Here is a 57,054-nt window from a genome sequence, read left to right as displayed (position 1 = left end):
AAATCCCTATACGCCGCTGTTTTACCATCAGGTCCTCACTGTTTAACCCGGCTTATCTTAGCGGCTGGCGAAAGATTGGCAATCTTTGTGCTGTAAAGTTATGTCTGAGCCTGTTTTCTGGCAATTCTTGCTTGTTTTATCGGCAAACGATACAAAAGACGCTTTGGAGGCTTTGACAAGGCCGTGTGGCCTCGCTAATATGCGGCCCGTTCACACGATTCCTCTGTAGTTCAGTCGGTAGAACGGCGGACTGTTAATCCGTATGTCACTGGTTCGAGTCCAGTCAGAGGAGCCATATTTAAGAAGCCCGCTTAAGGAAACTTAAGCGGGCTTTTTGCTTTTGATTTTTCACAAAGTTTCCTTTCCTTCACAAATTTCATTTTTCCTCTGCATCAGCCGTTCACTTTTTTAATTAGTCGGCTACTATTCAGTTATACCGTACGCTTTTCACGCAACCCTGCCCCGCCGCGTTATAAAATATTTTCCCCACATGCAGGTCGTTATGTTAGTAAATTTTTGCGGAGAATTGCAGTATATTGCAGCAAACTGCATTGAACGAGCAGGCTTCTTAAGAGATATAAAAGAAAAGCCCCCGCAAATGCAGGGGCTTAATTTTCTTTATTTTTATTTTTTGTAATGTAAAATTACAAGTGCTTACAATCTTGTGCATCGGGAAATCGGTGTACTAGATAATAATCTGTGAACATTTCCCTTGGTGTTGCTCAGGTCTTTGACCGCCTGACCCGCTTGCGTGTTGGCGCGGCCGGTCAGGATTTTTTTAAGTTTAGAGAAGGCCTTAGGCAAAAAAAAGCTGTCTTTAAGTACAGGGGACCTCCACATACAGGGATACGCGATGTGTTCTGCAATTGAATTTTTTATAAGTAATCATAATGATTTACACCCCGGTCTCGCCCGGGAATTGTATGCGTTACGCAAAAAAACATTTCACGAACGGCTCGAATGGAAAGTGGAATGTGAAGATAATCAGGAAAGAGATCAATTCGATAACGCAAATACAACTTATTTAATGGGCATGTTGGAAGGTAAATTATTTTGCGGCGCACGCTTTATTGATGCCAAACATCCGACAATGACAGATGAAATATTTTATCAATATTTTAATAACATTAGTTTACCAAAAGATATTCCATGCTGTGAAATCACCCGATTATTCCTCGACAAAGATCGTCGTGACGAAGGTAATTTACGTACCCTACCCGCCAGTAAAGCATTATTTCTGGCGATGATTATGTATTGCATGAAAAATGGCTATCCCGGTATGCACGCGGTGACAAGTCGGGGGATGTACGCCATTTTCCGTCAGGCCAACTGGAAAGTTGATGTGCTGCAGAAGGGGCTCTCAGAAAAGGACGAAGCGGTTTATTATATTTACATGCCTGCTAATCAACAGGTTATAGAAGATATTATTAATAAAGATAAAAACAGCGCATGGCTGCGTGAGACGCTCACCCAGCTCAATAACCTGTAACCTCGTCGGTCAGGCACCCAGATCCAACAGCCTGAGTTCGATACTTAGTTTAACCGCGTGACGAGCATTGTTAACGCCAAGCTTTTTCATGGCATTGCCCATATGGAATTTCACCGTGCGCTCGGTAATGGACAAGATAGTCGCAATCTCGGCATAGGTTTTTCCGGTATAGACCCATTGCAAAATTTGCTGCTCACGCGGTGACAAGAAAACATTCTTTTTCTGCCGAATATCGCTGTATAAATTCAGCATTTTTTGGTGCAGCTTGATAAAGAAAGCTATCGCCGCCTCACGGTTTTCAGTGAGGTTAACATCTGAAGGCTGATGGCTAATCAGCGAAAGCACCGCAAGATTGTTCACATAGTCGTGGAGCGGATAAGTATGCCCTTGCACAATATTGTGCTGTGAACCTTCATCAAAAATACGCTTCAGCGTATACCCGGAAGAGACCATCATCCCGCTGTCCCATGAAAAATCCTCCAGGCTGCTGAGAGACCGGACAATCACTGGGTCAATAAATTGATATTTATTCTCGAGATAAATGTTAAACCATTGCGGATTGTTATTAATAATACGCATTTGGGAAGGGTCTTTCTTATTCATCACAGCATACGCGTAGGTCGTATGTTTGTAATCCAGAATAAATTCATCAAGTTCGCGCTGAATTAATGAATTTACTTTGCTGTCATTATAATACGTGTCCTTCACAACCATCGCCGTCCGTAGAATTAAGAGAGCAAAGTATAGATCATTTCCCTTCGCTTGCCACACCTCAATGCCACCGATTTGATGAATAAACGCAGGAATGGCCTAATATCCATTCCTGCGTCAGCCAAGAAAAGTTAAATCAAGTTATTATCACACCTTAGATTTCGGTCAGGATCTGACTGAAATCGAGGCGCGACTTTGGCAGCCCAGCGTTAAAGTCCTCCACGCTGCGGTAGCCCAGCGCCACCATCACCACGCTGGTCAGGCCCTTCTCGCGCAGGCCAAACTCCGCGTCCAGCGCAGCAGCATCAAAGCCTTCAATCGGCACGGCGTCAATGTTCAGGGTGGAAACGCCCAGCAGCAGCGTGCCGAGGTTGAGATAAACCTGCTTCTCCATCCAGTGCTGCGCATCTTTCAGGTCAAAACGGTGTTTATTGGCATAGAAAGAACGGCCTTTGTGCTGCCCTTCTTTGGCCTGTTCGGTATCAAAGCGCCCATCTGCCTGCTCTTTCTGCAGCAATGTTTGCAGGTGTGCATCGTCATAAACCGTTTTGGCACAGAACACAACGACATGTGAAGCATTCAACACTTTAGGCTCGTTTGCTGCGTAAGGCCCGGTCGTCGCTTTCGCAATACGCGCTTTGCCTTCATCACTGCTTGCCAGCAAGAAATGCCACGGCTGTGAATTTGTGCTCGACGGGCTCAGGCGCAGCAGATTTTTGATTTTATCCACGTCTTCGGCAGCAATTTTTTTAGTCGCATCAAAAGCTTTCGTGGCATAACGCCGGGAGGCAGCATCAACAATGTTCATTATTTTTCCTGAATGAGTCGTTGTGTTTTTGTTTTGCAGCGGCCAACCTGGCCGCCGCGCGTAAAGCGTTAAACGGTAACTTCGTCCAGCGGTACCAGCTTCAGTGGTTCCGCCAGCAGCGCATCCATTTGTTTCACAAAGGCCTGGAAGTGAGGCAGAGAATTGTGCAGGTCGAGCGCCTGCTGCCCCCGCCACGACTCACGAACGTAAAAGGTATCCGGCTCTTGTTGAAGCTGGAACAGCGTGTAGTCGAGGCAGCCTGGTTCAAGGCGGCTCGGCGCGACCAGCGCTTTCAGCGCGGCTTTAAGGTTCTCCTGCTGGCCGGCTTTCGCCTTCAGCATGGCAATAATCGTCAGGGTTTCTGTCGCTGCCATATCAGAATCCCTCCAGCACAATTTTGCCTACCGCGCGCCCGGTTTCCAGCAGCAGATGGGCGCGGCGAAGGTTGCCTGCGTTAATTGTGCCATAGTGTTCGCTGAGCGTAGTTCTTAACACGCCCTGGTCGATAAGCGTGGCCACGCGCGTCAGCAGATTATGCTGCTCAATAATATCGCTGGTGACGAACATCGAACGGGTGAACATAAACTCCCAGTGCAGCGAAATACTTTTGGCCTTCAAGGCGCGAACGTCCAGCGCTGTCGGATCATCAATCAGCGCAAATTTCCCCTGCGGGATGAGCGCCTCAATCAGCTGGGCATAATGTTGTTCGGTATTGGTCAGGCTGGCAACGTGCGTAACGTGCTTCACGCCAATACGCTGTAATTCTTCCGTCAGAGGTTGGCTGTGGTCGATAACGTGGTGGGCGCCGAGTTCGCTCACCCACTTTTGGCTTTCCGGGCGAGAGGCGGTGCCAATCACGGTGGCTTTTGTCAGCCTGCGGGCAAGCTGGGTCAGAATTGAGCCCACACCGCCTGCCGCGCCCACAATCAACAGCACGTCATCTTCACTGCCGTTTTCCTGAATACCCAGGCGGTCGAAAAGCATTTCCCACGCGGTAATTGCCGTCAGCGGTAATGCGGCAGCAGCGGCATTTTCCACGGACTGAGGCTTAAGTGCCGCAATGCGTTCGTCCACCAGCTGAAACTCACTGTTGCTGCCCGGGCGAGTCAGCGACCCGGCGTACCACACGGCATCGCCAGGCTTGAACAGCGTGACGGCTTCACCCACTTCCACAACGGTACCCACGGCGTCCCAGCCCAGTACGCGAGGTGTTTCGCTACTAAAGCCACTGCGAACTTTGGTATCAACGGGGTTCACGGAAATGGCGTTCACCGCCACCAGAATATCGTGCCCCTGAGCAACGGGCTTCGGCAGCGTGATGTCCTGCAGCGCATCAATATTGCTGCCGTCTTTTGCGGCGCGTGTAATAGCAATAGCTTTCATAGCAGCTCCAATAAGGTAATGGGTTCATCAATTGAGTAAAATCATGGTACAAGGAGCGCGGCAGGTGAAAAACCGGCGTCAGGAAACAACACTTATACTCGGAGAGTGAAAATGCTCAGGCTGGAAGACCTTGCGCTGTTTGTCAGGGCGGCGGCGTTAAACAGTTTTAGCGATACCGCCAGGGAAGCCGGGCTGCAGCCAGCCCAGGTCAGCACTGCCATTAAGCGCCTGGAGCAGAACCTCAATATTCGCCTGTTCGCCCGCTCAACGCGCAGCCTGCGCCTGACGCCCGAAGGTGAAGCCTGGCTGCCTTACGCCCAGCAGGTGCTGCAGACGCTGGATGCCGGGTATGAACAGATCCAGCCCCCCAGCGACGAAGTACGCGGCACGCTGCAAATCGCCGTCCCTTCGGATCTTGGGCGCAATCTCCTGCTTGATGTTTTTCAGCAATTTCGCAGCACTTACCCGGCGCTAAGCCTGAAACTTCTGTTTTCCGATCGAATCACCGACGTGTTTAAAGATCCGGTGGATGTGGCTTTTCGCTACGGCAATAACGATGATGCGTCTTACATCGCCCTGCCGGTCGCGCCAGAAAACCGCCGCGTGCTGGTTGCATCTCCCGCCTATCTGGCACGCCATGGCGAACCCCAAACCCTTGCCGACCTGGCCCAACACAATGCGCTGACGTTTGTGCTTCGCGGGCGGGTGCACAATAGCTGGTCGTTCAGCCTGCGCGGCAAAACGCAGCAGGTGGCGGTGAAAGGTTCAATGATGAGCGATGATGCGGAAGTCATTCACCGGCTGGCGGTAAAAGGGGAAGGTATTACCTACAAATCCTGGCTGGATGTCAGCGACGATGTGCAGGCAGGCCGTTTAAAGCTGCTGCTGCCGCAGTATGAAGGGGACAGCATTCCGCTGAATCTGATTTGCCCACACCGTAAGCAACTGTCGACCACGGTGCGGCTGCTGCACGAAGCGGTCAAGGCGCGCTGCGAAAACGCGATGCGCACCCTGCCCGCTATCGAAACTTAAAACGTGACCCAGTCATCACCTGCCGTGGTGGCCGAGGCGGCTTTTGTCTGAGGTTTGACCTTCGTTTCCACCACGGCTTGTTCTTCACGCCCGGACAGGCGGAAACGCGCCACTGCTTTTTGTAGCATTTCGGTCTGGCCTTCGAGCGCCGCCGCTGCAGCGGAGATCTGCTCCACCAGCGCGGCGTTTTGCTGAGTCACACTGTCCATTTCGCTGACCGCCACGCTCACCTGAGAAATACCTTTGCTTTGCTCATCCGTCGCCGAGGCAATTTGCTTCATGATTTGCGTCGTGTCGGATACGGCCTTCAGCACTTCTTTCATGGTGTTGCCAGCCTCGTTCACCAGCGCCGCGCCGCTGTTCACCCGATTCACTGAGTCGGCAATCAGCGTTTCAATCTCTTTCGCAGCGCCCGCGCTGCGGCTGGCCAGGTTGCGCACTTCCCCCGCTACCACCGCAAAACCTCTGCCCTGTTCGCCAGCGCGCGCGGCCTCAACGGCAGCATTTAGCGCCAGAATGTTGGTCTGGAAGGCAATGCTGTTGATGACGCTGGTGATCTCGCTAATTTTGCGGGAGCTGTCGGAGATCCCTTCCATCGTGATAACCACGTCGCCCACCAGCTTGCCGCTGCGGCTGGCGGTTTGGGAGGCTTTTTCCGCAATGCTGCTGGCCTGGCGGGCATTCTCGGCGTTGAATTTAACCGTGGCCGTGAGCTGCTCCATGCTGGCGGCGGTTTCTTCCAGCGCGGCAGCCTGTTCTTCGGTGCGAGAAGAGAGATCGTTATTGCCGGAAGAGATCTCCGCCGAGCCACGATAAATGTTCTCCGTGCCGCTGCGAATCGCGCTCACCGCATCGCGCAGGCTGCCCTGCATCTCGGCCAGCAGTGGGAACAGTTTGCCGACGCAGTTCCGCCCAAAGTCCTCCACCGGGTGGCTGAGATCGCCTTTCGCAATAACCGAGAAATGATCCCGAATTCGGTCCAGAGGCTTCACCAGCAGGTTCACCAGATAACGATCGGTAAACAGCAGGATCAGTAGCCCAATCACAATCGCCACCAATACAGTGACTTTCATCAGGCGAGTCAGCGAGTCCACGGCAACCCGAGTCCGATCCAGACGTTCTTCTGCCACGGCGGTAAACTTGCTGCTGCTGGCTCCGAAGGCACGGCTGAGCGGCGGCGTGACCTGGGTGGCCTGCTGGCGATAATCCGCCGCGCTTCCCTGCTGAGCAAGCTGCATCTGCACCGCCACGCCGTTATCTAAAAGCTGCTGCCATTTTTCGATAACGTCGGCGGAAACGGCCGGATCCATTGGCCCAGGCGAAACGCTTTTCAGGCGCTCAAGCTCGCTTTTCATGTTATCCAGCGCTTCCTGCACGGGCTTAAAATCGGTAGCTTCCCCCGCCGCCTTCGCTTCCATCACCCGCGAAAGACGGGTAATAAAGCGAAAATACTGGTCGTTGCCTTTGCTGAGTATCGTCATTTGCGACACCAACTGATGGTCAACGGCGTTACCGTCCCCCAGTTTCGCCAGCGAATAAACGGTAAACACGCCCACGGCTGACCACAGCAGGCAAAACAGCCCCAGCACAGTGAGCAGCACCCGGCGTACGGTAAAATTCTTTAACATTCCCATGTTGTTCCCCTCATCGTTATTGTCGTTATCCCATCAAGCTCGGGTATCACAGGGGTTATCGGCAATCTTTGCGCGGGTATTCATTTATTTGTGATGAATTTTTTATGAGGCTCGCATCTCGCCCTGTCTTCCACTTCCGTTCTGCTCACGGCATGACATACTGAGACACTAACCCGGCGAGAACCGGTAAAGGAGAATCAATGAATAATAACGTTGTATGCCAGGGGCTGACGCCTGCTGAAGCCCTGGACAAGCTGGAAGCGCTGTACGAAAACTCGGTAACCGCCCTTCGCGATGCGATTGCCCTCTACACTCAACATGGCACGCTGCCGGACGTAGACGCGCGTTCCGACGGGCTGTTTGTCTACCCCGAACTGCGGGTGAGCTGGGACGGCGTTCCCCGTGGCCCGAAAAACACCCGCTCCTATGCCCGCTTTACCCACTCCGGCAGCTACACCACCACGGTGACCCGTCCCGCGCTGTTTAAGAGCTACCTGCACGAACAGTTGAGCCTGCTGAGCGAAGACTACGGCGTACACATTGAAGTTGGCCCTTCTCAGCACGAGATCCCTTACCCATACGTGATTGACGGCCTGAACCTCGACCGCACGATGAGTGCCGGGCTGACGCGCCATTTCCCGACCACCGAGCTGTCGCAAATTGGCGATGAAACCGCCGACGGCCTGTTCCACCCGACGGAAGCCTGGCCGCTGTCGCACTTTGACGCCCGCCGCGTGGATTTCTCGCTGGCTCGCCTGCGCCACTACACCGGCACGCCGGTGGAACACTTCCAGCCCTTCGTCCTGTTCACCAACTACACGCGCTATGTGGACGAGTTTGTTCGCTGGGGCTGCCAGCAAATCCTTGACCCGGACAGCCCGTATATCGCCCTGTCCTGCGCCGGAGGCACCTGGCTGACCGCCGAAACCGAAGCCCCGGAAGAAGCGATTTCCGACCTGGCGTGGAAGAAACACCAGATGCCCGCCTGGCACCTGATCGATAAAAACGGCAGCGGCATTACGCTGATTAACATTGGCGTCGGCCCTTCCAACGCCAAAACCATCTGCGACCACCTCGCAGTACTACGCCCGGATGCCTGGCTGATGATTGGCCACTGCGGCGGCCTGCGTGAAAGCCAGCAAATTGGCGACTATGTGCTGGCCCACGCCTACCTGCGCGATGATCACGTGCTGGATGCGGTGCTACCGCCGGATATTCCTATCCCAAGTATCGCCGAGGTGCAGCGTGCCCTTTATGACGCCACCAAACAAGTGAGCGGCATGCCGGGCGAAGAAGTGAAACAGCGCCTGCGTACCGGCACGGTAGTCACCACCGATGACCGCAACTGGGAGCTGCGCTATTCAGCTTCTGCGCTGCGCTTTAACCTCAGCCGCGCGGTGGCTATCGACATGGAAAGTGCGACGATTGCTGCCCAGGGTTATCGCTTCCGTGTGCCGTACGGCACGCTGCTGTGCGTATCAGACAAACCGCTGCACGGCGAAATCAAGCTGCCGGGGCAGGCTAACCGTTTCTATGAAGGGGCGATTTCCGAGCACCTGCAGATTGGCATTCGCGCCATTGATTTGCTGCGCGCCGAAGGTGAAAAGCTGCACTCACGCAAGCTGCGTACCTTCAATGAGCCGCCGTTCCGTTAACAACAATAATTAGGAAGCTGGATGCAACACACTTCATCACTCGGCGCACTTCGTGTGCTGCTCAGGGAGCGCGAACTGGATGGGATCATCGTGCCACGTGCCGACGCCCATCAGAGCGAATACTGTGCGCCTCATGACAATAAACTCGAGTTCATCAGTGGCTTTACCGGTTCCGCCGGGCTGGCGCTAGTGCTTGCCGACCGCGCCCTGCTGTTTGTGGACGGGCGCTATCAGGTTCAGGCTCGCCATCAGGTGAACCTGGCAGAGTTCGAGATTCATCATCTGCACGACGAGCCGCTGCACCTTTGGCTCCGCGATAATCTTCCGGCAGGCAAACGCATTGCCTTCGAACCGCTGCTGATGGTCAACAGCCAGTACGAAAGCCTGCGCACCAGCGGCTGCGATCTGGTGGCGGTGGATGACGATCCGCTCGATGCTATCTGGCCTGACCGCCCGGCGGCACCCTGCGGGGAAATCATCGCCATGCCGGACGAAATCAGTGGTGAAAGCGCTGCGTCAAAGCGTGAGCGGATCGCCCAAGGGCTGAGCACAACTGGGGCGGATTATCTGGCGCTGACGCAGCCGGACAACATCTCCTGGCTGCTGAACGTGCGTGGTGCCGATATTCCGATGAGCCCGGTGCCGCACTCCTTCGCGCTATTGAGCGCTGACGGTGACATCGAATGGTTTGTAGCGGAAGACAAACTGCGGAAACTGGATAAAGCCTGGCTCAACGGCATCACGCTCCGCCCGATGAGTGAATTCCTTGCCCGTTGCCAGCAAGTAGCGACAGGGAAACGCATCCTGATCGACGCGGACTCAGCGCCGGTCGCTGTGCGCTTTGCCGTGGAGCAAGGCGGGGGCAGCGTGCTGTGGGCACCGGACCCTGTCACGCTAATCAAAGCCAATAAAAACGACACCGAGCTGGCGGGCTACCGCGACAGCCACATCGAAGACGGAGTGGCCTGGGTGAATTTCCTTGCCTGGCTGACCCGGGAAGTGCCGCGCCGCGAAGCCGCAGGCAATCCAGTCACCGAGCTGGAAGCCCAGGAAAAACAGCTGAGCTTCCGCCAACAAGGCTCCACCTTTACCGAGCAAAGCTTCAGCACCATTTCCGCAGCAGGCAGCAACGCCGCGATGTGCCACTACCACTCTTCGCCGGAAACGAATTTCGCCCTTACCGCCGCGCAGTTCTACCTCAATGATTCCGGCGGGCAGTATATCAACGGCACGACGGACGCCACCCGTACGCTCAGCTTTGGCGAGCTGGACTCAACCCGCCGCCTGCACTATACCGCCGTGCTGAAAGGCTTCCTGGCGCTGATCTCGCTGCAGTTCCCGCAGGGGGCTCAGGGCCACCAGCTCGATGCCTTTGCCCGCCGCCCGCTCTGGGAGCTGGGGCTGGATTACGACCACGGTACCGGGCACGGCGTCGGCCACCGGCTGATGATCCACGAAAACCCGCATCGCATGGCGAAGAAGGTGAACCCGTGGCCGATGCTGCCGGGCAATATCATCACTATAGAGCCAGGTTATTACCAGGCGGACAGCCACGGGATCCGCATCGAAAACCAGGTCGAGGTGATTGCCTCCCGGCCTGGCTTCTGCAAGTTCTCGTCGCTGACGCTGATCCCTATCGATCTGTCCGCCGTTGACGTTGATTTGCTCAGCCCGCAGGACATCGCCTGGCTTGACGACTACCACCAGCAGGTGCGGGAAACGCTCTCCCCGTGGGTGAACGAAGAGACTCGTCAGTGGCTTGAGGCCGCCACGCTGCCGGTCAGTCAACAGCGCAAGCAGTAACCGTTTAAGGCCGCGTTTGCGGCCTTTTTCATTGATTTGCTGGATTAATCGGCAGTTGAACGCATTTCACCAAAACAGCCTTTGACAACCCGGACTCACGCCGTTAGTATTCGCCCCGTTCACACGATTCCTCTGTAGTTCAGTCGGTAGAACGGCGGACTGTTAATCCGTATGTCACTGGTTCGAGTCCAGTCAGAGGAGCCATATTTAAGAAGCCTGCCTAGGAAACTAAGCGGGCTTTTTTGCTTTTTTATTATCCGCAGAATGCTATCCCGACTGCACGGTCTGACATGTTATTCGCGCCCAGCTATCTTCGCTTTAAACTCGCTCACCCAAGTTTTGGCCATGACCGAATAGGGTTGATCCGCTGCGGTCATTTGCTTCATCTCCTCGCCCGTCCATGTCATAAGCAGTTCCAGTTTGCGAGTAATGCTTTCCTTAATTTCATCAGAAATCGGAGTAGCTTCAATCTCCTCGACAAGCTCCCCGAGAGAAATCAGCATTTCACCTAAAAAGACCAGCCTACGCAGATAACGCGTCCTGTCCTGCACAAGGCCAAGACGATTAAGACCGTAGATATGAATTGAGGCGGCACCACGTTCGATTGAACCCTCTCCTACAGGGATAGCCAGACTCACCGGTGGATTACCTACGCTGACAAAGCGTATATGTTCGTCGGGGTTATCAAAATAAGGATTGAGCAATAATGGCAACTCAGTCGCATAGTTTTTATTTTCTGGCAAAAGTCTCGCCCCGCCGGAGACAACTGGAAAACTGTCCTTCTTACCTGACGAATGACGTGATTGCCTCTGGCGGGCAAGGAGTACGCTCAGCTCTGTCGACCCATCAACAAGCTGCTGTTTGCGCTTGCGGTTACAGTCAATGCAGCTTGGCAGAAGATTATCCCAGTCCATTGCCAGCCACCAGTACCCCGGATGAGTGGCATCTTCGCTAACGGCACTTTTGGGGCGATAATGCTCAATATCTACCGGTGCCGAGGCAGAAAAGAAACTCTCACAATAGGCGCATTTATAATGAAAGAGCGCGTTGAGCCGCCATTTCACCTCGTCGGCTTTATAGGTGACAAAGTCAAAGCTCTCTTTTTTTCCTGGCTTCTTATAATGAGCCCTCGAACGTTCCAGCTCTGTGGTCCCGTCTCTACTCTTAGCGTCCAGGGCTGCGGGGGCTAACATCTGTTCTCGTGTGCGAATGACCTTTCTCATTGCAGCACCTGCTTCAAAATATCAACAATCTTGTCTCTTGTGCGTTCCCGCAACACCGTCTGCAGCTGCGGAGTCTCACGATGTCGCTCCTGCAAATACTTCGCCACAGCTTCCTGCACCAGACGATGTGCTTCCGATGTCCCCACGGGCATGGCAGAAGCAATATCTGTTTCAAATGCGCTAAGCGCTTGCTTCTCCGGGTCATTCAGTGAGGAACCTTGCTGCACCTTTGCCAGCAGATCTGCTACATGAGCTATCTGCTGGTTTATTTTCGGTTCAACGGTGGAATAGAGCTGGAAAAAATCGGCCGTAAGAAGCTGATCGACACGCAGAGTATCGATATCGGGTAAATCCGTTAACATCTGAACTGTCGTAGGTAATTGATTATCCTGAGGTGAAAAATCATTCACTCTTTTTTGCAGGACAACCACTTCACCCTTACTCATACCCCGCAGGCAAAGCGGATCGTGCGTCGTGGCAATAAAAGTCATGTTTGGCAGCGCCCGGCGCAACCCCTTCATTATTTGCATTTTCCAGCGGGGATGAAGATGCGCCTCAACTTCGTCAATCAACACCACGCCCGTCGCGCTATCAAGCGCTTTGAAGTTGGGGTTATATTCTGAATTCATCAACCCGGCCATAATGTCGCAAACCATCGCCAGTACGGAACGAAATCCCGATGAAACAATATTCAGCGGAGTGCGGATTTTAACTGGCTTACCGACATGTTGGGCCATCTGGGTAACGATATAGCAGACCTCCGCATCGCGTTCTACCACGTCAAAATCACCTTCTATTGCCAGCACATCTCGTAACGCACGGATCACTATATCGAAGGTCTTTTTTTCAAGCCCGAGCAGCCAGGTCTGCGGGTTGCCAAGCAGGTTACCATCAAAAAGATTTCTCACCGGGTGATCGACGGTATAGCGTCGCCGCTTATGCTGATAATGCCGAAAAGCGCCATAGGCAAAGACTGGCCCAACACTGAAGCCAGGCTCCGATAAAATCTCATAGCTGCCCTTTTTGAGCGTCATGTTGAGGAGCTGCTGCTCTGAACTACGAATACTCACATGAGCAATATCAGAATCTTGCCCCGGCCCTCCTCCCATGAACTGCGGATTCAGCACATAGCTACGCCAGTAAAGAGAGAGTTTTTTTCTTGCCACTTCTGTCGTCAACGCCAACGCAATCCCCTCAAGGATTGAGCTTTTCCCGGTGGCGTTTTCGCCAAGAATCAGCACTGCAGACGCCATCGGCGAACCATCGTCGTCTGTCGCAGCGGGCGGGATAGCTAGCGTTATTTTTTGTAGCGATTTGAAATTTTCAAAAGCGACCTCGTTTATGCGTGCATGTTTTGCCTCATGGATATCCTCCTCACTGAATTCGCCATACGGCAAGGGCTCTTCACGCTGGCTCTCCCTTACCGCGTCATTAAACCATTCCAGCCCTCGCGACTCTTTAAGCAGAGGTAAAAACAGGCGGCTAATTCTGGTGGGGGAAAGGATCGGTTTTGGGCCTTTGCGCGTACCAATTTTTTCCGCCAGCCGCCGCAATAACAAATACCAGCTGCCACCAAATTCAAGCGTTGAAAAGTTGAAGAGCTCTTTAAGCCCAGCGGACGACGAAGACTCAATTGCGTGGGTAATACCTGTAAGATACTGGTTAAAACAAATTTCCCTCTGTTTAATCAGCTTCCTTCGATTGAGGCCAAAAGTGTAGATAGTTTCGTCTCCAGCTTCAGAAAGGGCAATGAGTCTGCCTCCCGTTTCCACCGAAAAATGCGTGTAAAAGTTCTGCCGTTTACAGGGATCTAATACCAGCGTTTTCTCTTCAGGCGGCCAGCTCGGCCAGAGACCCGTGCCGCTTTTCAGATATTGCAGATACATCTCGTGGGAAGGGATCGGCGCTCTCGCCCCCTGCACCGGGAAATAGTTACGTCCATGCACGTTACACTCGGCACAAGTCAGATAGATATTCTGCCACGCGTTTGCCAGCCAGGAATAATAAATATGACTATCTACCAGCTCGTCGTCGGAATCAACGCCGTTCACGGGGCGGAAATAGTGTATTTGTGGCCTTGATGCTCGGGATTCACAAAACGCGCAGCGTCCACGAAAAAGTGTTAACAGTGCAGGCAGCATACTGGCATAACGGTCAGACGGAGCACCGCTTTGTGGGACGCGAGTTTGTGCTCGTCTATCGGGATCAAGCTGCAAAAAACGCCACAGCGCCTCCCCGTTACTAAAAAGCTTATCGCCCCGCAATGCCTCAGGGGGAGGAACTAGCTTTCTGTCAATGAATTGCATCGGTGCTCTCCTCGCACTGCGGATCGGATCCATCTTCATCGGTAAATCGATAAGAATCTTTAAGGTTTATCGGGCGGTAATCTGGATCCTTCTCCATCCTATCCCGAACCGAAGCATGTATCAGCGAATCCGGCGGAATGACGCGCGGCTCGCCAAGCGGCAGGTAATACCCCAGAAAAGTGGGACCCGAAGTATTCCACTCTCGCCAGCGTTTATTTTTGGGAATGTACTCAAGGAGCCACCACAGTCCTTTCAGGGAGCGATGGAGCATCCCGGTCGCATTAGGGGGAACGTAAAATTCATGACCACCGTGCAGCTCTCCACCGTGGCTAATGACCTCACAGAGCTCTTCGTTATAGGTCAGCCCGGCCTTTTTCGCCTCTGCCAGCATCCAGATGAGCGGAAATTTGGAAAGTCCGCTTTCACTTTCAGGATATCCGCCGCCGACATCAGCATGAACACCAGCGAACCAGACCTGCAGAATATCTTGAGCAATTTCCCTCCTACTCGAGAAAGGATGAGGCCGGTATGATTGCGGATCTATCCAGCGGTTGAGGCGGAACATACGACGCCGCTCATCGATGGAAATGGCCTGTCGGAAACACTTCACCGCCGGATTTGTTCGTGTGAAGCGAAGCGTTTGTATTCCCGGCAGCAGGCGATCGCGGCGAGGAACTATTACGGAAGAGACCGTATCCCATACGCCGATAAATTCGATTCTGGCGAGTTGGCCCCCCGCAATACGACCAAAAAGCCAGGCATCCTGCAGGTCATTACCAGGCTTCTGAGCCGCATGGTCGTCGCTGGCTTTTTTGTAGGCCGTCAGGCCGTATTCGGCCAGGTTACGCTGTTCTGGCGGAATAATACCGATAGTATTCACTAACGCGGCCAAAACTCTCACCGTATAAGCACCGCGACTGAATCCAAACAAATATATTTTGTCCCCTTTGTGCCAGTTCTGGCACAAAAAATCGTAGGCCTTGAGTACGTCGTTATCCAGACCGTACCCGGCCCCCAGGCCCAGTAGCATCCGACACTGCTGTTTAAACCGTTGCCAGGGATTATCCAGCCCAACCGTGCCCACGCCTGGCGTATAGAAAACCTGTTGCTCTGTATTTTTGTCCAGAATACGAAAAAACTTAAGAACGTTAGACATTGTCCGGTTTAATTCATTCCCGGTTCCATCGCAGCAAATAACAATTCGTTTGACCATTTTATCTCCCCTCACACGATCTGAAAAAAGTAGCACGTAAAACAGAGAGGTACGTTACACCGCACACAGAATTGAAATAAATAATTTATTATCTCTCTGACCGATAAATTAATTTATTGGTATTTTCAGCGTTGACTTTCGCCATAGTGAAGAAGCAAACAATGCTAATTGTTCGCTGATAGAAACAGCAACGTGATGTTATTTATTGCAGGGAAATAATTAAGACAGCAATTATTTATCCGTCCGTACCGGCCCACTCTCTTTACCAATAAGGATATATCCAAAGAGGGTGAGCATAATATAGAGAAAAGCCCGCCTGAATTCAGCGGGCTTCTTCTTCTCTAACGCAACCTTCCCTCACTCCCAGGCACGTTCGGCCTTAGTGGCGTCAAACACCGGCGGTGGCCTGCGGAAGCGCCGGGTGAGGAAGGCCAGATACAGAATACCGACCGCCGCCCACACCAGTCCAAGCGTCAGGGACGTGACTTCCAGGTTCACCCACAGCACCGCCACCGTCGCCGCACCAATCAGCGGCAAAATGAGGTAGTGCAGTTTCTCGCGCCAGGTTTTGTTGCGGCCTTCGCGACGCCAGAAGTGGTTAAACACCGACAGATTCACGAAGGTAAAGGCCACCAGCGCGCCAAAGTTGATCAGCGCCGTCGCCGTCACCAGGTCAAAGAACAGCGCGGACAGGGCCACGATACCGACCATGATCACGTTCAGCGCCGGGGTGCGCCATTTCGGGTGCACGTAGCCGAAGTATTTTTCCGGGAATACGTTGTCGCGCCCCATCACATAAAGCAGACGGGAAACGCTGGCGTGGGAGGCCAGCCCGGATGCCAAAGTGTTAACGAAGGTGGTGCAGAGGAAAATCGACTGGAACAGCTTGCCGCCAACGTACAGCGCAATCTCCGGCAGCGCTGCGTCCGGGTTTTTAAAGCGACTGATGTCCGGGAAAAACAGCTGCATAAAGAACGAGGCAACGATAAAGATAATGCCGCCGTAGGCCGCAGTCAGGAAAATAGCTTTCGGGATAGTGCGCGCCGCATCAGGCGTTTCCTCCGACAGCGTGGTCACCGCATCGAAGCCGAGGAACGAGAAGCAGACTATCGTCGCGCCGGTAATCACCGGGATCAGGTGCGCATTTTCGCTGATAAACGGCTGCAGCGACCAGACGGTGCCCACGCCTTCGCCTTTGTGCAGCCCCTGCACCACCAAAATGATAAACACCACCATAATGGCGATTTGGACCAGCACAAACAGGGTGTTGAAGTTCGCCACCAGATTGACGCTCTTCAGGTTGGCCGCCGTCAGGATGCAGACAAAACCTACCACCCAAATCCACGGCGGGACTTCCGGGAACAGTGCCGAAAGGTAGATCTTTGCCAGCAGGACGTTAATCATTGGCAGGAACAGATAATCCAGCAGCGATGACCAGCCCACCATAAAGCCTACGTGCGGGCTAATGGCCTTTTGGGCGTAGGTATAAGCTGACCCGGCCTGTGGGAACTGGCGCACCAGTTTGCCGTAGCTGATGGCGGTAAACAGCACGCCCGCCAGTGCAAGCAGGTAGGATGCCGGGACGTGGCCGTCGCTAATGCCGGACACAATCCCGAAGGTATCGAACACCGACATCGGCGTGAGATAGGCCAGGCCCATCACCACCACCTGCCAGAGTTTCAGAGATTTACGCAGCTGCGGTTTTCCCGCCTGCGAAACAATATCTGCGGAAGAGTTAGTCGCCATGACGATGTCCCCCCACGCGAATACAGGTTTGCGAAACGTTGTTCGTTCGGGCAAACCTGCTTAGCCTGGGGGTTAATCGTAACTGTCGGGGAACGGCAATGGGGTTCACGCAGGCCACTGGCCCGTCGTTGTCGATACGGCAGCAGCGTTCGCCCTCGCCGTGCGGATATTTAAACATTTGCATCTGCATCATTTCATTTCCTCGTCGTACACATTGTCGTTAACTGAAGACCCGTTGCCGCCCGCGCTCCATTACGCGACTTCGGGAAATGGCAGGTTGCCCTGCAAAACGTCCGGCCTGGCTCCGCTCAGTCCGTATGATGCTACTTATTTATTCGCGTGCCCGGCCACGTAAGCTCTGCCGGGCAGGCGCCACACTCAGGCGTTTTTCAACATCCACTCAATTTCAGTTTCTGTGATTAAACGCTCAAACTGCACCAGCTCATCGTGCTTGCACGCATGGAAAACGTGGCTGAAACGCTCGCCCAGCAGGTCGCGCAGATGATCGTTCTGGGTGAACTCCCACAGCGCGTCGCTCTGGCGGATCGGGAACGGCAGTCCTTCCTGCTCCAGCCCGTTGCCTTCTACCTCTTCCTGCAGCGGCAGATCGTTATCCAGCCCATGTAAAATCCCGGCCAGAATAGTCGCCATCACCAGATACGGGTTGGCATCCGCCCCCGCCACGCGATACTCCACGCGATGGTTGTCTCTGTCGCCACAAGGAATACGCAGCGCCACGGTGCGGTTGTTATGCCCCCACGACGCCTGAGTCGGGACGTACATCCCCGGCTGGAAACGGCGCCATGAATTTACGTTCGGGGCCAGCAGCGCCATAGAAGAAGGCATCAGGTGGATCATGCCCGCCAGCGCGCGCTTCAGCAGCGCTGAGTCTTCACCGTCGGCGTCCGCCAGCACGTTTTCACCTTTGTTATTCAGCACGCTGATGTGGATATGCATCCCGCTGCCCGCATGCTCTTCATAAGGCTTCGCCATAAAAGTGGCGTGCATCTTATGCTTCTCGGCGACAGTTCGCACCAGGCGTTTTAACGCCAGCGCATCATCGCAGGCATCCAGCACGTTATCGGTGTGGTGCAGGTTGATTTCGAACTGCCCCGGCGAGGCTTCCGCCACCGCGCCATCGGCGGGGATCAGCTGCAGGCGGGCCAGGTCGTCGATGTCGGTCAGCACGTCGGCGAAGTGGTTAAGGTTATCGACGGAGTAGACCTGGCTTTGGGTATTGCGATCGTCGGTGCCCGGCGCGCAGGGCGGCTGCAGGTAGCCTTCGGCGTCGCGCTGGCGGTCAATTAAATAGAACTCCAGCTCTACCGCTACCACGGGGAATAGACCACGCTGGCGCAGCTGCTGCCAGAGTCGGTTCAGCACGTTCCGCGGCTCAACGTCAAAGGGAGCGCCATCTTCATCCAGCATGGTCAGCATCATCTGGCCGATAAATTCCGGGTCAGCCGCCGAAGGGGTCAGCGTGCCCAGCACCGGCACGCAGCGACGGTCCGGCTCGCCCAGCTCCTGCCCCAGCCCGGCCTCTTCTACTACGTTCCCGAGAATATCCATGGCAAACACGGACGCTGGGAAGTAACAGCCCTTCTCTACCTTACGCAGCCCGGCCACCGGAATACGTTTCCCCCGGAAGCAGCCGTTCAGGTCAGTGAGCAGGACATCGACATATTGGGTATTGGGATAACGTTCAAGGAAGGTATTCACTTCGCGTGCAAACGCGCTACTTCGTCTCTCTTCGGAATGCTGAACAAAATTCTCAACTTCTACGATATTGGTTTCCATGATTCACCGCCGTTGCGTTGGATGCCGGTCGCTGATGTCGACCGTTAAATATAATGTCCACTCATCGACAATGGTGTGAAACAAAATGTTTGTCAAATGTTAATTTAAGTTTGCAAGACAGTTAAACCGCTGCTAAGTTGAGAAAATATTGAACGGAAATGGCCAACATGGAATCGTTTGGAAATAATTTAGTCCAGAATGTGAGGTTGATCATGGTCGATATATTTGACAAGCCGTTAATCGGCGTTGTGATGTGCAGAAACAGGCTTAAGGGTCATCTGACCCAAACATTGCAAGAAAAGTACCTGAATGCGGTATTGAATGCGGGCGGCTTGCCCATTGCCCTGCCTCACGCGCTGGCAGAGCCGGAACTGCTGGAAGCGCTGCTGCCAAAACTGGACGGGATCTTCCTGCCGGGCAGCCCCAGCAACGTGCAGCCGCACCTCTATGGTGAAAACGGCGATGAGCCTGACGCCGACCCCGGGCGTGATGAACTGAGCATGGCGCTTATCGCCGCCGGGCTCAAAAGGCGCATCCCCATTTTCGCCATCTGCCGGGGTTTACAGGAACTTGTTGTCGCCACCGGCGGGACTCTGTATCGTCGCCTGAGCGATCGTCCCGAATTTCTGGAGCACCGTGAAGATCCGGAACTCCCGGTGGAGCAGCAGTATGCCCCATCACACGAAGTCCAGGTTCATGAGGGAGGATTGCTTTCGCAGTTGATACCGGGCTGCAACACGTTTTGGGTGAATTCATTACATGGCCAGGGAGCGAAAACGCTGGGTCCGCTGCTGCGCGTCGAGGCGCGCTCGCAGGATGGTCTGGTGGAGGCTGCAAGCGTTCACGATCATCCTTTTGCCCTCGGGGTTCAGTGGCATCCGGAATGGAACAGTAGCGAATATGCACTATCGCGTTTGTTGCTTGAGGGTTTTATCACCGCCAGTCAGAACCACCTCGCTGAAAAGCAGCGGCTCTGACCACTACCGTTAAGGAAATGCCATTATGAGCGATGACGGCCTGGCGCCGGGTAAACGTTTGTCAGCGATCCGCCAGCAACTGGGTCTCTCTCAACGTCGTGCCGCCGAACTGTCTGGATTAACGCATAGCGCCATCAGCACCATAGAACAGGACAAAGTCAGTCCTGCTATCAGTACGCTGCAGAAGCTGCTGAAAGTCTACGGGCTGTCGCTCTCCGAGTTCTTCGCGGAACCGGAAAAACCTGATGAGCCGCAGGTCGTGATTAATTACGACGATCTGATTGAAATAGGCAGTCAGGGTGTTTCAATGAAATTAATACACAATGGGAATCCTAACCGTACGCTGGCGATGATCATTGAGACCTATCAGCCGGGAACCACCACCGGCGAGAGGATCAAACACCAGGGTGAGGAGACAGGCACGATACTGGAAGGTGAAGTGGTTTTGACCGTAAACGGCCAGACCTGGCACCTGGTTGCGGGGCAAAGCTATGCCATTAATACCGGCATGCCGCACAGCTTCAGCAACACCTCGGCAGGCATCTGCCGCATTATCAGCGCCCATACCCCCACCACGTTCTAATTATTTTCAGGCCTGAGTAATCAGGCCTTATTTCAAAACCTTTTTTAACAGGACTTATTTCCTGGGGCTTTTTGCAGCCCAAATTTGCCTGAAGAACCCAGTAAGGCCATTTATCCGATTGAATAAAAGGAGTCATCATGGACTTTCAGCATCTTAATTACTGGCAGGAGAAAGCCCAAAATACCTCGCCGGAAACGCGATTGTTTATTAACGGCGAATATTGCGCGGCGCAGGACGGCGAAACATTTAACACCGTCGACCCTTTTGCCCAGCGTGACCTTGCCGAAGTGGCGCGAGCCAAAAAGGCGGACGTCGATATTGCGGTGAAGGCCGCCCGTGATGTCTTTGATCGCGGCGACTGGGCACAGGCTTCCCCGGCCAAACGCAAAGCCGTGCTCGGCAGGCTGGCGGATTTAATGGAGCAGCATTGCGAGGAGCTGGCGCTGCTGGAAACGCTCGACACCGGCAAGCCTATTCGCCATAGCCTGCGCGATGATATTCCGGGCAGCGCCCGAGCTATTCGCTGGTACGCCGAGGCCATCGACAAAGTCTACGGTGAAGTCGCCACCACCGGCGTCAACGAACTGGCGCTGATTGTGCGCGAACCCGTTGGCGTAATTGCCGCCGTTGTGCCGTGGAACTTCCCGCTGCTGCTGGCCTGCTGGAAGCTCGGCCCCGCACTGGCGGCGGGCAACAGCGTGATCCTTAAACCTTCTGAAAAATCACCGCTGTCGGCAATTCGTCTTGCGGCGCTGGCTAAAGAAGCTGGCCTGCCGGACGGCGTGTTTAACGTCGTGACCGGGTTTGGTCACGAAGCGGGCCAGGCGTTGGCTCAGCACCCGGACGTGGACGTGATTACCTTCACCGGCTCCACCCGCACCGGCAAACAGCTGCTGAAAGATGCGGGCGACAGCAACATGAAACGCGTCTGGCTCGAAGCCGGCGGGAAAAGCGCCAATATCGTTTTTGCCGACTGCCCGGATCTGCACAAAGCCGCGGCAACCACCGCCGCCGGTATTTTCTATAACCAGGGCCAGGTTTGCATCGCCGGGACTCGCCTGCTGCTGGAAGAGAGCATCGCCGACGAGTTTATTGCCCTGTTGAAAGAGCAGGCGAAAAACTGGCAGCCCGGCAACCCGCTCGACCCGGAAACCACCATGGGGACACTGATCGACTGCGCCCACGCCGACAACGTTCACGGCTTTATTCGCGACGGGGAAAGCCAGGGCAAGCTGGCGCTCGACGGGCGGAACAACACTCATCCGGCGGCTATCGGCCCGACGATTTTTATCGATACGGCGGCGGATGCGCGTGTGGGCCGGGAAGAGATCTTCGGCCCGGTGCTCGTCGTTACCCGTTTCACCTCCGAAGCCCAGGCGCTCGCCCTTGCCAACGACAGCGATTATGGCCTCGGTGCTGCCGTGTGGACCCGGGATCTCTCCCGCGCCCACCGTATGAGCCGCAGCCTTAAAGCCGGTTCCGTTTTCGTCAATAACTACAACGACGGCGATATGACCGTCCCGTTCGGCGGCTACAAGCAGAGCGGCAACGGCCGCGATAAATCCCTGCATGCCCTTGAGAAATTTAGCGAACTGAAAACCATCTGGATTGCCCTGGAGCCTTCATCATGACTGAACATACCACCAGCTATTACGCGGCCAGCGCCAACCACTATGAGCCGTTCCCGCAGCTGAATGAATCCGTGACCTGCGACGTGTGCGTGGTTGGCGGCGGCTATACCGGCCTTTCGTCTGCGCTGCATCTGTCTGAAATGGGTTATGACGTGGTGCTGCTGGAGTCTGCGCGCATCGGCTTCGGTGCCAGCGGGCGCAACGGCGGGCAACTGGTGAACTCCTACAGCCGCGACATCGACGTGATTGAGCGCCGCTATGGCCCGGAAGCAGCCAAAATGCTCGGCAGTATGATGTTCGAAGGCGGGGAAATTATTCGCGAGCGCATCAAGCGTTACCAGATTGACTGCGATTATCGTCCGGGCGGCCTGTTTGTGGCGATGAACCATAAGCAAATGGAAACCCTCGAAGAGCAAAAGGCCAACTGGGAGCGCTACGGCAACACCCAGCTTGAACTGCTGGACGCCAGCGAACTGAAGCGGGAAGTGAACAGCGACCGCTACGTCGGAGCTCTGCTCGACCACAGCGGCGGCCATATTCACCCGCTCAACCTGGCCATTGGCGAGGCTAATGCAATTCGCCTGAACGGTGGGCGCATTTTCGAACAGTCCCCGGTGACCCACATTGAGCACGCCAGCCCGGCCATCGTCAGCACGGAGAAAGGCAAGGTCACGGCGAAGTACGTGATCGTCGCCGGGAACGCTTACCTCGGCAATAAACTCGAACCTGAACTGGCGAAGCGCAGCATGCCGTGCGGCACGCAGGTACTGACCACCGAGCCGCTGGGGAAAGATCTCGCCCGCTCGCTGATCCCAAAAAATTACTGTGTGGAAGATTGTAACTACCTGCTGGATTACTACCGCCTGACCGCCGATAACCGCCTGCTGTACGGCGGCGGCGTGGTGTACGGCGCCCGTGACCCGGCGGATATTGAACGCCTGGTGATGCCAAACCTGCTGAAAACCTTCCCGCAGCTGAAAGGCGTGAAGATTGACTACAGCTGGACCGGGAACTTCCTGCTGACCCTGTCTCGCCTGCCGCAGGTGGGCCGTCTGGATAAGAATATTTACTACAGTCAGGGCTGCAGCGGGCACGGCGTGACCTATACCCACCTGGCCGGCCGCCTGATTGCAGAGCTGCTGCGCGGCGATGCGGAGCGCTTCAATGCCTTCGCCAACCTGCCGCATTACCCGTTCCCGGGTGGCCGCACGTTCCGCATCCCGTTTACCGCGATGGGCGCGGCTTACTACAGTCTTCGCGATCGCCTTGGGGTTTAATTTGCCTTCGCTATTGTTCGAAAGACTCGGCCACGCTGAAGCTGACGAGCAATAACCCGACGCACGGAGCGATCCCCTCCGTGCGTTTTTTTCTACCTTCCCTAAGCCGCATCACTGCTGAACATCCTCACAACTTCAGGCAGTTTTCAGCAGCCTTCTCTGTTGAGCACTACTCCACGTCAAATTCTGCGGGATAGGGATCTTCAATAAGCCGGTCATCTGATGGCTGCCGTAACCAGCGCCGCCAGCCCTGCGTATCCGACTGTAAGTCTATCTCGCGGTCAAAATCGTGGGATTCGCAGCTATCCAGTTTCTCTTCAACACCGTGTTTATGGCGAATAAATGAAGCCAGCTGGTCCTGATCGAAGCTGCCTTCAAGATAAGGATAATTGATGCTCATCCTGGCCTCCCCCTGTTCCTGCAACAGCGAGTTGATGCGGCCAAAGAGACGGTCAACGCGCCCGTTTCGCTGCTCGTTGTCACCCGGCGTCCAGGCAATCCCATAATGGTGCACCTGGTGACAATGCAGATGAAGATTCACTCCCTCCTGCATCACCGAGGTCGCCACCAGAACGTTCGGGAAGAAAGGAGAATTAAAACCACGAATTAAGCGTTCGCGGTTGCCAGACTGCCCGCTGGCATACCATGCCGGGCTATTAAGGCTGGTTAATTCCCGCCAGCTATACTCGTTATTTTCCAGCTTCTGCCCAACAATTTTCACGCACAGGGTTTCAAACGTTCCAATGGAATCCACAAAGTAGCGCAGCATCAGCGAGTTTTTTAGCTTTGGCTTAACCCACTTAATAAAATGCTGGTAGCGCTGCTGAACATCGCCCCACTGTGCCTCGTGGTTACATTCAGTAAACCAACAATAAAGTTCTATCATCACCGGGCTGGCAAACAGGTAGCCGGTACGCAAATAGTTGGCAAAGTTTTCAATGATAGCCATCCCGTCAGGGCGGTCACACCATTGCACCAACTGCCGCTTTGCCGATTCAGGCAGGAGGTCAAACATCAATCCCCAAGCGGTGGGCAGCGGCCGGGTATATTTCACTCCGGGCATAGGCCCAGATTTTTGGGCGCGGGCGTCGCGAGCGGCATCTCCGTAGTTATCACGATGCCGGTCCCCTGACGTTTTACGATAATAATAGTGATATGCACCGTTTGTACCGTTCAGAGCCGGCTCCAGAAACAGAGAAAACAGACTTTCCGGGCGACGAAAACGCAGGCTGACATTAGTACAGTCGGTGCGGCGCAGGCCCGTATTTTTGATGACAAACAGGTCAGCAATTTTACTGAAGAGCTTTATCTCGTTATTGGGATCGGATTCATCTTCCGCACCCTCTTCCATCAAAGGATCGTCCAGATCCTGCGCTTCCCCATGTTTTCCGGGCTGGAGCTTAGCCAGCACCTCCCTGGACCAGGATGATCTCCGCCACTCCGCCTTTTCTTTCTCGGACAGTTTCCAGGCAAGCATTAACCGCTCTGCCATTTGTTCGTCGTAACGTGCATTTATACGTTGAGTAATTTCACGTACAGAGGGGATCCGGCGAACAAACACCAGATGTTTACTGCTGTCCAGCGGCACTTTGTGGTCGAACAAATCGTGCGCCATACAGGCTTTAACCAACGCATCGTATTTGGGGTGATCGGGGAAACGATGATAGATATCGTGAAACTGCCGGGTCAATTTGCTTAACAGCGTCGAGTCGTGAGCGTGGTTAAAATCCTCATGGATTCTTTCATCGCTATTTCCATTCTGAATTTGTTCTGCGCTAGCGGTACTCCCCGTTGACTCAAACCCTTCGAGATAACCGTAAAGCATGCGCTTATCACCCCCAGACTTTTTCTCCTTGTCCAGCTCCAGCACCAATTGCTTCTGGTAAAGGGCGAAGAACAACTCGGCATCCATCCGCCCCTTAAAATTCGCGGCGCTGGCGTGCTCATGGCGGTATTCATACTTACAGTGATTGCCCTCTTTGCCCTGCATTTTACGTAGGCGGCGGATGGCAAAATGCTTCATTAATGCCCGAACGTCGTTCTCATCAAAGCTTTTAGGGCGCTCGCTAAAATAGCTCAGGATGTCGAATATATTACGGGGTAGAGAGTGATTTGGCGTCGCCGTTAGCAGCAAAGCATTGCTGGCCAGCCTGTCCTGCTCATTGCCAAAGAAGGCCTCCGCCGCTACGGCACGCTGAGAATCACCCCGGTTACGAAAATAATGGGCCTCGTCGATAATAAGCAGATCAAACCCGTCGTCCCCCAGCGCATGCTTAATTTGCTGCCGATAATTTTCTGCATAATTCCTGGCAGCGTTGGAGGCATTTTCTTTTTCATCCAGGGGCACAAGCCCGCTTAATGAATGAATGGTCGTCAGGTAGAAGTGGTGTTTTTTTTGCTCTACGGCAGCCACCAGGTCCTCTAATCGCGGGTGGATTTGCGGAGCATACTTTTCCTCTCCTTGAGGAGAAGTAAACACATTGTTCACTGCCCGATAGTGCTGCCGGGTAAAAGTAGCAAACTCCGTTTTCCAGTTATTACAAAGCGTCGTGTTAGGAGCCATCACTAAAATACGCGCGTCGGGTTTTACCAGCCATAGCAGCATCATAACGCCCATAGCCTGGTAGGTTTTTCCCATACCGACTTCATCGGCAAGTAACGCCAGGCGATGCTTATTGAGTAGGTTCCAGAGCCCCGCCACACCTTCGGCCTGCTTAGCCGCCATGCTTGACGCCTCACGCTGGTATTCCCAATGTGGGTTTGAAGCATCGAAGTTCATTACGGCAGACACTTCAATCGGTGTGATGATTTTTTTTAACTTATTCGACATAGCCGCAATCCTTTGTGATGGCAGTGATGTAACTCAGGCTTTCGGCATCGCCCTCCAACCGGGGAGGGGTAACTTGCAAAGACTCCCACAGGTGGGGCGCCACTGTGATAGCGTCAGCTCCGCAGTGACGACGAATGCTGCCGACTCGTTTTTTTGCCAGCGCAGCCAGGCTGTTAACCTCCTGAGCCAGAAACCAGTCGAAGACGGTATTTTTCGCCAGCTCAACACGCTCTCTGGCCATTTCTGCCAACTCCTGCAGACAGCCAGGTTCGGTAAATAAGCAGCGATAAAGCTGAGCACCATTCTCCGTCTGCGCAAGCCAGTTCCGTCGTTGCTGAGTCGCCTGGAAAAGCCGGAAATAGCTGATTGCGTCCGAAGAGACTATTTCCTCCTCACCTTCACCCTGCATCTCATCCTGTGCGCCAGCGGCTCTCAGCATAAGTCGTTCACTCGCCGCAGGGTCTGCGGAACTCAAATAGCTATTCAGAAGATCGTCCAGAGAGGCGAAACTCAACGCACGCCGGTACTCAGTACCCGTTTCGACTATCATACCCTGCCAGTCCGTTTTGCCCTCCGTTCGCAAGGAATAAAACGGGCTGTTCAGCACGGCGTCGCTCTTGAGGACAACCAACTTTTGCGGGAGCTTAAGTTCGTTGCCTCTGGCTTTCCATACTAGTTCCACCGGGCCATTAATACCCGGCAACAGCAGCTGATAGACCTCATTTTTCCTGGAGCCGAACCATTTTCCGGTAATCTCATATTCACAACGAGCCCAGTTAAACATCACGGTAAGATCGAATGGAGGCAGATCCCCCGGTTCCAGTTTCTCTTCTTCCAGCAGTTCTTCACTGGCAAAATCATCGGCATCAACAGCCCATTCGTCGGTGCAAATCTGGGTGTTACGGGGCACTTTATGAACAATACCGGCTTCCACATTCCAGCCTGTTTTTTCCAGACTACAGCAGCCCTGTAGGGTGAAATTCCAGGAGCCAATGGCCAACCTTTTACCCGCGCTGCTTTCCGCCAACCAAAGCTTGGCGTGTGTCATAAGGGTACGGTTATCTCTGGCAACCGGGGAATGGAAGAGCGCAAGTCTGTTATCGGCTATAAGCGCCTGAAGTTGGGCATCCCATCGGGTGCGAATATAACGGCCGTGGACAAGATCGGGCACCAGCTCAAACCTCAAATCAGGCTCTTCAAACTCATCAATGAAACCGGACAGGTCTTCTGCAAGATACGGCGACCAAACGCTGAGTACCCGCAATGATTGTCCGTTGGCCAACGCTTCGAATAACGTCTCTCCCCCCAGACTGTGTATAAATGACCAGTCATCATCCTTGCCGACAAATTTACGGCGAACAGGGAAAAAGTCGTCATGAGCCAGAGCGCTATCCGTATAGATGAAAAATTGTTTCACCTGCTGATATTGCTGGTTGTTGGCAATACAGCGGAAATCCACCGCTTCCTGATTACGCCCCCAGCCGCTGAGGGTCAGGTTAGCGCTCCCGGCACCCACAACGATTTTTTTATCCTCGTCTTCAAGGTAAAAAACTTTGGGATGGAACAGGCTGCTATTTTCATTCAGGTACTTCGCAAGCGGCGCCTCACCCTTTGCAAGTTCGCGAACTGAAACCGGATACACGGCTACGGAAGTGCGCTTGGGCTTATCTTTTGCCATCATCCGCGGGTCGCAGTAAATGCGGAAGTCGATACCGCTTTCATTCATCGCCCGCTGTAGCGCCTCGTAATCCATGCGGCTAACGGGCGGGTCTATCCCCAATACAGCGGGCAGAACCCAGGTTTCAACAAAGGCGATATCCAGGTTGAAGGTCGTCAGCCAGACGTGCTTCAACTTACCCATCTGCGAAATCTGTTTTTTGAAGGCTTCTAATAGCTTCATGCTGCGTTCCCCCACAATCCACTCAATAGGTGCCGGAACTGCGGCAGGTAATAACGGTTCACCCAATCGCTCTTCGTACGCTCAGCATCCACCTGTAACGGTGGAACCTGCAAAGAGAGGTTATCCCCTTCCAGTATCAGCCACGGGAACTGACCGCGTGCTGCCATCAGCGCCTGGTGGTAAGCCAACAGGCCACGCACCTGCTCTTCAAGCTCTGGCGCGCTAGCCAGGGTTAAAAGTTGTTGAAAACGCCAGGCTGGCGTACCGCTAAGCGAGGCCAGAAGCTCATTATCCTGCTGTAATTTGGCTGCCAGTTGTGGGAGATCTTGCGCGGTAAGTTTGTGCTGATGCCAGAACTGGCTGAATGATGCTAATGTCTGACTGCTTTGCCGGCGCAGGCCAGAGAACATAAGGTCGATAAGCGCCAGGAACGGCTCAGCCCGGCTAATATGCTGCAGCGCCATTCGCTCATGCTCATCTATTTCCGGCATTTTCTCTGCAATCCGAATAGCACAACTAAATACTTCCGCGGTGGAAAGTTTCGACTTGCCCTTCCGTTCCTGCTTCAGAACCTGATAAATCGCCCCTGCCGCATTTTTATTCAGCTCTGTTCTGTGCAACCAAAACTCCTGCGAGTAGTTTCCTACCGTTTCAGGATCGCGGAATGCCTTCGCATAAGCGTTTTTCAACACGGCAGGAATATTATCCCAGGCAGGCTCGAGACCGCTTTTGTTAGAGACCTGCATCAGCGACGTTAAATACGCTAACGCCTGCGCACGTAATTTTTTCAGTTCCGGCACGCTGTTTATAAATGCTTCTGCGGCCTGCCAGACAGGTTTATTATCCGGGAGATCGTAGCAGTATTCGGTTGAGAAAAACTGCATGTTCATCATTGGCGACTTGTAGCGCCCGTTAGTCCCGAGAGCCAACTGGTTTGTCAATAACTCACTGTTTTCATCATGACCAAATAGTATCCTGGGGTTATTATTTGTCGCATTCCACTTTGGTCGTGCTTTGTTGATGCCCTGCACGCCGGTCAAAGTAACGCCTTTTTTTTCTGCCCCAATCATCGAATAAATGTAGATATTCTCAAGGTGAATCAGGCAGGCTGCAGTGAATTCCCTCACCTGTTTTTTCGGGTACGCTTTTCTCATCGCGCCCGCGGTTTGCAGTCTTTCATCCGACATGATCTGCCGCATTACGCTGTGATGCAGCAGATTCAGCGTGTACTGCCGCACATCATTAGCGATAGAGGTAATGCGGCTGCGAAAAATGCGCTGCCCCCAGGATGACCAAATAACCAATTGCCCAAGTGGATCTATATTCAACTCACCTGTCAGCGAGTCATCGTATTCGGTAAGAAATTTATCTATGTACATCTCGTGGACTCAATCGTTAAAACCTGTGGGACTGGCAAGGCCCAATATATGCGCTACTGGTGCCCGTCATAGTACAGCCTTTCCATTTATTCTTATCGGCACATGAAAAGAAGAACTTAACTTTGTACATTTTTAATGCAGGATTGTATCCGGTATAGGTTCAAAAGATCATTAACTCAATATTTTTGCATTCCATGAATAGCTGAACAAGCCACCAAAAAAGGCTGCAGACAAAATAGATTTTGCAGTTTCATACGTTAAGCAATTTATGCTTATGATTGTTTTATAAGAAAAGATTGCGTCCTTTACTTCACTCATAATCAAATAGAAATAATATCCCCCACCTAAGTATTTCTATGTGAGGGTTTTTATATATGAATCTCTTAGCGCCCCTGAGCTTTGTCACCCCGCAGCGTCATCACCGTACTGTGAATCACCGCCGCCATTTTGCCGTCCTCTTTTTGAATCTCGCAGCAGTAATGGCTGATGGTGTGGCCCTTGTGCACTGGGAATGCCTTCGCCGTTAATTTCACCTGTGACTTCAGCATTGAGTGGGTAGTGCCGATAGCCGCATCTGCCAGCTCACACAGCATGCCACCGTGAACCGTGCCTTGTTGATTGCCGTGAAGCGCCACGTCTGCATTCAGGCCTGGCGTGGCGCAACCTTCGGCTACATCCAACAGTTCAAATTTCAGCAACTGCAATATCGCCGTCGGGTACTTCATGTGGATGATGTCATCGGCTGAAAGGCTGTTATTGAGCCTCTTTCTAAGATACTCCAGCACCGAAAGTGGATTGTTTTCCAACATGCTTCTCCTGTACGGGTCAGTCCCTTCTTTGAAGGGTGGAATAATCCTGGCATATACCGCCCGGTCCGTTGCGCTGATAGCACGGAATACACCGCCCGTTGAGCGCGAAAACTTCACGTTGCCGCAGATTAATGAAAGAAAAAACTAAGCTGGCTGATATTAATTTACAGTCAATAACACCCGGATATTACCAGCCAGAATTTTTGAAAGTCTTCATCAATAATGCCGGCTGTTCATTGCCCGGACGGCAACCTAACATGCAACGCATCAACCGAAACCTTGTTTAATTATTCACATTGAGAGATTTATTATGATGCGTAAACTGATTAATTCCGCCCTTGCCCTTACCGTATTTACCGCCCTTAGCGGTACGGCTTTAGCCGCCACCGAAGTCCAGTCAACCACCGCGGGCCAGCGCATGGGCTATGTTTCAGTCACCGGTGCCACAACGCTTGACGAGGCCGTTAACAAACTTGCCGATAAAGCCAGCCAGGCCGGGGCAACCGCATTTAAAGTCACGTCAGCAGGCGGAAATAATAAACTTTACGCTACGGCAATATTATTCAAATAAAAGAAAAGCTCGCAACACGCGAGCTTTTCTTTTTCTTACTGATTATTACAGTCGCCCTGTTTCCGTGGCGGCTGAATTTATTTGGACCGGCATACCCGAGCGGCGATTAAGTGCTTCACTCACCACATCCGTATTTACACCTGAAGCCTGAGTTTCGCTACGCAATAAGGTGGTCATCGGCAGCGGCACTTTCTTGTCAGACTCAAACTCCGAGCGGTTGCGCGACAGCGGCTCGTGAACCTCCAGCCAGCGCTTGCCGTCCGGCTCAGCGGTCACCTTCACCGGCTGGTCGATGAGCTGAACGCGGGTCCCGACCGGCACATTATCGAACAGGAATTTGATGTCGTCGTTGCGCAAGCGGATGCAGCCCTGGCTGACGCGCAGGCCGATGCCAAAGTTGGCATTGGTGCCGTGGATGGCGTACAGCTTGCCGATGTAAATGGCGTACAGGCCCATCGGGTTATCCGGCCCCGGCGGCACAAAAGCCGGCAGCGTTTTGCCCTCTTTGGTGTATTCGCGACGGGTATTCGGGGTTGGCGTCCAGGCCGGGGCATCCTGTTTGCGCTCGACGCGGGTCACCCAGTTGCGCGGCGTTTCGCGCCCCGCCTGGCCAATACCTATCGGCAAGATTTCTACGGTATTAGTGCCCTTCGGATAATAATAAAGGCGCATTTCCGCCACGTTCACCACAATCCCTTCCCGCACGGTATCCGGCAAAATCACCTGCTGCGGAATAACCAGCTGCGTACCGACTTCGGGCAGGAACGGATCGACCCCCGGATTAGCCTCCAGCATATTGCTGAACCCTTGCCCGTACTGAGCGGCAAAGTGTTCCAGCGGCTCTTTGTTCCCCTCCGGCACGGTGATCGTCAGAGGCGCGCCCACCAGGCGGCTGCCTTCCGGTGGTAAAGGATAGGTCACGGCCATCGCACTCTGCGTGACCGCCGCCAGGGCAAATGCCAGCGTGGAGAAACGAATCATAATTTCCCTGTTAGTTAACATGATGTGAATGCATTAAGCATAACCGCCCTGAGACAATTCTGTAAGGATCGCGCGTTAATATGTCTATTAATTGTACAGCCGGGTTGCGGCCGCGGACCGCAGAGGGCATGATGTCCTCTTGTTTTTAAAGGAGACGTTATGCAGGAATTGATATCCGCCCTCGAGCAATACGGCATTCAACCCGGCCACACCACTTCCCTGATAGTCATTTTCGGCATCATTTTTCTTACCGCGCTGGTGGTGCATTTTATTCTGCACGGCATTGTTCTGCGTGCCTTTGAGAAGCGCGCGCAGTCCAGCGCCAGCCTCTCTTTGCAGATAATCACCCAGAACAAACTGTTCCAGCGGCTGGCATTTCTGCTGCAGGGCATCATCGTTAACGTTCAGGCGGTGCTGTGGCTGCAAAAAGGCAGCGACGCGGCTACCATTCTGACCACCTGCGCCCAACTGTGGGTCATGCTCTACGCGCTGATGTCCTTCTTCTCGCTGCTGGACGTGATCTTCGGTCTGTCGGGGAAATTCGCCTTTGCTTCTCAGCTGCCGCTGAAAGGCATTTTCCAGGGCGTGAAGCTGCTGGCCGCGATTGTCGTCGGCATCATGATGGTTTCGCTGCTGATCGGCAAATCCCCGGCAATATTGATAAGCGGTCTCGGCGCGATGGCCGCCGTACTGATGTTGGTGTTTAAAGATCCGATTCTCGGCCTGGTCGCCGGGATCCAGCTTTCTGCTAACAGCATGCTAAAAATGGGCGACTGGCTGGAAATGCCGAAATACGGCGCGGACGGGGCGGTGATCGATATCGGCCTGACGACGGTCAAAGTCCGTAACTGGGACAACACCATTACCACTATCCCAACCTATGCGCTGGTGTCCGACGCGTTTAAAAACTGGAGCGGCATGTCAGCCTCCGGCGGGCGGCGCATCAAGCGCAGCGTGAACATCGACACCACCAGTATTCGTTTTCTGTCGCAGGAAGAGCAGGAGAAGCTACTTAAAGCGAAACTGCTACAGCCGTATATGGCGGAGCGCGGGAAAGAGATCAGCGAGTACAACCAGCAGCACGCCGACGACTCGGTGCTGAACCAGCGCCAGATGACCAACGTAGGCACCTTCCGGGCCTATCTGAATGAGTACCTTCGCAGCCACCCGCGTATTCGCAAAGACATGACGCTAATGGTGCGCCAGCTTGCTCCTGAAAGCGAAGGATTGCCGGTGGAGATTTATGCCTTCACCAACACCGTGGTTTGGGCGGAGTATGAAAGCATTCAGGCCGACATCTTCGACCACATTTTTGCCGTGGTGGACGAGTTCGGCCTGCGTATTCATCAGACGCCAACCGGCAACGACATGCGGGCCATTGCCGGGGCTTTTGAGCGCTAAACGGCGCTTTATTCCTGAACGGTAAGCGGTTCTTTCGGCGGTCGCGGGTATTTTTTCAGCCAGCGGCCGCTGACCATTCGCCAGTAGAAGCAGGCGCCGCGCACCGCCCAGTCGCCAAACATCCCCAGCCAGACACCCACGACGCCCATGCCCAGTACAATCCCCAGCGTGTAACCGGCGATAACGCGGCAGCCCCACATCCCCGCCATTGAAACCCACATGGCAAAACGTGCGTCACGGGCACCCTTCAGCCCGGCAGGCAGCACCCAGGACGCGGCCCAGATTGGCATAAAGGCGGCGTTCATCCACAGCAGGACTTTAACGACTTCTTTGACGTCATCTTCGCTCGTGTAGAACGAGGCGAATAACCCGGCGAATGGCGCGGTTCCCCACGCAAGAATTGTCAGGCCAATGGTGGCGAGCCAGAACGTGTGGCGTAGCTGGCGCTCGGCCTGGCCAATTTGCCCTTTCCCCAACCGCCTGCCGACGATGATCGTTGACGCCGACCCGAGGGCGTTACCCGGCAGGTTAATCAGTGAAGCCACGGAGAAGGCAATAAAGTTCCCGGCAATCACGTTGGTCCCCATCCCGGCAACGAACATCTGCGTCAGCAGCTTACCGCCGTTGAACAGCACCGACTCGACGCTCGCCGGAATACCGATGCCGAGCACTTCCCACAAAATGCCCCAGTTGAGCGGCGTAAAATAACTTTTCAGCGAGATACGCAGCGCCGGGTTAAAGCCAATCATCAGCACGAAGATAATGCCCGCCGCGCCGATGTAGCGGGAAATCGTCAGCCCCAGTCCCGCGCCAACAAAGCCCAGCCCGCCCCAGCCAAAGATGCCGTAGATAAGAATGCTGCTGATGATGATGTTGAGGATGTTCATGCCGCCGTTAATCAGCAGCGGGATTTTGGTGTTCCCCGCCCCGCGTAGGGCACCGCTACCGATGAGCGCTATGGCTGCCGCCGGGTAGCTCCAGACGGTGGTTTGCAGGTAAGAAAGTGCGAGAGCTTTAACTTCCGGCGTGGCATTCCCGGCAATAACATCGATGATGTGCGTGCCCGCCAGATGAATGCCTGCGGCCATCACAAATGACACGATAGTCATCAGGATCAGCGACTGCCGGGCTGCCGCCCTCGCCCGCTCCGGATCAAGTCTGCCGAAGCTGAACGCCACCACCACCGTGGTGCCGAGATCGATAGCGGCGAAGAACGCCATGATCACCATGTTAAAACTGTCGGCGAGCCCTACGCCCGCCATCGCCTCTTTCCCTAACCAGCTCACGAGGAAAGTACTGAGCACGCCCATCAATAACACGCAGGTGTTTTCGAGGAAGATTGGCACCGCCAGCGGCGTTATCTCACGCCAGAACAGCACCCGATAACTCTTACGTTTGGCGTACCACGGCGTTTTCGCCACGGTCTGGCGAAGGACTGCATGTAAGTTCAAGCGAGGACCTGCAAGGAAAGATAAAACGGCATTTCAAATAATGGGTGACAAATCGTTATCCTGCAAAGGATTTTTTTGTCTCTGATTGCCTGAAAAGGCAACAAGATGTTGATAGTTTCCGCAAACGCACCTAAGGGTGAGATTTTGCCTTTGACAAGCCCCTGAGCCGCCGCTAATATTCGCCCCGTTCACACGATTCCTCTGTAGTTCAGTCGGTAGAACGGCGGACTGTTAATCCGTATGTCACTGGTTCGAGTCCAGTCAGAGGAGCCATATTTGAGAAGCCCGCTTAAGGAAACTTAAGCGGGCTTTTTGCTGTTAGTGGTTCAGGCAAAGACGTTACTTCCCGCCGCCAAGTTCGGTGATTAATCCGTTGTTGTCGATGAAAAAACCATATCGATAGACTTTGCGATTCAGCGTATACGACGTTTGATAGATGTAGCCGCGGATAAGCGGAACCTTTATACAGGCATCCGGATAATTATGTTTTGCGTGAATGAAATAAAGACACCGAATAGCAACGTATAATATTACTATTCGGATAAAAGAAGATTTTTAGCGGTTACTCGAAAAAGGCCTGCGCTACGAAGGTATAGCTATATTTTCCAGCCGATGGCAGTTTAACATCAGGCTGTGAAACGAAAGGAACCGAGACCTTACTACCACCAACAACAATCTTCACTGTACCTGAAGTTGCTGCGTCAAATGGAAGATATGTCACATCACTTGTGGCTAATGATATATCACCAAGTTGCGCTATAATCCCCCGAACACCATTATCGCTCGAATATTCATCTTGTAACATACCAGCATTACTACCACTCATTGCCTGATTTTCACCCGCTACAACCACCTTCATATTTTCCGGCGCAGTTATTTCAGTTTTAAACAACTCATCGCCGCTATTATATACCGGGAATATTAAACCCACCGCGACAATATTCGCGGCCTGCATCACAGAGGCGGGAAATGAAAGCAACAATCAAAATGATTTTTTGGGTAGAAGAGATGCAGCCCCGGATCATAAGACTGCATTATCTGAAAATTTATAACTTTATAACACCAACACCCACTCCTCTCCCCCAAGAACCTTACCGTTCACCTGAATCTCGATCTTCTGCACGCCACGGTAATACTGGCGGGTGGTGACTGTCCTCACCGCGTGCTTTTTCTCTATCGTTACCGTTCCGTTAGCCGGGAGTTCGAACGTGCGCAGTTTGAATACCTTCGGGGCGAGGCTGCCGTTGGCTTTCATAAAGTGCAGCACGTAATCGACCACGATATTTTGCAGGGCGTTGCTGGTTGAGCGCAGGCTGACGTTAAATTCCAGGTTTTCGCCCAGGGCGATCGCTTTTTGTTTGAGGGATAATGCATCCAGCGCGACATCCGCGCCGTGCTGCACGCCGATCAGCGCCAGCGCATCCGGGTGGCCATTCTTAATTAAGGTTCTAAGAGAATGCCGGGTTATCCACGCGATTTTTTTCACGTCGTCACTGCCAGACTGTTTCGCCTGCTGCTGCCAGCTTTGCAGGAGCTGAATCACGTAGTCCGGGTGGTCTTTGGTGATGTCATTGAGGTGGTTGGCGACGCTTTTTCTGACGTAAAGCTCCGGGTCGAACTTCAGGGAGTCCAGAATGGCTCTGGTTCCCGCTGGGTCCTTGATAAACAGATGCAGCTTCTCGCCCCACGGCACGCGCGGGCGTGTGCCTTCCGAGGCCCAGCGGCGGATGTCCACGCTTTCGTCCTGCGCACACTGTAGAAGGAAGCGCATGGTTTCTTCCGGGTTCTGTTTAATAAAGGGACGCACCGCCCATTCGGCAGTAAAACAGACGGTGACCACTTTCAGGGCTTCGAGGGAAAGTGCCGGGTGGTTCAGGCCATAGACCTGAATAAACTCCGCAAAGGGCCAGACGGCAAAGCCGCGCAGCTTGTTCTCTTTTAGCACCGAAACCACCACAGCCAATGCAGCCGGGTAGTCCTGCGGCAGCTCAGCTGCCAGCGCATCTCGGATGACCTGGACTCTGGCCTTCATTTCCAGCTTATCGAGGTTTTCCGCCTGGTTTAAAAACGCTTCGGCGTTAAAGGCGGGATAATGCCGCGCGATTAAGCTCGCGATGTCCTGCAAAAGCGCATGATTAAAGGCATGTTTAAACGCGTTCTGATTTTCGACGGACTCACTCACTGCACTACTCCATGGCGGATAACGTATTGCCGGAGTCTATCACTGTTTTTTCTTTGCTTTTTAGCCCTTTGCTACAAAAACTGGCTTGCTGATTCGCCCTGGGTTCGTCAGCACCTGGCGGAATTTTTCTATGTCGCAAATCACGTATTCATGGGCCACTTTCTGAATGTACTGCTCTTCTATCAGCTGGTTGATCACCCGGCGGTAGGTTCTCTCAGAACAGCCAAAGCGCTCGGCCTCACGGGACACCTGTGAGAAATCCACCAGCGGCTTGCTCTGCTGATGGCGTTCATACAGGTCGGCCACGATGTTAAACACCAGCGGCTGCAGGAAACGCTCCATGGTTCTCGCCATTCCACGCTGGTAGCTGGTAGAAAGCAGCTGGCTGAGCCAGACGCCGACTTCCGCGTGGCTGGTCAGAATGGCGTCCATCATCGCCAGCGGAATGACTTTTACCGTCATAGTGTCGTGGGCCACGACCGAGAACTGGCTCGGCGTATGGGTGAGGTATTCAATTTCGCCGATGATAGTGTCGCTGACAAAGCGCTGCCCCAGGCTGAATGCCTTCCCGTTTTCGGCGTTGTAATGCATGGTGTACTCGCCGAGCGTGATCCAGTAGAGCGCTTTGATCTCCTCGCCCTGGCGCAGAATAAATTCATCGGGGCCGATCTCTTTGCTTTTAAGCGGCGCGGCGTACACGGCATCGCGCAGGATCTGGTGCCCGCGCTGAGCGAATTGCTGAATAATATTCATGGTGTTGTCGCTCTCCGGCAGGCTGCCATGCAGCTCAATAAGGTCATTAACCCGTCAAGTATTGCCTGTTTCGCCAGAGTCCGCGGCGAAAAAGGCGGCTGAGATTAACTATCGCCCCTCGGTATTGTCAATACTCCGCGTTTTGCTCACCCCTTGCCAGCCCTGGCGTTTCTCTTTTCTTGCAAAGGCAAAAATCAAATTTGTGATCGCCGTCAGCCCGGCCGGACATTTGCCTTTTTCTGCAAGCCGCCGGGTTTCTATCGTAATGGCATGAAACCAGCCAGGAGATCGTCTCATGACGCCACATATTAACGCCAACCCCGGCGACTTTGCCGAAACCGTGATCATGCCCGGCGACCCGCTGCGCGCGCAGTACATCGCGCAGACTTATTTAACCGATGCAAAGCGCGTGTGCGATACCCGCAATATGTTTGGCTTTACCGGCTACTACAAAGGCAAACGCCTTTCCGTGATGGCGCACGGGATGGGCATTCCGTCCGTTTCCATATACGCCCATGAATTGATCAACGCCTTTGGTGTGAAACAGCTTATTCGCATCGGCACCTGCGGCGCGGTGGATGAAAGCGTGGATATGCGCCACGTGATTGTCGCCACCGGCGCGGGAACGTCTTCTTCGGTAAACCGCGACCGCTTTGGCGGCTACGACTACGCGGCGGTGCCGGACTTTGACCTGCTGCGCCGTTGCTGGACGGCGGCCGAGCAACACAATATTCCAACCCGGTTCGGCAACACTTTTACCAACGACCTGCTCTACGACAAACCCGAAGGCATGCTTCCTGCCCTCAAAAAGATGAACATCCTTGCGGTGGAAATGGAAACCTCGGCGCTGTTCACTATCGCCGCGCAGTACCGCGCCAAAGCCCTGAGCCTGCTGACAGCCTGCGTAAGCAGCGTCACGGGGGAAGAGCCGACGGCAGAAGAACTACAAAACACGTTAGACAACATGATTGAGCTCGCTTTAGAAACCGCACTTCTCTGCGATTGATTTCTCCCATAAGGGTTCTCCGATGACAAACTCTACACATCAGCCGGCCTCGGGCGGCATAAAAGTTGAAGCAAACGGCGTGAATGCCGTCCCGGAAGCTGAGCGCTACGGCAAACCCGCCGGGCTGTTTCCGATTTGGTTTTCCTGGAACGTTTCTATTCTGGGGATGACCTACGGCATTTACGTTTACTCACTCGGCCTGAGCGTCTGGCAGTCAATCACCGCCGGGATTATCGGCTACCTGCTTTCCTGCTGCCTGGTCGGCGTGCTGGCGGTGGGTGGGCCAAGAACCGGCCTGCCTACGCTGACGCAGACCCGCTTCTGCTTCGGCTATCACGGCAATAAATTCCCGACGCTGTTCGCCTATATCTCCAACATGGGCTGGAAAATCACCATTATTACCCTTGCCTCGTCTACCGGCGCGGCGCTGTTTGCCAAACTTTGGCCTGCGGCCTTTGCGCTGGCAGACGGCAAGCCTACACTGGGGTGTATTCTCGGCTGGTTCATCGTCAGCCTGGCGCTGACCATGTCGGTCGCCATTTATGGCCACCAGTTGATCATGAAGGTGGAGAAATACATCGCCTGGCTGACCGGGTTTATGAGCATTATCTTTATCTTCCTGATGCTGCCGCATATTCACTGGGAAAAGCTGGGCCAGAGCGCGGCGCACGGCGACCTGTTGACCTACATCGGCGGCGTGGTGATGGCGATGACGATGGTGGGACTTGGCTTCCTGAACTACGGCGGTGACTTCGCGCGCTATTTGCCGAAGAAAACCCAGGCATCGAAGGTTATTTTCTGGACGACGACGGGGATTTCTCTGCCGGTGAGCATCCTGCTGGTGCTGGGCGCATTCCTTGCCGACAGCAACCCGGACCTGAGCGCGGCGGCGGCGCAGTCGCCTATTGCCTCGCTGACTAACCTGCTGCCGTTCTGGTTCTACGTGCCGTTCTCCATCGTGATTATTGTTTCGCTGCTGGCGGCGGCAATTACCGGCGTATACAGTTCAGGTCTTGCCCTGTTGGCGCTTGGTATTCCGGCCAGCCGCGCCACGACGACCACGCTGAACGCTGCTATCATCGGCTTCGGCGCGTTCTACCTGATGTTTATTTCCGATTCGTTCCTGGCGACCTTCCAGTCGTTCCTGGCCTCTATTTCGGTGGTGATCGGCTCCGCCGGGGCGATTCAGCTGATCGACTTCCTGCGCCAGAAGCGCCTGGGCTGGGATGTAGCAATGGCGAGTAAAGCGGGTTTTGGTGGCCGCGATGGCCGCTGGACGGCACTGCTTTCACTGGGTATCGCGACCTTTGTGGGGCTGGGCACAATTACTTCCGGCGACCCGTACATCGCGCACGTGGTGGGCTTCCTGCTGACGGAAGAAACCCGCCACAGCGTCTTTGCGACGGCGAACCTGGGCGTTATCGTCTCGATGCTGACCGGAGGCGTATTGTATTCGCTGCTGACCTTCGGCCTGAAAATTGAGCTGCCGGGCATTTCGTCTGCACAAGCGGCTTCAACCGTGCAGGGTAAAACCCAAAAAGCGCTGTAAGCCGAAAAACAGGCCCGCTAAGCGGGTCTGTTATTTTCCCACTCCTGCAAAAAGTCTATCAGCGCACGCACCTTCGCCGGAACATGCTTCGTGTTCGGGTAAACCGCATAAATCCCTTGCGACGGGAAACGGTATTCCGGCAGCACATTCTGCAGCTCCCCGCGCCCTATCGCGCTGCGCACCAGCCATTCGGGCAATAAGCCTACGCCGCAGCCCTGAACCACAAAAGCCATGAGCGCAGCCGCCGTGTCGGTCATAAAACGGGCTGGCCCGGTTATCGTTAGCTCCCGCGTTTCCTGGTCAGGCCCAATGACCTGCCATTCTCTGGGAGTTAGCAGCCGACGGTGAATGACCCACTCCGCTTTGGCCAGCGCCTCCAGGCTGCCAATCGGGGTACGCTCAAGCCACTGCGGCGCGGCAACCGCCACAATCTCGAACCGCTCTATCAGCGCCGCGCGGTAGGACGAGTCCGCCAGCTTGCCCAGGCGAATAGCCACGTCAAACTGCCCGGAGATAAGATTAGCCGGAGCAGATGAAGATTCGTGCCGGATGGTCAGCCCCGGATGCAGCTTGCCAAAGGCGCTCAGCGCAGGGATAACTTTCGCCTGGCCGTATTCCGGTGTCGTCGAGATACTCAGCTCGCCAGAAAACCCGCCGTGATGCCCCTGCACATCCTCCACCAGCGCTGCGCTCTCCCTTAACAGCTGCAGGGCCCGCTGGTAAAACACTTCCCCCGCCTGGGTTAACGCCACGCGCCGGGTGGAACGCACCAGCAGCGAAACACCAAGTTCCGCTTCAAGCTGGCGAACGTTAAAGCTGATCGCCGCTTTTGTTTGCTGCATGGACTGCACTGCCGCGGTAAATCCCCCGGCCTCCACCACCGCAACAAACTGCGCCACCCGCTGCAAGTTGAGCATGCTAATTCGCCTGATTATCAAATTATTTTTGACAGTGTATCAGCCAGAACGGGATTTATCCGCCTCGCAGAACCTGCTGAAATCGCCTTTTCTTTTTCACGAGAGCCGCTATGCCTTATCGCTACAGGGTTGCTGCCGTTTATCTGCTCGGTTTTTTTCTCGACTTAATCAATATGTTTATCTCCAACGTCGCCTGGCCTGAAATGGGTAGGGAGTTTCACGCGCCGATTACCGAGCTGGCGTGGATAAGCCACGGCTATCTTTGTGGCCTGACGCTGGTTATTCCCTGCAGCGCGTGGCTGACGCAGCGGCTGGGTGCCAAGCGCCTGTTTATGCTTTCTTTGGGGCTTTTCTCTCTCGGCACGCTGGCTTCCGGCCTGGCTCCCGGCCTTGAAATGCTGGTCGCCGCACGTATTCTGCAGGGCGTGGGAGGCGGGCTGCTTATCCCCGTCGGCCAGGCGCTGACCTGGCAACTTTTCGCAGTGCATGAACGGGCAAAGCTTTCATCAGTCATTATGCTGGTCGCGTTGCTGGCTCCGGCGCTTTCGCCAACCGCAGGTGGATTGCTGGTGGAATCTTTTGGCTGGCGCTGGATATTTCTCTCCAGCCTGCCGCTGGCGCTGCTGACACTCGTTCTGGCGGGATTTTGGTTAAAACCTGCAGAGCAACAAACTGCCCGCAGGCCCCTGGACGTTAAAGGGTTAATGCTGGGGTCGACGGGGCTATTCGCTATTTTACTGGGCGTCACCCAGGCCGGAAACCCGTCGGCGCACGGAGCGGCATTAGTGTGGCTCATCGCTGGCATGCTTATTCTTTGGCTTTTTATTCGCCGCAACGGCAGGCATCCGACCCCGCTGTTCAGCCTGCCGCTGCTGGCAGATCCTCTGCTGCGTTATGCCATGCTGGTTTACCAGTGCATTCCGGGGATTTTTATGGGTACCAGTCTGGTCAGCATTGTCTATCTGCAAACGCAGTTGGGCCTGTCTGCCACTCAAACCGGAATGTTGATGCTGCCGTGGGCGATGGCCTCTTTTGTCGCGATTTCATTTACCGGCAAGATGTTTAATCGCCTCGGCCCTCGCCCGCTGATAGCCGCCGGGGGCATATTTCAGGCCGCAGGGATTTTGCTGCTCACGCAAATCAACTCCGGCGAGCAAGCCTCGTGGCTGGTAGCCGCTTACGCGTTGATGGGCCTGGGGGGAAGTCTTTCCAGCAGCACGGCGCAGAGCACCGCTTTTATCGCCATCCCTTCGGAGGCAATGCCGGAAGCCAGCGCACTGTGGAATATTAATCGCCAGTTAAGCTTTTGCTTTGGCGTGGCGCTACTGAGCCTGCTGTTGACTGTTTTACAGACGCTGATACCCGCCCCTCGCGCTTATTTTTTCACTTTTAGCCTTGCCGCCGCCGGGACGCTTGCCCCGCTGGTTTACGCCTGGCGGCTCAACAATCAGCAGATTAAAAATCAACTGACCCAAAAGGAACTCTGAGCAATGAATATCTGGTTTGAAGAAGTGATTGAGGCCCATGTTGCCATTGAGCAATGGCTTGGTGCGGGCAAGGGGGAGCTGGAAGCGCTGCTGGCACGCTTTACTCACGACTATTCAATGGTCGCGCTCAGCGGAGCAAAGCTGGATTATCCGTCGCTTTGCGGCTTTTTCAGCGCCAGCGGTGGTAGCCGTGAAGGGCTGGCGATTGAGGTCGATAACCTCCAGTTATTGGACGAATGGCCGCAGGGTGCCGCAGTGCTTTATCGCGAAACACAGACCCTGAACGGCTCAACCACCGTGCGCTGGTCTACGGTTATTTTCCGCCGTGAGGGCGAGAAAGTGTTATGGAGACATTTACAGGAAACTGCGCAGACTTAAGCCGGAGCGGGCGGTGAAAACCGCCCCATTAGCCTTAAAGCGCGATATTGAAATGCGTCCCGTCCGGCAGCTCGATATCCAGCTTTACCTTTCCCCCCCGCCGCCTCAACGTAACGCTTGAGGGAAGAAAGTTTGATGTCGCGGCCTTTTTTTTCATTTCGGCAACGGTGGGCTGCTTCACGCCCAGCTTCTGCGCCATCTCAGCCTGCGTTTTCTGACTTTGTCACGAAGTTCAGTCAGATGGATATTCAGCAGCATTTCGTCGGCCATGGCCTGTGCGGCGGCCACCACTTCGGGTTTCTCTTCGGCCAGTAGCTGTTCTAGTGTTCGACCCATTCTGTTTGTTCCTTTTCCGTTAGCTGTTTCAGATGAGCTGCAAATTCCTTATCGGCCCGAGGAATCATGACGTCATAAAACCGCTTCTCGTTTCCGACCTTGTTACCTGCACACAACAGGATGGCACAACGCCTTACATCAAAAGCGAAAAATAGCCTTAATGGTTCACCTTTATACTGAACACGCAGCTCTTCCATGTTCGCGTATTGCGATCCTCTCACAGTGTCGGCGTAAGGCTATACCACGGATTATCGGTATAAAAATACAACGGATCATGGAGCCAATTGAGAATGTTCGAGCAGGTTTCAAGTATTTTTTGACGTATGCGGGGTGTTGCAAAGCGAATGGAAAATGACACGCAGATGAAAAATGGGCGAGATGACCTCGCCCATTTTGGGTACAGCTTAAGCTTTTACGCGGCTGGCAATAATGTCGTCGGCCACGTTACGCGGCGCTTCGGCATAATGATGGAACTCCATGCTGTAGGTCGCCCTGCCCTGAGACATTGAGCGCAGCGTGGTGGAATAACCAAACATTTCTGCCAGCGGGACATCGGCCCGAATAATCTGGCTGCCAAAGCGTTCTTCCATGCCCTGCACCATGCCGCGGCGGGAAGAGAGGTCGCCCATAATGTTACCGGCGTAGTCTTCCGGCGTTTCCACTTCGACGTGCATGATAGGCTCCAGAATAACCGGATCCGCTTTGCGCACGGCGTCCTTGAAACCGAAGATCGCCGCCATCCTGAACGCCATTTCCGAAGAGTCGACGTCGTGGTAAGAGCCGAAGGTCAGCGTGGCTTTGACGTCCACCACAGGGTAACCGGCCAGCACACCTGTATTCATCGCCTCACGCAGACCTTTTTCCACAGAAGGAATGAACTCGCGTGGCACTACGCCCCCTTTGGTGGCATCTTCAAACACAAAGCCTTTGCCCGGCTCAAGCGGTTCGAGCGTCAGCACCACATGACCATACTGGCCTTTACCGCCTGACTGCCGCACAAATTTCCCTTCCACGTCTTTCGCCGTTTTACGGATCGTTTCGCGGTAGGTGACCTGTGGCCGGCCAATATTGGCTTCCACGCCAAACTCTCGCTTCATGCGGTCGACGATGATTTCCAGGTGAAGCTCGCCCATGCCGGAGATGATCGTCTGGCCGGATTCTTCGTCCGTATGCAGGCGGAAAGAGGGATCTTCTGCCGCTAAACGCTGCAGCGCGATACCCATCTTCTCCTGGTCGGCCTTGGTCTTCGGCTCGATAGCGAGGGAAATCACCGGCTCAGGGAATTCCATTCGCTCAAGCGTGATCACCGCATTCGAGTCGGTTAACGTATCGCCAGTGGTGACGTCTTTCAGCCCTACGCAGGCGGCGATATCGCCGGCGCGCAGCTCATCCACCTCGTGGCGGTCGTTCGCATGCATCTGCACAATACGTCCGATACGCTCCTTTTTGCCTTTCACCGGGTTGTAAACCGAATCGCCTTTTTTCAGCACGCCGGAATAAACACGGATAAAGGTCAGTTGCCCAACATACGGGTCGGTCATCAGCTTGAAAGCGAGCGCCGAGAAGGGTTCATCATCACTGGGATGGCGTTCCGCGTGCTCCCCCTTTTCATTCACGCCGTCAATGGCAGGAATATCGAGCGGAGACGGCATCAGCTCTACCACCGCATCCAGCATGCGCTGCACACCTTTGTTTTTAAACGCGCTGCCGCACAGCATCGGCTGAATTTCCCCGGAAATGGTGCGCTTGCGCAGGCCAGTAATAATTTCCGCTTCGCTCAGATCGCCGGTTTCCAGGTATTTATCCATTAGCTCATCGTTGGCTTCCGCCGCCGCAGAGACCATTTTTTCGCGCCACAGTTGTGCAGTCTGCAGCAAATCCTGCGGTACAGGCCCATAGCTGAATGTCATGCCCTGGGTCGTATCGTCCCAGATAATGGCGCGCATTTTGATGAGATCCACCACGCCAGTGAAGCTGTCTTCTGCCCCAACCGGGATGGCGATGGGAACAGGATTAGCTTTCAGGCGGTCAATCATCATCTGTACCACACGAAAGAAATCAGCGCCCGGGCGGTCCATTTTGTTAACGAAGGCCAGCCGCGGCACACGGTATTTGTTTGCCTGCCGCCAAACGGTTTCTGACTGCGGCTGCACGCCGCCCACTGAGTCGTAAACCATTACCGCGCCGTCCAGCACACGCATGGATCGCTCCACCTCAATGGTGAAGTCCACGTGTCCCGGCGTGTCGATGATGTTGATACGGTGCGGTTCAAAACCGCGATCCATACCCGGCCAGAAGCAGCTCACCGCGGCGGACGTAATGGTAATACCGCGCTCTTGCTCCTGAGCCATCCAGTCTGTCGTTGCTGCGCCATCGTGAACTTCACCCAGTTTGTGGCTCATGCCGGTGTAAAACAAAATACGTTCGGTCGTGGTTGTTTTACCGGCATCAATATGGGCTGAAATACCAATGTTGCGATAGCGTTCGAGAGGGATGGGTCGGGGCATGATGTGTCCTTAGTCTTGTTGACTGTTAAGCGACGGCCACTATGGCCGCCAGATTTGTTCGCCATCAGCATAGTACAATTGTACGAGTATATTCGAACAATTTGAGCTATCGTTAATATCAATACATTCGGAGGGCATCAAGTTTGCTATAGTAGCCGGCCGCCGTGCCGTCACCGCCTACAGGAAGAGTATGATCGCCAACCATCCGGAACGAGAACAAATCCGCCTTGAAAATGTGCTTTTTGCGCTGGGCAACCCTTTGCGGATGGGGATCGTCAGATCGCTTGCCGGGGGGGAAGAGCTTACCTGTGGCGCTTTAATTCAGGATGTGGCGAAGTCGACCATGACCCACCACTGGCGGGTTCTGCGCGATAGCGGCGTAATCTGGCAGCGCCCTCAGGGGCGTGAAAATTTGATTTCGTTGAGGCGTGAAGATCTGGATGCTCGGTTCCCCGGGCTGCTGGAAACCTTACTGCGGGTGATGGTGAACGAGGCATAAAAAAACCGCCCTGAAGGCGGTTTATTCATCGCTGAAGTTATTCAGACTTAGTGTCAGCAACTTTCTGCTCGCCCATCACTTTCAGCTTCTTAGAGATCTCGCGACGCTCTTTAGACAGCTCGGCGTTTTTGATGATGTAGTCATCCACGCGGTCTTCGTAGTCGGTTTTCATGCTGGCAATGATGCCCTGCACCGCTTCGATGCTCATGCCTGGCTTGATGTAGTCGCTCAGGTTATCAAGCAGCAGCACGCGCTTTTGGTTGTCACGGATCTTTTTCTCTACATCCTGAATTTCACGCTGCAGTTTGTTTTTACGACGGAACAGACGAACAAACTCCAGAACGTCCTGGAAGGTAGGTTTGATATTTTCCATTTTTACACCCCTGCTAAATTGGTACTCGGATTCGTTAAGACAACCGCCATAACCTTAGTAGTAGCGGTTGACGATTACAATTTTTTGTCAGTCTCACTAACGGGCTTGCCCTATCTTAACCTCAATTTCTGCTGAATCGAAACAAGCATTGTCATTTCTGTGCTTTACGCGCGCTATTTGCGCAGCGCGCGGCAAATGAGGTGCGACAGCAGCTCAAGCTGGCGGGCCAGTTCAAGGCTAAGCCAGACGTAGCCGTGAATAGGCGTTTCCTGGAGTTGACTGCCCTTGCCCTCCTCCATCAACTGGCGAAGTTCAAAAACGATCTCATTCAGTTTCTCGGTGTTGGCTGAGATGGGCGAAGGGTTCCCTTCATACAGCGCCTTTGCGATGGCCGACAGTGTGCGCTGCGTCATTTGCTGCGTGTCGCGCAGCGTATGAGCGTTGATCATCACAAAATGACTTTCCCGCGTCGCCCAATAGGCGTTGATTTGCAGCTCAAGGGTGCAGACCATGTTGCGATTAATGGTCTGAATCGCCTCAAAGACTGACTTCTGAATACGGGTTTCCTTACCCGCGGGGCCAATCAGGGCGCGCATCTTGACCACGTCATTGAGGATTTTCTGCAACGGTTTTTCCAGCCGTGGGCGCTCCACAAGGTTTGGCGAGAACCCCGCAGTGTAGATTTTGCTAAACGCCTGCACGAAGGTCGCCATCTGGATACGCCAGTGGATAAACGCCCGCTGTGGGTAAACGCTGGTAAACAGCATGGCCAGAAGCGAGCCGAAGATAACGTCGCCGCTGCGCCACAGAGCAACTTCCATATCCCCCGGCGGCGCCCCAACAACCACGGAGAGCGTGATGCCGATAAGCAGCGCCTGGTAGGGACGTTTACCCAGCGCCAGATAGCCGCACAGGAACATCGCCAGCCCGCACCAGATGATCATCAGCGGTAAGGAAATAAGCTCCAGCTTAAGGGCTATCAGTCCGATGGCCGCGCCAAAAATGGTGCCGCCAATACGCTGGAAGGCGCGCGGAACCACGTTCCCCCAAAAGGAAATTGGGCCCATCACCACCACCAGTGTGATAAGCGGCCAGGTGCCTTCGGGGATGTTCAGCAGACGAACCAGAACAAATGTCAGCACAAAAGCAAGGGCTATACGTATGCCGTGGGCGACGCGATAGTTGCGGTAAATACGGATCTCAAACGGGGTCAGTGATTTGTCGGGGCGCACACCCGGCTCTCCGAAAATAAAAAAGAAATTGTACCCGTTTTTCTCACAAAGAAATCATGTTGCCAGGTGCGGCGGGACTTTTAAGCGGAATATTTCACATTTCTTTGCTGAATATCAGAAATGGGCAGCAGACTGCCGCCCGGATTCAAGCCAGCTAGCGCAGCCAGGGCGTAACGGTCACGCCAACCAGCAGCCCTTCAGGACTGAGCATACGTGACACCGTTTGCCCCCAGGGCTCGATACGGTTATCCACCAGCATCTGATACCCGGCCTGCTTTAACACCGCTGTCGCCTGCCCGACATCTTCTACTTCAAATTCGACCCAGCTTTGGGGCGCGACAATGTGCTCGGGCCAACTGTCCACGCCGAAGCAGGACTGTGCCGCCTGAGCGAGCGGCCAGAGCGCAAAATGCTTCACGCCATCCAGCTCACCGTGCTCCGTTGCCAGATAGTCCTCGTTACCTTCCATCGCTTTTAGCGGCAGACCTAGCACCTGCTGATAAAATCCGACACTTGCCGCCACGTCGCGCGTAACCGGGCCATACCCGGCGATGAATAACACGTTTAATCCTGCGATAGCTTCCGTCATGGTGAGCTCCTGTCAGACCTTAGCGACCGGGATATACATATCAATTTCCCATACGCCGGACGCCGAGCCGTCGTTGAGATAGATTTCGTAACAGGGTTTGCCGGTTAACTGATAGTCACCATCAGCCTCTACCTGGTCAAAGAAGGTTTCCCAGGCTTCCTGGAATGCTTCATTTTTTACGATGGCATGCCCGATGGCGTAAGTATCTGCCTCAATAGCCGTGATGATAACGCCTTCGCTGTTTTCCGGTAGTTTGAACTCTTCAGGTACGTCCAGCACCGTGTCCACGCGGAGCTTTTCTGGCGGAACAACATCGGGGTCATCATAGTAAATGGCCAGCCAGTCGCCATGCAGGCTGTGGGTTTTCGCCCACATGGCCAGTTGGCCAAACCCTTGCGGAACCGTGGTTTCCCACGGCCCGACCAGATGAAAACCGGCCACGTTACGCGCCGGAACATGCTGAACTTTGAATGTCATACTGCCTCCACGCTGATGAATAAATACACTGTACATTTATACACTATATTTTTTAAAGGTGGGGCACAAGCTGCCAGATTTGGGAGCAACCTCGCAGGAAATGGCGACAAAAAACCGCGCAAATTGCGCGGTTCATCAACAAGACAAAGGGTTAAAGCTTGCGGCTGATAAAGTCGCCGAGACGCGAAAACAGCCCGCCCTTCTCCACCGGCGTGAGGTTCACTAGCGGCCAGTGGGAGATAAGCTTGTCGCCATCAAACAGCTGGATCTCGCCTACCTGCGTATTGGCTGCCAGCGGGGCCTCCATATCCTGTTTGCTTAGCACATACTTTGCTTTAATGTTCGGCACTTCCGATTTAGGCAGCGCGAGGAAGACGTCCCGATCCGGGCCCACATTGATATTGGCCTTGTCGCCGTACCAGATGTGCTCGCTGCCGATAGGTTTGCCTTTTTGCAAGACCTGCACGGTGTCGAAATTATCCTGCCCCCAGTGCAGCAGCTTGCGGGCCTGCTCTTCACGCCCTTTTGAGCTAAGGCCGCCCATAATCACCGCAATCAGGCGACGCTGACCCAGCACGCTGGAGGCAATAATGTTAAACCCTGCTGTTTCGGTGTGCCCCGTTTTCAGGCCATCCACGTTCAGGGATTTATCCCACAACAGGCCGTTGCGGTTTTGCTGGGTAATCCCGTTCCAGGTGAGACTGCGCTCGCTGTACATATGATAGAACTGGGGTTCACCGTGGATGATAGCGCGGGACAGAACGGCAAGATCATAGGCGGAGCTGTGCTGTCCCGGTGCGTCCAGGCCATGCACGGTTTCAAAATGAGTATCGTGCAGGCCAAGCTGGTCGACGTAGTGGTTCATCATGGCGACAAACTGCTTCTGCCCCCCGGCAACATAATCTGCCAGCGCAACGCAGGCATCGTTGCCGGAATCGATAATCAACCCGCGGCTGAGATCGCGCACGGTCACCCGGTCGCCCGGTTTAATGAACATCAGCGATGAGCCGTCAAACACCGGGTTACCTTTTGCCCAGGCGTCTTTCCCCACTGTGACGACGTCGTCCGGGGTAATACGTTTACTGTCGATTGCGCGGTCAACGACATAGCCGGTCATCAGTTTTGTCAGGCTGGCCGGGTTACGCTGGACGTGTTCATTGCCTGCGGTCAGCACCTGCCCGGTGGTGTAATCCATCAGTACCCATGCGCCGGCTTCTACCTGAGGCGGCTGCGGCTGATGGGGGAAAATATCATCAGCATAGGCAGCATTGACGGAAAGGGACAAAAAGCTCAGGGCAACAAGCAGGCGGGTTTTCAACGGAATTTCCTCAAAGACTTAATTTACAGCGGCTCGTTTTACGGGAGTTCTTGTTAATTTGCTTCTTTAAATTGCAAGAAAATATGACATTTCATATTTAGCAATAATAATGAATAATATTTGTACTAAATATATTCCCCCAGACATCACACTGCGTTTATTCCGATATTCCATGTTTGCGTGACATTCTGATTGTGGCGGCGCTGATTCATTTTTACTCTGACCGAAGAATACACGCATAAAGGTCATCGTATGGTGGAAAGTAAACGCTGGTCTCCTGAGCTGGAGGGGCTGCGAGGGCTGGCCTCGCTTTGGGTTTTGCTTGGCCACATTTGCCTGCTGGTGCAGTGCCGCATTCCCCTTCTTTACGATCCGGGGATGGGGGTCGATTTATTTATTTTGCTGTCAGGGTATTTGATGGCAAAAAATTATCAGGAGCGTCGGGAAAAAGAGCCGTGGAATAGCCCGGATACCTTTCGCAAATTCTGGCTACGCCGCTTCTTTCGCATCGCCCCGCTCTATTATTTGCTGCTGGTCGTTGCGCTGATTTTTGGCGGCTGGTTCGGCGAAATGCGCGATATTATCGCCAGCGCCTGGCCGACAACCGCCACCGCAAGCAGCCGCTATGCCGACCACTCCGCAATGAATATTTTCAGCCATCTGACGTTTATTTTTGGCCTGTTACCGGCCTGGTCCTTCCGCACCGTGTTGCCAGACTGGAGCATTGGGCTGGAGATGCAGTTTTATCTGCTGTTCCCGTTCATTATGCTGCTGGTGATGCGCTACGGGTTTACGGTTAGCGCGACGCTGCTGATGGTTGTTTGCCTGGCGGCCCGCTGGCTCTTCCCGGACTACTTCAACGCCTTTCCTATGCCGTCCATGATCCTGATAAAACTGCCGCTGTTTATCGCCGGAATGCTGATATCCCACGCGGTAATGCAAAAAAATCTACGCTATTGCGCGCTGGCGCTGCTCGCCCCGGTCATTGCCTGGCAGATGCATATCGCCGAAACCCATCTGCGGCTGGTGGCAGAGTGCATGATGATTACCGGCATGACGCTGCTGCTCTGGCAGACTGACAAAGAAAATCGCCTGCGCCGAATCACGGCGGCACCTCGCAAGCTGCTCACCTGTCGGTTTAGCCTGTTTCTGGGGGATGTCTCTTATTCGGTGTACCTGCTACACCTGATGATTGTCCTCCCCACTATCGGCCTGCTCGTCCGCTACACCGGTTTTGCCCATCAGCCTTCGCTGATGCGTTTCCTGATAGTCACGGCCATCGCGCTACCCGCCGTCTGGCTGATTGCCGTTGCGCTTTACCACAAGGTTGAAAAACGCGGCATCGCGCTGGGTAAACAGTTGCTTAGCGGGGCGAAAATGAAGTCCGAAAGGTCCGTATCTTAAACGTGCTTTTCCTTCTGATGCGCCGGCAGATGGTTTACCATTGAGTCTGATGATAACTAGCTCAATGGTAACCTCTGTGTCCGATTCTGCCTCACTTGCTACCTTTCTGTTTCACGATTACGAAACCTTCGGCAAAAACCCTTCGCTGGACAGACCGGCCCAGTTTGCCGCGATTCGCACCGACAGCGAATTTAACGTTATTGGCGAACCGGAAGTGTTTTACTGCAAGCCTGCGGATGACTACCTGCCCCAGCCTGAAGCCGTGATGATCACCGGCATAACGCCCCAGCAGGCGCTGGCGCGTGGCGAGAACGAAGCGGCCTTCGCGAAGCGTATTCACGACATCTTCACGGTGCCAAAGACTTGCGTGGTGGGCTACAACAACGTGCGCTTCGACGATGAAGTGACGCGGAATATCTTTTACCGTAACTTTTACGATCCGTATGCCTGGAGCTGGCAGAACGACAATTCCCGCTGGGATTTGCTCGACGTGATGCGCGCCTGTTACGCCCTGCGCCCCGAAGGCATTGTCTGGCCGGAAAATGAGGACGGGCTGCCGAGCTTCCGCCTTGAGCACCTGACCAAAGCCAACGGCATTGAACACGCTAACGCACACGATGCGATGTCAGACGTTTACGCCACCATCGCGATGGCTCAGCTAGTGAAAACCCGCCAGCCGCGCCTGTTTGAGTATCTCTACAGCCATCGCTCAAAGCAGAAGTTACAGACGCTGATTGATATCCCGCAGATGAAGCCGCTGGTCCATGTATCCGGCATGTTCGGCGCCCAGCGCGGCAATACCAGTTGGATAGCGCCGCTGGCCTGGCACCCGGACAACCGCAATGCGGTGATAATGGTCGACCTGGCCGGGGATATCTCGCCGCTGCTGGCGCTGGATGCCGCCACCCTGCGTGAACGCCTGTACACGCCCAAAGCCGAACTGGGTGATGACGCAGCGGTGCCGATTAAGCTGGTGCATCTGAATAAATGTCCGGTGCTGGCCGTTGCCAATACCCTGCGCCCGGAAGATGCTGAACGCCTCGGCATTAACCGCCAGCAATGCCTTGATAACCTGAAAGTACTGCGCGAATACCCGGAAGTGCGTGAGAAGGTGGTGGCGCTGTTTGCCGAAGCCGAGCCGTTTGTGCCTTCCGATAACGTCGATGCCCAGCTTTACAACGGCTTCTTTAGTGACGCCGACCGTGCTGCAATGCGCATCGTGCTGCAAACCGACCCGCAAAATCTGCCGGCGCTGGATATCACCTTTGCCGATAAGCGCATTGAGAAACTGTTGTTCAACTACCGCGCACGCAACTGGCCGGGAACGTTAAGCGAAGATGAGCAGAACCGCTGGCTGCAGTATCGCCGGGACGTGCTTTCCCAGGAAGCTCTGCAGGCCTATGCCCAGGAGCTGGAGGCGCTGTACAACCAGCATGAAGGGGACAAAGAGAAAATGGCGCTGCTGAAAGCGCTATTTGAATACGCCCAGTATCTGGTCGGTTAATCTTTCCCGTAGCCAAAAAAAAGCTCCCGAGGACGGGAGCTTTTTTATATCAGAAACCGATTATGCGGCGTCTTCGTTGTACTGTGGCACCGGGTTACGGAAGCTGCGGGTCACGCAAGCGAGGTAAACCAGGCCAATACCGCCCCAAATCAGGCCCAGAATCATCGAGCTTTCTTCCAGGTTGATCCACAGCGCCCCCACCGTCAGAGCACCACATACCGGCAGCACCAGATAGTTAAAGTGGTCTTTCAGCGTTTTGTTACGCTTTTCGCGGATCCAGAACTGAGAGATAACCGACAAGTTCACGAAGGTGAACGCGACCAGCGCCCCAAAGTTAATCAACGCGGTGGCTGTTACCAGGTCGAAACGAATCGCTAACAGAGCAATGGCCCCAACCAGCAGTACGTTCCATGCCGGAGTACGCCATTTCGGATGAATGTAACCGAAGAAGCGAGTCGGGAACACGCCATCACGCCCCATCACGTACATCAAACGAGAAACGCCCGCGTGTGCAGCCATACCGGAGGCCAGCACGGTCACGCTGGAGAAGATCAGCACGCCCCACTGGAAAGTCTTACCGGCCACATACAGCATGATTTCCGGCTGAGATGCATCTGGATCTTTAAAGCGAGAAATATCCGGGAAATAAAGTTGCAGGAAGTAAGAAGCAACAATAAATACCATGCCGCCAATCAGCGCGGTCAGGAAAATCGCTCTTGGAATCACACGTTCAGCATCTTTAGTTTCTTCAGACAAAGAAGAGATGCCGTCGAAGCCCAGGAACGAGAAGCACAGTATGGTCGCCCCGGTGATCATCGGCACCACATGCGCATCGCCAGACCAGAATGGACGAGAACTCGCCAGCGTTGCTGCACCTTCACCGTGATAAACCCCATAAATAATCATGCCGACGATGACGGAGACAATCCCCATCTGCAGCACCACTATTAGGGTGTTGAAATTAGCAACGGTTTTGATGCTACGCAGGTTTGAGATGGTCATAAAGGCCACCAGCGCAACAACAAATATCCACGACGGCACACTCGGTACCAGCGCTTCAAAGTAAATTTTTGCCAGCAGAATGTTGATCATCGGCATGAACAGGTAGTCCAGCAGCGAAGACCAGCCAACCATAAACCCAACGGTAGGGTTGATGGATTTCTGTGCGTAGGTATAGGCGGAGCCCGCAGACGGGAAACGACGCACCAGCTTGCCGTAGCTCAGCGCGGTGAACAGAATCGCCACCAGAGCAAAGGCATAAGCCGTCGGCACATGGCCATCGGTCATCCCGGAAACAATACCGAAAGTATCAAACAAGGTCATCGGCTGCATGTAGGCAAGGCCCATCATAACTACCGGAACCAGCGTCAGGGTCTTACGCAGACCTGGGCGGGTGTTTGCACCTGCGGTGACGTTAAGCGACATGGTTGTTTCCCTCAGTGGAGAAAGCCTGCGCAAAAGCAAAAATCTGCCCCATCTTAATTTCCTCGGCGACACGACTGTCGTTTTTTAAAAGCTAGTATCTATCCGGTACGAAGCCCGGCCTCTTGGTTTTTTTGGCAAATGCCGTTTGTCTGACTTAATTGATTGCAAAAAAATAACCGACGTCTCTTAAACGTCGGTTAATTTTCTCTTTTGCAGGCCGCGTATTTTGCACCATTTGAAGGCACAATGACAAGATGTTAAAGCCATCTTTGGCAATTTCTTTTTCAGCGTCTGGCGGAAGTAAAATCTCCCACATCCAGCACGGCAGAAGAAGATAGGCCAGTTGTGGCACATCGCTGCCATAACGCACTGCCTGACTGACATTCAACATAGCCAGGTTAGTGAAATTTCGCCAGTCAAAAAGGCACTATTTCTCTACTGGCATATACACCTGGGCGATATGCGGGTCGGCGACGATTTTTTCTCGCCACCATTCGCTGGCAAGCCCGGCCGTTTGCTCATTCCAGCCTATCCAAACCGGTACATAAGGCACCTGCCCCGCAACCTCTTTTTCCACCAGCGCACCACTCTCAATGTACCGCTGCGCCATATAGCGCGGCATATACCCGCAGCCAATGCCGCTGATTTGCAGCTCGAGCTTGGTTTTGAAATCAAACACGGTGATCGCCTCCTGCTCTTCAAGCAAATGCAGCGCTCGGGCGGACTCGATTCTGGAGGTGTCTCCGACGACCACCGCCCGGGACTGCTTAACCAGCCGTCTGGGCAGTGGCTCCTCCGCTTTCGCCAGCGAATGATGTGGGGCGACAACAAAGACGATCTCCAGCCGGCCCAGAAGCGTAAAGCCAAAACCGCTCAGCGAAGGCGGCTCGCTCATCGCCCCGACAATAATGTCCGCCCGCCCTTCCGTGAGCGCTTCCCACGAGCCGCCAAGCACATCGTTGATAAATTTTAGCCGCGTTACGCTGTAGCTTTGATAGAACGCCTCGATTAAGGGCGTCAGCAGGGAAAAGGGAAAGGCATTGTCCACGCCGATGGTGAGTTCGTGTTCCCAGCCCTGCTGGAGTTTGATCGCCTGCTTTTCCAGCTCGCGTACCGAATGCAGAATTTCCCTGCCTTTTTCCAGCAGGAGCTGGCCGGTTCGCGTAAAGCGCGACCGGTGGCCGCTGCGGTCGAGGATTTGAATATTGAGGTCGCTTTCCAGCTTTTGCACGCTGTAGCTCAGCGCCGAAGGGGTTTTAAAGAGCTTTGCCGCCGCCGCAGCAAAACTCCCTTCTTTATCCAGCGCATCGAGAATGATCAGGACCTCCAGCAAAGGTTTCATACTCACTCCCGGATGTGTGGCTGAATTTACTGCATAGGCATAAGCAGCGGATTAGGATATTGATAGTCGAAGCCTAGCTCATTACAGATGCGGCTGCCGTCAATCAGCTTGCCGTGGCCGGTTGCCGCGTCTTTACGGAACGACGGGGCCTCAAGGCCAATTTGCCGCGCCATAAGTGAATAGAATTCTTCCCGCGTTGGGTGGGCCGGAGCACAAAGATTATAGACTCGCCCGCCTTTAGGTGCCTGAAGCAGCAGCGTGATGGCCGAAATCACATCTTCCAGATGCACGAGATTTACGCCGTGCTGCCCGTTTGCCACGTCCCTTTTCCCCGCTAAAAAACGCCCAGGATGGCGTTCCGGCCCCACTAACCCCGCGAGGCGGAGGATATCCACGGACGTCCCCGGGAGTTTATGCAGCCAGTCTTCCAGCTCTTTAAGCACTTTGCCGCTGGCGGTGACAGGTTTAAGCGGGGACGTTTCTTTTACGCTACCCTCGCCTTCCCCATACACCGAGGTCGAGCTGGTAAAAATAATGCGCGGCACGGAATGCGCCAGCGCGCTGTCGACTATTTCCTGCACCGCCTGCAGATAAAAATCATCGCCTTCTCCAGTGCGGCGGGCGGGCAGCGTCACCACTAACGCGTCAACGTTCAGCAGCGCTTCCAGGTCCTCACTGTCGCAAACCAGTTCCGGCTGCAGATTCAACTGATAACTTTCGATCCCACACATGCGAGCTGCTTCTACACCATCCAGCGTGGTTTTGCTGCCGGTGACCTGATAACCGCGCGCTGACAATGAGAGCGCCAGCGGCATACCCAACCACCCCAACCCGACTATTGCGACCCTTTTCATGCCTTGTCTCCTGACCTTGCAGCATTATCTTCTGACGAGTGAATTTAGCTCTCCATTAAGGCTACGCCACCCGGGCAGAACTGACAATTCCCTCAGCCTTACAGAATATTAATCAACGAGGAAAAAACCCCTTGCGCTCGGTGCGTCATCTGGTTTACGTTAATTGGCACATAATGAATAGTCATTCATACGAGAATTTTATGACACGCGCTCAGTTTAAAAACCATCATCATCACCATCACCCTGACTAGTCTTTCAGGCGATTGGTGCTGGGAGACGAAAAGATCTTCCAGTGGTGCGTGAACGCGAGAAAAAGCCCCCGGAAGATATCT

At 54.1% G+C, this 57,054-nt stretch carries 51 protein-coding genes, 3 tRNA genes, 3 pseudogenes and 1 other annotated feature (1 of these 58 only partly in view); of the genes and pseudogenes, 21 read left to right on the top strand and 36 right to left on the bottom strand.

From position 1 onward, the window contains the following. Positions 1-28: the beginning of a hypothetical protein gene (locus ACR6JA_RS03670; protein WP_034808929.1), read on the bottom strand. It extends 338 nt beyond the left edge of the window; 28 of the gene's 366 nt are visible here — the first part of the coding sequence; its start codon is at positions 26-28; its stop codon lies beyond the left edge, outside the window. Between the two features lie 191 nt (positions 29-219). Here ACR6JA_RS03670 and ACR6JA_RS03665 point away from each other — a divergent pair. Both ACR6JA_RS03665 and ACR6JA_RS03660 read left to right on the top strand, forming a co-directional pair. Continuing rightward, positions 220-295 (top strand) — tRNA-Asn (locus ACR6JA_RS03665). A 558-nt stretch (positions 296-853) separates the two neighbouring features. Continuing rightward, complete coding sequence (locus ACR6JA_RS03660; RefSeq protein ID WP_213716389.1) at positions 854-1,489, top strand: acyl-homoserine-lactone synthase; 636 nt, start codon at positions 854-856, stop codon at positions 1,487-1,489. 9 nt (positions 1,490-1,498) lie between these two features. Here the strand turns inward: ACR6JA_RS03660 and ACR6JA_RS03655 are convergent, their stop codons facing one another. From ACR6JA_RS03655 to ACR6JA_RS03640, 4 genes are all read right to left on the bottom strand, one after another. Continuing rightward, positions 1,499-2,203: a helix-turn-helix transcriptional regulator gene (locus ACR6JA_RS03655; protein WP_166872747.1), complete on the bottom strand. Its 705-nt coding sequence runs from the start codon at positions 2,201-2,203 to the stop codon at positions 1,499-1,501. Positions 2,204-2,354: 151 nt separating this feature from the next. Beyond that, positions 2,355-3,008, bottom strand: a complete 654-nt coding sequence (gene nfsB / locus ACR6JA_RS03650; RefSeq protein ID WP_494492896.1) for an oxygen-insensitive NAD(P)H nitroreductase — start codon at positions 3,006-3,008, stop codon at positions 2,355-2,357. A 68-nt stretch (positions 3,009-3,076) separates the two neighbouring features. Continuing rightward, complete coding sequence (locus ACR6JA_RS03645; protein ID WP_213716391.1) at positions 3,077-3,382, bottom strand: putative quinol monooxygenase; 306 nt, start codon at positions 3,380-3,382, stop codon at positions 3,077-3,079. Position 3,383: 1 nt separating this feature from the next. Continuing rightward, positions 3,384-4,391 carry a zinc-binding alcohol dehydrogenase family protein gene (locus ACR6JA_RS03640; protein ID WP_494492895.1) on the bottom strand — a complete coding sequence of 336 codons (1,008 nt, stop codon included), beginning with the start codon at positions 4,389-4,391 and terminating at the stop codon, positions 3,384-3,386. A gap of 111 nt (positions 4,392-4,502) precedes the next feature. Between ACR6JA_RS03640 and ACR6JA_RS03635 the strand changes: the two genes are divergently transcribed. Next, the gene (locus ACR6JA_RS03635; protein WP_213716393.1) at positions 4,503-5,423 is read left to right on the top strand and encodes a LysR family transcriptional regulator; all 921 of its coding nucleotides are present in this window, start codon (positions 4,503-4,505) and stop codon (positions 5,421-5,423) included. Here ACR6JA_RS03635 and ACR6JA_RS03630 read toward each other — a convergent pair. After that, positions 5,420-7,057 carry a methyl-accepting chemotaxis protein gene (locus ACR6JA_RS03630; protein ID WP_494492894.1) on the bottom strand — a complete coding sequence of 546 codons (1,638 nt, stop codon included), beginning with the start codon at positions 7,055-7,057 and terminating at the stop codon, positions 5,420-5,422. The genes ACR6JA_RS03635 and ACR6JA_RS03630 overlap by 4 nt on opposite strands. A gap of 200 nt (positions 7,058-7,257) precedes the next feature. On the opposite strand from ACR6JA_RS03630, the gene ACR6JA_RS03625 reads away from it, so the two are divergent. From ACR6JA_RS03625 to ACR6JA_RS03615, 3 genes are all read left to right on the top strand, one after another. Beyond that, a complete protein-coding gene (locus ACR6JA_RS03625; RefSeq protein ID WP_039294982.1) occupies positions 7,258-8,712 on the top strand; it encodes an AMP nucleosidase in 1,455 nt (484 codons plus the stop codon). 21 nt (positions 8,713-8,733) lie between these two features. Then, the gene (locus ACR6JA_RS03620; protein WP_494492893.1) at positions 8,734-10,515 is read left to right on the top strand and encodes an aminopeptidase P family protein; all 1,782 of its coding nucleotides are present in this window, start codon (positions 8,734-8,736) and stop codon (positions 10,513-10,515) included. A gap of 128 nt (positions 10,516-10,643) precedes the next feature. After that, a tRNA-Asn gene (locus tag ACR6JA_RS03615) sits at positions 10,644-10,719 on the top strand. Between the two features lie 89 nt (positions 10,720-10,808). On the opposite strand, the gene ACR6JA_RS03610 is transcribed toward ACR6JA_RS03615, so the two are convergent. From ACR6JA_RS03610 to ACR6JA_RS03585, 6 genes are all read right to left on the bottom strand, one after another. Beyond that, positions 10,809-11,738 carry an HNH endonuclease gene (locus ACR6JA_RS03610; protein ID WP_286175126.1) on the bottom strand — a complete coding sequence of 310 codons (930 nt, stop codon included), beginning with the start codon at positions 11,736-11,738 and terminating at the stop codon, positions 10,809-10,811. Beyond that, positions 11,735-14,044, bottom strand: a complete 2,310-nt coding sequence (locus tag ACR6JA_RS03605) for an AAA family ATPase (RefSeq protein ID WP_494492892.1) — start codon at positions 14,042-14,044, stop codon at positions 11,735-11,737. The genes ACR6JA_RS03610 and ACR6JA_RS03605 overlap by 4 nt, the downstream gene beginning before the upstream one ends. Further along, complete coding sequence (locus ACR6JA_RS03600) at positions 14,031-15,257, bottom strand: T6SS phospholipase effector Tle1-like catalytic domain-containing protein (protein ID WP_494492891.1); 1,227 nt, start codon at positions 15,255-15,257, stop codon at positions 14,031-14,033. Before ACR6JA_RS03600 ends, ACR6JA_RS03605 begins: the two co-directional genes overlap by 14 nt. Before the next feature lie 357 nt (positions 15,258-15,614). Beyond that, complete coding sequence (locus tag ACR6JA_RS03595; protein WP_008454957.1) at positions 15,615-17,003, bottom strand: APC family permease; 1,389 nt, start codon at positions 17,001-17,003, stop codon at positions 15,615-15,617. Beyond that, positions 16,993-17,196, bottom strand: coding sequence for a hypothetical protein (locus tag ACR6JA_RS03590; RefSeq protein ID WP_157141374.1), 204 nt, complete (start codon positions 17,194-17,196; stop codon positions 16,993-16,995). Before ACR6JA_RS03590 ends, ACR6JA_RS03595 begins: the two co-directional genes overlap by 11 nt. Positions 17,197-17,381: 185 nt before the next feature. Beyond that, entirely contained in the window at positions 17,382-18,800 is a 1,419-nt protein-coding gene (locus ACR6JA_RS03585) for a glutamine synthetase family protein (protein ID WP_061278439.1), read from the bottom strand. A 212-nt stretch (positions 18,801-19,012) separates the two neighbouring features. On the opposite strand from ACR6JA_RS03585, the gene puuD reads away from it, so the two are divergent. The 4 genes from puuD to ACR6JA_RS03565 all read left to right on the top strand — a co-directional run bounded on the left by puuD (position 19,013) and on the right by ACR6JA_RS03565 (position 23,268). After that, positions 19,013-19,777 carry a gamma-glutamyl-gamma-aminobutyrate hydrolase gene (gene puuD, locus ACR6JA_RS03580; RefSeq protein ID WP_008454959.1) on the top strand — a complete coding sequence of 255 codons (765 nt, stop codon included), beginning with the start codon at positions 19,013-19,015 and terminating at the stop codon, positions 19,775-19,777. 25 nt (positions 19,778-19,802) lie between these two features. After that, positions 19,803-20,360: an HTH-type transcriptional regulator PuuR gene (puuR, locus tag ACR6JA_RS03575; protein WP_008454961.1), complete on the top strand. Its 558-nt coding sequence runs from the start codon at positions 19,803-19,805 to the stop codon at positions 20,358-20,360. Positions 20,361-20,497: 137 nt separating this feature from the next. Beyond that, positions 20,498-21,991 (top strand): aldehyde dehydrogenase PuuC, encoded by a 1,494-nt coding sequence (gene puuC / locus ACR6JA_RS03570; RefSeq protein WP_494492890.1) that lies wholly within the window; start codon positions 20,498-20,500, stop codon positions 21,989-21,991. Further along, complete coding sequence (locus tag ACR6JA_RS03565; protein ID WP_213712416.1) at positions 21,988-23,268, top strand: NAD(P)/FAD-dependent oxidoreductase; 1,281 nt, start codon at positions 21,988-21,990, stop codon at positions 23,266-23,268. Before puuC ends, ACR6JA_RS03565 begins: the two co-directional genes overlap by 4 nt. 169 nt (positions 23,269-23,437) lie before the next feature. On the opposite strand, the gene ACR6JA_RS03560 is transcribed toward ACR6JA_RS03565, so the two are convergent. The 4 genes from ACR6JA_RS03560 to ACR6JA_RS03545 all read right to left on the bottom strand — a co-directional run bounded on the left by ACR6JA_RS03560 (position 23,438) and on the right by ACR6JA_RS03545 (position 30,186). After that, a complete protein-coding gene (locus ACR6JA_RS03560) occupies positions 23,438-26,098 on the bottom strand; it encodes a DEAD/DEAH box helicase family protein (protein WP_494492889.1) in 2,661 nt (886 codons plus the stop codon). Then, positions 26,088-28,013, bottom strand: coding sequence for a phospholipase D family protein (locus ACR6JA_RS03555; protein WP_349773462.1), 1,926 nt, complete (start codon positions 28,011-28,013; stop codon positions 26,088-26,090). The genes ACR6JA_RS03560 and ACR6JA_RS03555 overlap by 11 nt, the downstream gene beginning before the upstream one ends. Continuing rightward, the gene (locus ACR6JA_RS03550) at positions 27,995-29,377 is read right to left on the bottom strand and encodes a hypothetical protein (protein ID WP_213712419.1); all 1,383 of its coding nucleotides are present in this window, start codon (positions 29,375-29,377) and stop codon (positions 27,995-27,997) included. Before ACR6JA_RS03550 ends, ACR6JA_RS03555 begins: the two co-directional genes overlap by 19 nt. A 383-nt stretch (positions 29,378-29,760) precedes the next feature. Beyond that, on the bottom strand, positions 29,761-30,186 hold the full coding sequence (locus tag ACR6JA_RS03545; RefSeq protein ID WP_494492888.1) for a PaaI family thioesterase: 426 nt from the start codon (positions 30,184-30,186) through the stop codon (positions 29,761-29,763). A gap of 310 nt (positions 30,187-30,496) precedes the next feature. Between ACR6JA_RS03545 and ACR6JA_RS03540 the strand changes: the two genes are divergently transcribed. Beyond that, the gene (locus ACR6JA_RS03540) at positions 30,497-30,757 is read left to right on the top strand and encodes a YdgH/BhsA/McbA-like domain containing protein (protein WP_213712423.1); all 261 of its coding nucleotides are present in this window, start codon (positions 30,497-30,499) and stop codon (positions 30,755-30,757) included. A 45-nt stretch (positions 30,758-30,802) separates the two neighbouring features. Here ACR6JA_RS03540 and ldtA read toward each other — a convergent pair whose 3' ends face one another. Continuing rightward, complete coding sequence (ldtA, locus tag ACR6JA_RS03535) at positions 30,803-31,738, bottom strand: L,D-transpeptidase (protein WP_494492887.1); 936 nt, start codon at positions 31,736-31,738, stop codon at positions 30,803-30,805. Between the two features lie 159 nt (positions 31,739-31,897). Here ldtA and ACR6JA_RS03530 point away from each other — a divergent pair, with 159 nt between their 5' ends. Then, on the top strand, positions 31,898-33,139 hold the full coding sequence (locus ACR6JA_RS03530) for a mechanosensitive ion channel family protein (protein WP_039304511.1): 1,242 nt from the start codon (positions 31,898-31,900) through the stop codon (positions 33,137-33,139). 8 nt (positions 33,140-33,147) lie between these two features. On the opposite strand, the gene ACR6JA_RS03525 is transcribed toward ACR6JA_RS03530, so the two are convergent. Then, positions 33,148-34,590, bottom strand: coding sequence for an EmmdR/YeeO family multidrug/toxin efflux MATE transporter (locus tag ACR6JA_RS03525; RefSeq protein ID WP_494492886.1), 1,443 nt, complete (start codon positions 34,588-34,590; stop codon positions 33,148-33,150). A gap of 197 nt (positions 34,591-34,787) precedes the next feature. Between ACR6JA_RS03525 and ACR6JA_RS03520 the strand changes: the two genes are divergently transcribed. Then, positions 34,788-34,863 (top strand) — tRNA-Asn (locus ACR6JA_RS03520). Between the two features lie 66 nt (positions 34,864-34,929). Here ACR6JA_RS03520 and ACR6JA_RS03515 read toward each other — a convergent pair. From ACR6JA_RS03515 to ACR6JA_RS03500, 4 genes and pseudogenes are all read right to left on the bottom strand, one after another. Then, positions 34,930-35,070, bottom strand: a pseudogene (locus ACR6JA_RS03515) (lipoprotein); the annotation flags it as partial. A gap of 82 nt (positions 35,071-35,152) precedes the next feature. After that, a complete protein-coding gene (locus ACR6JA_RS03510) occupies positions 35,153-35,482 on the bottom strand; it encodes a hypothetical protein (protein WP_494492885.1) in 330 nt (109 codons plus the stop codon). 162 nt (positions 35,483-35,644) lie between these two features. Next, positions 35,645-36,772, bottom strand: a complete 1,128-nt coding sequence (locus ACR6JA_RS03505) for a DNA alkylation repair protein (RefSeq protein WP_494492884.1) — start codon at positions 36,770-36,772, stop codon at positions 35,645-35,647. A 60-nt stretch (positions 36,773-36,832) separates the two neighbouring features. After that, a complete protein-coding gene (locus ACR6JA_RS03500; RefSeq protein ID WP_494492883.1) occupies positions 36,833-37,525 on the bottom strand; it encodes a Crp/Fnr family transcriptional regulator in 693 nt (230 codons plus the stop codon). 295 nt (positions 37,526-37,820) lie between these two features. On the opposite strand from ACR6JA_RS03500, the gene deoD reads away from it, so the two are divergent. Beyond that, complete coding sequence (gene deoD, locus ACR6JA_RS03495) at positions 37,821-38,531, top strand: purine-nucleoside phosphorylase (RefSeq protein ID WP_213712440.1); 711 nt, start codon at positions 37,821-37,823, stop codon at positions 38,529-38,531. A gap of 22 nt (positions 38,532-38,553) precedes the next feature. Then, positions 38,554-40,080 carry a purine-cytosine permease family protein gene (locus tag ACR6JA_RS03490; RefSeq protein ID WP_494492882.1) on the top strand — a complete coding sequence of 509 codons (1,527 nt, stop codon included), beginning with the start codon at positions 38,554-38,556 and terminating at the stop codon, positions 40,078-40,080. Positions 40,081-40,097: 17 nt separating this feature from the next. Here ACR6JA_RS03490 and ACR6JA_RS03485 read toward each other — a convergent pair whose 3' ends face one another. Further along, positions 40,098-40,997 carry a substrate binding domain-containing protein gene (locus ACR6JA_RS03485; RefSeq protein ID WP_494492881.1) on the bottom strand — a complete coding sequence of 300 codons (900 nt, stop codon included), beginning with the start codon at positions 40,995-40,997 and terminating at the stop codon, positions 40,098-40,100. 110 nt (positions 40,998-41,107) lie between these two features. On the opposite strand from ACR6JA_RS03485, the gene ACR6JA_RS03480 reads away from it, so the two are divergent. After that, complete coding sequence (locus ACR6JA_RS03480) at positions 41,108-42,484, top strand: MFS transporter (RefSeq protein WP_494492880.1); 1,377 nt, start codon at positions 41,108-41,110, stop codon at positions 42,482-42,484. Positions 42,485-42,487: 3 nt separating this feature from the next. Continuing rightward, entirely contained in the window at positions 42,488-42,862 is a 375-nt protein-coding gene (locus tag ACR6JA_RS03475) for a DUF4440 domain-containing protein (protein WP_494492879.1), read from the top strand. A 34-nt stretch (positions 42,863-42,896) separates the two neighbouring features. On the opposite strand, the pseudogene proR reads toward ACR6JA_RS03475, so the two are convergent. The 3 genes and pseudogenes from proR to fusA form a co-directional block, all read right to left on the bottom strand. Further along, positions 42,897-43,198, bottom strand: a pseudogene (gene proR / locus ACR6JA_RS03470) (transcriptional regulator ProR). Next, positions 43,183-43,434: pseudogene (locus ACR6JA_RS03465) on the bottom strand (type II toxin-antitoxin system RelE/ParE family toxin); the annotation flags it as partial. The pseudogenes ACR6JA_RS03465 and proR, both read right to left, overlap by 16 nt. 168 nt (positions 43,435-43,602) lie before the next feature. Next, positions 43,603-45,705: an elongation factor G gene (gene fusA, locus ACR6JA_RS03460; RefSeq protein WP_213712450.1), complete on the bottom strand. Its 2,103-nt coding sequence runs from the start codon at positions 45,703-45,705 to the stop codon at positions 43,603-43,605. Positions 45,706-45,895: 190 nt separating this feature from the next. Here fusA and ACR6JA_RS03455 point away from each other — a divergent pair, with 190 nt between their 5' ends. Beyond that, positions 45,896-46,204 (top strand): ArsR/SmtB family transcription factor, encoded by a 309-nt coding sequence (locus ACR6JA_RS03455; RefSeq protein WP_008455004.1) that lies wholly within the window; start codon positions 45,896-45,898, stop codon positions 46,202-46,204. 37 nt (positions 46,205-46,241) lie between these two features. Here the strand turns inward: ACR6JA_RS03455 and ACR6JA_RS03450 are convergent, their stop codons facing one another. The 5 genes from ACR6JA_RS03450 to dacD all read right to left on the bottom strand — a co-directional run bounded on the left by ACR6JA_RS03450 (position 46,242) and on the right by dacD (position 50,193). Beyond that, positions 46,242-46,577: a DUF496 family protein gene (locus tag ACR6JA_RS03450; RefSeq protein WP_008455006.1), complete on the bottom strand. Its 336-nt coding sequence runs from the start codon at positions 46,575-46,577 to the stop codon at positions 46,242-46,244. 173 nt (positions 46,578-46,750) lie between these two features. Further along, complete coding sequence (locus ACR6JA_RS03445) at positions 46,751-47,809, bottom strand: FUSC family protein (protein ID WP_213712453.1); 1,059 nt, start codon at positions 47,807-47,809, stop codon at positions 46,751-46,753. Positions 47,810-47,963: 154 nt separating this feature from the next. After that, positions 47,964-48,398, bottom strand: a complete 435-nt coding sequence (locus tag ACR6JA_RS03440) for a VOC family protein (protein WP_213712455.1) — start codon at positions 48,396-48,398, stop codon at positions 47,964-47,966. A 12-nt stretch (positions 48,399-48,410) separates the two neighbouring features. Continuing rightward, positions 48,411-48,875, bottom strand: coding sequence for a DNA gyrase inhibitor SbmC (sbmC, locus tag ACR6JA_RS03435; protein WP_494492878.1), 465 nt, complete (start codon positions 48,873-48,875; stop codon positions 48,411-48,413). 151 nt (positions 48,876-49,026) lie between these two features. After that, positions 49,027-50,193, bottom strand: a complete 1,167-nt coding sequence (gene dacD, locus ACR6JA_RS03430; RefSeq protein ID WP_213712457.1) for a serine-type D-Ala-D-Ala carboxypeptidase DacD — start codon at positions 50,191-50,193, stop codon at positions 49,027-49,029. 252 nt (positions 50,194-50,445) lie between these two features. On the opposite strand from dacD, the gene ACR6JA_RS03425 reads away from it, so the two are divergent. Both ACR6JA_RS03425 and sbcB read left to right on the top strand, forming a co-directional pair. Continuing rightward, on the top strand, positions 50,446-51,597 hold the full coding sequence (locus tag ACR6JA_RS03425; protein WP_494492877.1) for an acyltransferase family protein: 1,152 nt from the start codon (positions 50,446-50,448) through the stop codon (positions 51,595-51,597). Positions 51,598-51,673: 76 nt separating this feature from the next. Next, the gene (gene sbcB, locus ACR6JA_RS03420; RefSeq protein ID WP_494492876.1) at positions 51,674-53,101 is read left to right on the top strand and encodes an exodeoxyribonuclease I; all 1,428 of its coding nucleotides are present in this window, start codon (positions 51,674-51,676) and stop codon (positions 53,099-53,101) included. Positions 53,102-53,161: 60 nt separating this feature from the next. Here the strand turns inward: sbcB and ACR6JA_RS03415 are convergent, their stop codons facing one another. The 5 genes from ACR6JA_RS03415 to ACR6JA_RS03395 all read right to left on the bottom strand — a co-directional run bounded on the left by ACR6JA_RS03415 (position 53,162) and on the right by ACR6JA_RS03395 (position 56,722). Further along, positions 53,162-54,526: an APC family permease gene (locus tag ACR6JA_RS03415; RefSeq protein WP_494492875.1), complete on the bottom strand. Its 1,365-nt coding sequence runs from the start codon at positions 54,524-54,526 to the stop codon at positions 53,162-53,164. Further along, positions 54,516-54,578, bottom strand: a complete 63-nt coding sequence (locus tag ACR6JA_RS03410; RefSeq protein WP_494493252.1) for a hypothetical protein — start codon at positions 54,576-54,578, stop codon at positions 54,516-54,518. Before ACR6JA_RS03410 ends, ACR6JA_RS03415 begins: the two co-directional genes overlap by 11 nt. 102 nt (positions 54,579-54,680) lie before the next feature. Continuing rightward, positions 54,681-54,917, bottom strand: coding sequence for a hypothetical protein (locus ACR6JA_RS03405; RefSeq protein WP_494492874.1), 237 nt, complete (start codon positions 54,915-54,917; stop codon positions 54,681-54,683). Positions 54,918-54,953: 36 nt separating this feature from the next. Further along, positions 54,954-55,868, bottom strand: a complete 915-nt coding sequence (locus ACR6JA_RS03400) for a LysR substrate-binding domain-containing protein (protein ID WP_494492873.1) — start codon at positions 55,866-55,868, stop codon at positions 54,954-54,956. Positions 55,869-55,894: 26 nt separating this feature from the next. Further along, positions 55,895-56,722: an SDR family oxidoreductase gene (locus ACR6JA_RS03395; protein ID WP_008455027.1), complete on the bottom strand. Its 828-nt coding sequence runs from the start codon at positions 56,720-56,722 to the stop codon at positions 55,895-55,897. A gap of 200 nt (positions 56,723-56,922) precedes the next feature. Here ACR6JA_RS03395 and hisL point away from each other — a divergent pair, with 200 nt between their 5' ends. Next, entirely contained in the window at positions 56,923-56,973 is a 51-nt protein-coding gene (gene hisL, locus ACR6JA_RS03390) for a his operon leader peptide (protein ID WP_126358378.1), read from the top strand. Further along, positions 56,949-57,054, top strand: a sequence feature (His leader region). This feature is flagged as partial in the annotation. It overlaps the preceding gene by 25 nt.

Source organism: Cedecea sp. B1(4) (genome assembly GCF_059414925.1).
Note: the sequence above shows the minus strand (reverse complement) of the source record. Positions and strands in the feature narration are given on the sequence as shown.

Excerpts from the sequence above, each read along its gene's own strand:
- ACR6JA_RS03595 (WP_008454957.1), bottom strand. The coding sequence starts at position 17,003 with ATGGCGACTAACTCTTCCGCAGATATTGTTTCGCAGGCGGGAAAACCG.
- ACR6JA_RS03625 (WP_039294982.1), top strand. The coding sequence starts at position 7,258 with ATGAATAATAACGTTGTATGCCAGGGGCTGACGCCTGCTGAAGCCCTG.
- ACR6JA_RS03400 (WP_494492873.1), bottom strand. The coding sequence starts at position 55,868 with ATGAAACCTTTGCTGGAGGTCCTGATCATTCTCGATGCGCTGGATAAA.
- ldtA (WP_494492887.1), bottom strand. The coding sequence starts at position 31,738 with ATGATTCGTTTCTCCACGCTGGCATTTGCCCTGGCGGCGGTCACGCAG.
- ACR6JA_RS03605 (WP_494492892.1), bottom strand. The coding sequence starts at position 14,044 with ATGCAATTCATTGACAGAAAGCTAGTTCCTCCCCCTGAGGCATTGCGG.
- puuD (WP_008454959.1), top strand. The coding sequence starts at position 19,013 with ATGGTCGATATATTTGACAAGCCGTTAATCGGCGTTGTGATGTGCAGA.
- ACR6JA_RS03550 (WP_213712419.1), bottom strand. The coding sequence starts at position 29,377 with ATGTACATAGATAAATTTCTTACCGAATACGATGACTCGCTGACAGGT.
- ACR6JA_RS03600 (WP_494492891.1), bottom strand. The coding sequence starts at position 15,257 with ATGGTCAAACGAATTGTTATTTGCTGCGATGGAACCGGGAATGAATTA.
- ACR6JA_RS03635 (WP_213716393.1), top strand. The coding sequence starts at position 4,503 with ATGCTCAGGCTGGAAGACCTTGCGCTGTTTGTCAGGGCGGCGGCGTTA.
- ACR6JA_RS03440 (WP_213712455.1), bottom strand. The coding sequence starts at position 48,398 with ATGACGGAAGCTATCGCAGGATTAAACGTGTTATTCATCGCCGGGTAT.
- sbmC (WP_494492878.1), bottom strand. The coding sequence starts at position 48,875 with ATGACATTCAAAGTTCAGCATGTTCCGGCGCGTAACGTGGCCGGTTTT.
- ACR6JA_RS03415 (WP_494492875.1), bottom strand. The coding sequence starts at position 54,526 with ATGTCGCTTAACGTCACCGCAGGTGCAAACACCCGCCCAGGTCTGCGT.
- nfsB (WP_494492896.1), bottom strand. The coding sequence starts at position 3,008 with ATGAACATTGTTGATGCTGCCTCCCGGCGTTATGCCACGAAAGCTTTT.
- ACR6JA_RS03640 (WP_494492895.1), bottom strand. The coding sequence starts at position 4,391 with ATGAAAGCTATTGCTATTACACGCGCCGCAAAAGACGGCAGCAATATT.
- ACR6JA_RS03645 (WP_213716391.1), bottom strand. The coding sequence starts at position 3,382 with ATGGCAGCGACAGAAACCCTGACGATTATTGCCATGCTGAAGGCGAAA.
- ACR6JA_RS03530 (WP_039304511.1), top strand. The coding sequence starts at position 31,898 with ATGCAGGAATTGATATCCGCCCTCGAGCAATACGGCATTCAACCCGGC.
- ACR6JA_RS03540 (WP_213712423.1), top strand. The coding sequence starts at position 30,497 with ATGATGCGTAAACTGATTAATTCCGCCCTTGCCCTTACCGTATTTACC.
- ACR6JA_RS03485 (WP_494492881.1), bottom strand. The coding sequence starts at position 40,997 with ATGCTCAACTTGCAGCGGGTGGCGCAGTTTGTTGCGGTGGTGGAGGCC.
- ACR6JA_RS03655 (WP_166872747.1), bottom strand. The coding sequence starts at position 2,203 with ATGGTTGTGAAGGACACGTATTATAATGACAGCAAAGTAAATTCATTA.
- ACR6JA_RS03610 (WP_286175126.1), bottom strand. The coding sequence starts at position 11,738 with ATGAGAAAGGTCATTCGCACACGAGAACAGATGTTAGCCCCCGCAGCC.
- ACR6JA_RS03660 (WP_213716389.1), top strand. The coding sequence starts at position 854 with ATGTGTTCTGCAATTGAATTTTTTATAAGTAATCATAATGATTTACAC.
- deoD (WP_213712440.1), top strand. The coding sequence starts at position 37,821 with ATGACGCCACATATTAACGCCAACCCCGGCGACTTTGCCGAAACCGTG.
- ACR6JA_RS03565 (WP_213712416.1), top strand. The coding sequence starts at position 21,988 with ATGACTGAACATACCACCAGCTATTACGCGGCCAGCGCCAACCACTAT.
- ACR6JA_RS03560 (WP_494492889.1), bottom strand. The coding sequence starts at position 26,098 with ATGTCGAATAAGTTAAAAAAAATCATCACACCGATTGAAGTGTCTGCC.
- ACR6JA_RS03620 (WP_494492893.1), top strand. The coding sequence starts at position 8,734 with ATGCAACACACTTCATCACTCGGCGCACTTCGTGTGCTGCTCAGGGAG.
- puuR (WP_008454961.1), top strand. The coding sequence starts at position 19,803 with ATGAGCGATGACGGCCTGGCGCCGGGTAAACGTTTGTCAGCGATCCGC.
- ACR6JA_RS03545 (WP_494492888.1), bottom strand. The coding sequence starts at position 30,186 with ATGTTGGAAAACAATCCACTTTCGGTGCTGGAGTATCTTAGAAAGAGG.
- ACR6JA_RS03425 (WP_494492877.1), top strand. The coding sequence starts at position 50,446 with ATGGTGGAAAGTAAACGCTGGTCTCCTGAGCTGGAGGGGCTGCGAGGG.
- ACR6JA_RS03395 (WP_008455027.1), bottom strand. The coding sequence starts at position 56,722 with ATGAAAAGGGTCGCAATAGTCGGGTTGGGGTGGTTGGGTATGCCGCTG.
- ACR6JA_RS03455 (WP_008455004.1), top strand. The coding sequence starts at position 45,896 with ATGATCGCCAACCATCCGGAACGAGAACAAATCCGCCTTGAAAATGTG.
- ACR6JA_RS03500 (WP_494492883.1), bottom strand. The coding sequence starts at position 37,525 with ATGAATATTATTCAGCAATTCGCTCAGCGCGGGCACCAGATCCTGCGC.
- ACR6JA_RS03490 (WP_494492882.1), top strand. The coding sequence starts at position 38,554 with ATGACAAACTCTACACATCAGCCGGCCTCGGGCGGCATAAAAGTTGAA.
- fusA (WP_213712450.1), bottom strand. The coding sequence starts at position 45,705 with ATGCCCCGACCCATCCCTCTCGAACGCTATCGCAACATTGGTATTTCA.
- ACR6JA_RS03590 (WP_157141374.1), bottom strand. The coding sequence starts at position 17,196 with ATGATGCAGATGCAAATGTTTAAATATCCGCACGGCGAGGGCGAACGC.
- ACR6JA_RS03630 (WP_494492894.1), bottom strand. The coding sequence starts at position 7,057 with ATGGGAATGTTAAAGAATTTTACCGTACGCCGGGTGCTGCTCACTGTG.
- ACR6JA_RS03450 (WP_008455006.1), bottom strand. The coding sequence starts at position 46,577 with ATGGAAAATATCAAACCTACCTTCCAGGACGTTCTGGAGTTTGTTCGT.
- ACR6JA_RS03480 (WP_494492880.1), top strand. The coding sequence starts at position 41,108 with ATGCCTTATCGCTACAGGGTTGCTGCCGTTTATCTGCTCGGTTTTTTT.
- ACR6JA_RS03475 (WP_494492879.1), top strand. The coding sequence starts at position 42,488 with ATGAATATCTGGTTTGAAGAAGTGATTGAGGCCCATGTTGCCATTGAG.
- ACR6JA_RS03585 (WP_061278439.1), bottom strand. The coding sequence starts at position 18,800 with ATGGAAACCAATATCGTAGAAGTTGAGAATTTTGTTCAGCATTCCGAA.
- puuC (WP_494492890.1), top strand. The coding sequence starts at position 20,498 with ATGGACTTTCAGCATCTTAATTACTGGCAGGAGAAAGCCCAAAATACC.
- ACR6JA_RS03405 (WP_494492874.1), bottom strand. The coding sequence starts at position 54,917 with ATGTTGAATGTCAGTCAGGCAGTGCGTTATGGCAGCGATGTGCCACAA.